This window comes from Microbacterium sp. LMC-P-041, assembly GCF_030209555.1.
GTDB lineage: Bacteria > Actinomycetota > Actinomycetes > Actinomycetales > Microbacteriaceae > Microbacterium.
Genome location: NZ_JARVRV010000002.1, coordinates 1 through 55,057, shown reverse-complemented (window position 1 = coordinate 55,057; position 55,057 = coordinate 1). Strand labels below are relative to the sequence as shown.

At 66.4% G+C, this 55,057-nt stretch carries 54 protein-coding genes, 1 tRNA gene and 3 pseudogenes; 28 read left to right on the top strand and 30 right to left on the bottom strand.

Annotation, left to right across the window (positions count from 1 at the left end):
* Positions 1–26: 26 nt before the first annotated feature.
* Positions 27–662: a phosphoserine phosphatase SerB gene (gene serB, locus QRN21_RS04115; protein WP_056278872.1), complete on the bottom strand. Its 636-nt coding sequence runs from the start codon at positions 660–662 to the stop codon at positions 27–29.
* 61 nt (positions 663–723) lie between these two features.
* A complete protein-coding gene (gene glgC, locus QRN21_RS04110; protein WP_053096406.1) occupies positions 724–1,965 on the bottom strand; it encodes a glucose-1-phosphate adenylyltransferase in 1,242 nt (413 codons plus the stop codon).
* 69 nt (positions 1,966–2,034) lie between these two features.
* Between glgC and glgA the strand changes: the two genes are divergently transcribed.
* From glgA to QRN21_RS04095, 3 genes are all read left to right on the top strand, one after another.
* Positions 2,035–3,219 carry a glycogen synthase gene (gene glgA, locus QRN21_RS04105; protein WP_285363210.1) on the top strand — a complete coding sequence of 395 codons (1,185 nt, stop codon included), beginning with the start codon at positions 2,035–2,037 and terminating at the stop codon, positions 3,217–3,219.
* A gap of 17 nt (positions 3,220–3,236) precedes the next feature.
* Positions 3,237–4,022, top strand: a complete 786-nt coding sequence (locus tag QRN21_RS04100; protein WP_053096402.1) for an ABC transporter ATP-binding protein — start codon at positions 3,237–3,239, stop codon at positions 4,020–4,022.
* A 91-nt stretch (positions 4,023–4,113) separates the two neighbouring features.
* Positions 4,114–4,371: a type B 50S ribosomal protein L31 gene (locus tag QRN21_RS04095; RefSeq protein ID WP_042537536.1), complete on the top strand. Its 258-nt coding sequence runs from the start codon at positions 4,114–4,116 to the stop codon at positions 4,369–4,371.
* Positions 4,372–4,467: 96 nt separating this feature from the next.
* On the opposite strand, the gene QRN21_RS04090 is transcribed toward QRN21_RS04095, so the two are convergent.
* From QRN21_RS04090 to QRN21_RS04080, 3 genes are read right to left on the bottom strand one after another with little or no spacing between them, the layout of a single operon-like run.
* A complete protein-coding gene (locus QRN21_RS04090) occupies positions 4,468–4,749 on the bottom strand; it encodes a hypothetical protein (protein ID WP_285363209.1) in 282 nt (93 codons plus the stop codon).
* Between the two features lie 53 nt (positions 4,750–4,802).
* Positions 4,803–6,050, bottom strand: a complete 1,248-nt coding sequence (locus QRN21_RS04085; protein ID WP_285363208.1) for an alpha/beta fold hydrolase — start codon at positions 6,048–6,050, stop codon at positions 4,803–4,805.
* Between the two features lies 1 nt (position 6,051).
* On the bottom strand, positions 6,052–8,055 hold the full coding sequence (locus tag QRN21_RS04080) for a DUF262 domain-containing protein (RefSeq protein ID WP_285363207.1): 2,004 nt from the start codon (positions 8,053–8,055) through the stop codon (positions 6,052–6,054).
* Between the two features lie 176 nt (positions 8,056–8,231).
* On the opposite strand from QRN21_RS04080, the gene QRN21_RS04075 reads away from it, so the two are divergent.
* Both QRN21_RS04075 and QRN21_RS04070 read left to right on the top strand, forming a co-directional pair.
* Complete coding sequence (locus QRN21_RS04075) at positions 8,232–9,005, top strand: hypothetical protein (RefSeq protein WP_053096395.1); 774 nt, start codon at positions 8,232–8,234, stop codon at positions 9,003–9,005.
* A gap of 188 nt (positions 9,006–9,193) precedes the next feature.
* Entirely contained in the window at positions 9,194–9,697 is a 504-nt protein-coding gene (locus tag QRN21_RS04070) for a DUF3145 domain-containing protein (protein WP_053096393.1), read from the top strand.
* Positions 9,698–9,836: 139 nt separating this feature from the next.
* On the opposite strand, the gene yczR is transcribed toward QRN21_RS04070, so the two are convergent.
* Positions 9,837–11,240, bottom strand: coding sequence for a MocR-like transcription factor YczR (gene yczR / locus QRN21_RS04065; RefSeq protein WP_285363206.1), 1,404 nt, complete (start codon positions 11,238–11,240; stop codon positions 9,837–9,839).
* A gap of 95 nt (positions 11,241–11,335) precedes the next feature.
* On the opposite strand from yczR, the gene yczE reads away from it, so the two are divergent.
* Entirely contained in the window at positions 11,336–11,992 is a 657-nt protein-coding gene (yczE, locus tag QRN21_RS04060) for a membrane protein YczE (RefSeq protein WP_285363205.1), read from the top strand.
* Between the two features lie 65 nt (positions 11,993–12,057).
* Here yczE and QRN21_RS04055 read toward each other — a convergent pair whose 3' ends face one another.
* The 6 genes from QRN21_RS04055 to aceE form a co-directional block, all read right to left on the bottom strand.
* Entirely contained in the window at positions 12,058–13,296 is a 1,239-nt protein-coding gene (locus QRN21_RS04055; RefSeq protein ID WP_053096389.1) for a beta-ketoacyl-[acyl-carrier-protein] synthase family protein, read from the bottom strand.
* A gap of 90 nt (positions 13,297–13,386) precedes the next feature.
* Complete coding sequence (locus tag QRN21_RS04050) at positions 13,387–13,635, bottom strand: acyl carrier protein (protein ID WP_017202249.1); 249 nt, start codon at positions 13,633–13,635, stop codon at positions 13,387–13,389.
* Positions 13,636–13,703: 68 nt separating this feature from the next.
* Entirely contained in the window at positions 13,704–14,705 is a 1,002-nt protein-coding gene (locus QRN21_RS04045) for a beta-ketoacyl-ACP synthase III (protein ID WP_053096388.1), read from the bottom strand.
* Entirely contained in the window at positions 14,702–15,622 is a 921-nt protein-coding gene (locus tag QRN21_RS04040; protein WP_285363204.1) for an ACP S-malonyltransferase, read from the bottom strand. Before QRN21_RS04040 ends, QRN21_RS04045 begins: the two co-directional genes overlap by 4 nt.
* A 105-nt stretch (positions 15,623–15,727) precedes the next feature.
* On the bottom strand, positions 15,728–16,933 hold the full coding sequence (locus QRN21_RS04035) for a PucR family transcriptional regulator (RefSeq protein WP_056278864.1): 1,206 nt from the start codon (positions 16,931–16,933) through the stop codon (positions 15,728–15,730).
* 31 nt (positions 16,934–16,964) lie between these two features.
* A complete protein-coding gene (aceE, locus tag QRN21_RS04030; protein ID WP_285363203.1) occupies positions 16,965–19,691 on the bottom strand; it encodes a pyruvate dehydrogenase (acetyl-transferring), homodimeric type in 2,727 nt (908 codons plus the stop codon).
* A gap of 153 nt (positions 19,692–19,844) precedes the next feature.
* Between aceE and QRN21_RS04025 the strand changes: the two genes are divergently transcribed.
* Positions 19,845–19,917: transfer RNA gene (locus QRN21_RS04025), tRNA-Val, on the top strand.
* A 19-nt stretch (positions 19,918–19,936) separates the two neighbouring features.
* Here QRN21_RS04025 and QRN21_RS04020 read toward each other — a convergent pair.
* The 4 genes from QRN21_RS04020 to QRN21_RS04005 all read right to left on the bottom strand — a co-directional run bounded on the left by QRN21_RS04020 (position 19,937) and on the right by QRN21_RS04005 (position 26,646).
* Entirely contained in the window at positions 19,937–21,046 is a 1,110-nt protein-coding gene (locus QRN21_RS04020) for a tyrosine-type recombinase/integrase (RefSeq protein ID WP_285363202.1), read from the bottom strand.
* On the bottom strand, positions 21,024–21,200 hold the full coding sequence (locus QRN21_RS04015; protein ID WP_285363201.1) for a helix-turn-helix transcriptional regulator: 177 nt from the start codon (positions 21,198–21,200) through the stop codon (positions 21,024–21,026). The genes QRN21_RS04020 and QRN21_RS04015 overlap by 23 nt, the downstream gene beginning before the upstream one ends.
* 225 nt (positions 21,201–21,425) lie before the next feature.
* On the bottom strand, positions 21,426–23,003 hold the full coding sequence (locus QRN21_RS04010) for a DNA primase family protein (protein ID WP_285363200.1): 1,578 nt from the start codon (positions 23,001–23,003) through the stop codon (positions 21,426–21,428).
* Positions 23,004–23,862: 859 nt separating this feature from the next.
* Positions 23,863–26,646, bottom strand: a complete 2,784-nt coding sequence (locus QRN21_RS04005) for a DNA methyltransferase (RefSeq protein ID WP_285363199.1) — start codon at positions 26,644–26,646, stop codon at positions 23,863–23,865.
* Between the two features lie 231 nt (positions 26,647–26,877).
* Here QRN21_RS04005 and QRN21_RS04000 point away from each other — a divergent pair, with 231 nt between their 5' ends.
* Complete coding sequence (locus QRN21_RS04000) at positions 26,878–27,327, top strand: hypothetical protein (protein ID WP_285363198.1); 450 nt, start codon at positions 26,878–26,880, stop codon at positions 27,325–27,327.
* On the opposite strand, the gene QRN21_RS03995 is transcribed toward QRN21_RS04000, so the two are convergent.
* The 3 genes from QRN21_RS03995 to QRN21_RS03985 all read right to left on the bottom strand — a co-directional run bounded on the left by QRN21_RS03995 (position 27,278) and on the right by QRN21_RS03985 (position 29,047).
* Positions 27,278–27,763: an HIT family protein gene (locus QRN21_RS03995; protein ID WP_285363197.1), complete on the bottom strand. Its 486-nt coding sequence runs from the start codon at positions 27,761–27,763 to the stop codon at positions 27,278–27,280. The genes QRN21_RS04000 and QRN21_RS03995 overlap by 50 nt on opposite strands.
* Complete coding sequence (locus tag QRN21_RS03990) at positions 27,760–28,245, bottom strand: TIR domain-containing protein (protein WP_285363196.1); 486 nt, start codon at positions 28,243–28,245, stop codon at positions 27,760–27,762. The genes QRN21_RS03995 and QRN21_RS03990 overlap by 4 nt, the downstream gene beginning before the upstream one ends.
* Before the next feature lie 94 nt (positions 28,246–28,339).
* Positions 28,340–29,047: a hypothetical protein gene (locus QRN21_RS03985; protein WP_285363195.1), complete on the bottom strand. Its 708-nt coding sequence runs from the start codon at positions 29,045–29,047 to the stop codon at positions 28,340–28,342.
* Between the two features lie 231 nt (positions 29,048–29,278).
* On the opposite strand from QRN21_RS03985, the gene QRN21_RS03980 reads away from it, so the two are divergent.
* Complete coding sequence (locus QRN21_RS03980) at positions 29,279–29,839, top strand: recombinase family protein (RefSeq protein WP_285363194.1); 561 nt, start codon at positions 29,279–29,281, stop codon at positions 29,837–29,839.
* Positions 29,840–30,030: 191 nt separating this feature from the next.
* Here the strand turns inward: QRN21_RS03980 and QRN21_RS03975 are convergent, their stop codons facing one another.
* Positions 30,031–30,165: a hypothetical protein gene (locus QRN21_RS03975; protein ID WP_258132154.1), complete on the bottom strand. Its 135-nt coding sequence runs from the start codon at positions 30,163–30,165 to the stop codon at positions 30,031–30,033.
* 72 nt (positions 30,166–30,237) lie between these two features.
* On the opposite strand from QRN21_RS03975, the gene QRN21_RS03970 reads away from it, so the two are divergent.
* Entirely contained in the window at positions 30,238–30,648 is a 411-nt protein-coding gene (locus QRN21_RS03970; RefSeq protein ID WP_285363193.1) for a TIGR02391 family protein, read from the top strand.
* Positions 30,649–31,243: 595 nt separating this feature from the next.
* Positions 31,244–31,678 (top strand): HIT family protein, encoded by a 435-nt coding sequence (locus tag QRN21_RS03965; RefSeq protein WP_285363192.1) that lies wholly within the window; start codon positions 31,244–31,246, stop codon positions 31,676–31,678.
* Between the two features lie 55 nt (positions 31,679–31,733).
* On the opposite strand, the gene QRN21_RS03960 is transcribed toward QRN21_RS03965, so the two are convergent.
* Complete coding sequence (locus QRN21_RS03960) at positions 31,734–32,570, bottom strand: alpha/beta fold hydrolase (protein WP_072591362.1); 837 nt, start codon at positions 32,568–32,570, stop codon at positions 31,734–31,736.
* A gap of 195 nt (positions 32,571–32,765) precedes the next feature.
* Between QRN21_RS03960 and QRN21_RS03955 the strand changes: the two genes are divergently transcribed.
* Positions 32,766–34,019 (top strand): MFS transporter, encoded by a 1,254-nt coding sequence (locus QRN21_RS03955; protein WP_083569344.1) that lies wholly within the window; start codon positions 32,766–32,768, stop codon positions 34,017–34,019.
* Positions 34,020–34,081: 62 nt separating this feature from the next.
* Positions 34,082–36,373 (top strand): helix-turn-helix domain-containing protein, encoded by a 2,292-nt coding sequence (locus QRN21_RS03950; RefSeq protein WP_285363191.1) that lies wholly within the window; start codon positions 34,082–34,084, stop codon positions 36,371–36,373.
* A gap of 21 nt (positions 36,374–36,394) precedes the next feature.
* Here the strand turns inward: QRN21_RS03950 and QRN21_RS03945 are convergent, their stop codons facing one another.
* Complete coding sequence (locus QRN21_RS03945) at positions 36,395–37,465, bottom strand: PucR family transcriptional regulator (RefSeq protein WP_056278860.1); 1,071 nt, start codon at positions 37,463–37,465, stop codon at positions 36,395–36,397.
* A 233-nt stretch (positions 37,466–37,698) separates the two neighbouring features.
* Here QRN21_RS03945 and QRN21_RS03940 point away from each other — a divergent pair, with 233 nt between their 5' ends.
* The 3 genes from QRN21_RS03940 to QRN21_RS03930 are packed head-to-tail and all read left to right on the top strand — an operon-like array spanning position 37,699 to position 41,288.
* Positions 37,699–38,421, top strand: coding sequence for an alpha/beta hydrolase (locus QRN21_RS03940; protein ID WP_187249719.1), 723 nt, complete (start codon positions 37,699–37,701; stop codon positions 38,419–38,421).
* Complete coding sequence (locus tag QRN21_RS03935; protein WP_056278859.1) at positions 38,414–40,087, top strand: MFS transporter; 1,674 nt, start codon at positions 38,414–38,416, stop codon at positions 40,085–40,087. The genes QRN21_RS03940 and QRN21_RS03935 overlap by 8 nt, the downstream gene beginning before the upstream one ends.
* The gene (locus QRN21_RS03930; RefSeq protein WP_285363190.1) at positions 40,077–41,288 is read left to right on the top strand and encodes a cupin domain-containing protein; all 1,212 of its coding nucleotides are present in this window, start codon (positions 40,077–40,079) and stop codon (positions 41,286–41,288) included. The genes QRN21_RS03935 and QRN21_RS03930 overlap by 11 nt, the downstream gene beginning before the upstream one ends.
* Before the next feature lie 20 nt (positions 41,289–41,308).
* Here QRN21_RS03930 and QRN21_RS03925 read toward each other — a convergent pair whose 3' ends face one another.
* On the bottom strand, positions 41,309–42,562 hold the full coding sequence (locus QRN21_RS03925; protein WP_285363189.1) for an NAD(P)/FAD-dependent oxidoreductase: 1,254 nt from the start codon (positions 42,560–42,562) through the stop codon (positions 41,309–41,311).
* Entirely contained in the window at positions 42,559–42,918 is a 360-nt protein-coding gene (locus QRN21_RS03920; RefSeq protein WP_053096379.1) for a UBP-type zinc finger domain-containing protein, read from the bottom strand. The genes QRN21_RS03925 and QRN21_RS03920 overlap by 4 nt, the downstream gene beginning before the upstream one ends.
* Positions 42,919–43,060: 142 nt before the next feature.
* On the opposite strand from QRN21_RS03920, the gene QRN21_RS03915 reads away from it, so the two are divergent.
* A complete protein-coding gene (locus QRN21_RS03915) occupies positions 43,061–44,038 on the top strand; it encodes a Dyp-type peroxidase (RefSeq protein WP_053096378.1) in 978 nt (325 codons plus the stop codon).
* A 53-nt stretch (positions 44,039–44,091) separates the two neighbouring features.
* Positions 44,092–44,859, top strand: a pseudogene (locus QRN21_RS03910) (YihY/virulence factor BrkB family protein); the annotation flags it as partial.
* Between the two features lie 4 nt (positions 44,860–44,863).
* Here the strand turns inward: QRN21_RS03910 and QRN21_RS03905 are convergent.
* Complete coding sequence (locus QRN21_RS03905) at positions 44,864–45,070, bottom strand: hypothetical protein (RefSeq protein ID WP_072591351.1); 207 nt, start codon at positions 45,068–45,070, stop codon at positions 44,864–44,866.
* Positions 45,071–45,172: 102 nt separating this feature from the next.
* Between QRN21_RS03905 and QRN21_RS03900 the strand changes: the two genes are divergently transcribed.
* The 8 genes from QRN21_RS03900 (at position 45,173) to QRN21_RS03865 (ending at position 51,447) form a co-directional block, all read left to right on the top strand.
* Positions 45,173–45,547 (top strand): thiol-disulfide oxidoreductase DCC family protein, encoded by a 375-nt coding sequence (locus QRN21_RS03900; RefSeq protein ID WP_056278854.1) that lies wholly within the window; start codon positions 45,173–45,175, stop codon positions 45,545–45,547.
* Between the two features lie 70 nt (positions 45,548–45,617).
* Entirely contained in the window at positions 45,618–45,911 is a 294-nt protein-coding gene (locus tag QRN21_RS03895; protein ID WP_056278853.1) for a DUF7882 family protein, read from the top strand.
* An 83-nt stretch (positions 45,912–45,994) separates the two neighbouring features.
* Positions 45,995–46,213: a DUF2795 domain-containing protein gene (locus QRN21_RS03890; RefSeq protein WP_187249711.1), complete on the top strand. Its 219-nt coding sequence runs from the start codon at positions 45,995–45,997 to the stop codon at positions 46,211–46,213.
* 186 nt (positions 46,214–46,399) lie between these two features.
* Entirely contained in the window at positions 46,400–46,738 is a 339-nt protein-coding gene (locus tag QRN21_RS03885) for a DUF7882 family protein (RefSeq protein ID WP_285363380.1), read from the top strand.
* 139 nt (positions 46,739–46,877) lie between these two features.
* Complete coding sequence (locus tag QRN21_RS03880) at positions 46,878–48,515, top strand: sodium-dependent transporter (RefSeq protein WP_285363188.1); 1,638 nt, start codon at positions 46,878–46,880, stop codon at positions 48,513–48,515.
* Positions 48,512–48,646, top strand: a complete 135-nt coding sequence (locus QRN21_RS03875; protein ID WP_072591348.1) for a methionine/alanine import family NSS transporter small subunit — start codon at positions 48,512–48,514, stop codon at positions 48,644–48,646. Before QRN21_RS03880 ends, QRN21_RS03875 begins: the two co-directional genes overlap by 4 nt.
* Before the next feature lie 100 nt (positions 48,647–48,746).
* A complete protein-coding gene (locus QRN21_RS03870) occupies positions 48,747–51,125 on the top strand; it encodes a glycoside hydrolase family 65 protein (RefSeq protein ID WP_285363187.1) in 2,379 nt (792 codons plus the stop codon).
* Between the two features lie 73 nt (positions 51,126–51,198).
* Positions 51,199–51,447 (top strand): hypothetical protein, encoded by a 249-nt coding sequence (locus tag QRN21_RS03865; RefSeq protein WP_285363186.1) that lies wholly within the window; start codon positions 51,199–51,201, stop codon positions 51,445–51,447.
* Between the two features lie 22 nt (positions 51,448–51,469).
* Here QRN21_RS03865 and QRN21_RS03860 read toward each other — a convergent pair whose 3' ends face one another.
* The 5 genes and pseudogenes from QRN21_RS03860 to QRN21_RS03840 all read right to left on the bottom strand — a co-directional run.
* On the bottom strand, positions 51,470–51,757 hold the full coding sequence (locus QRN21_RS03860; protein ID WP_285363185.1) for a DUF6510 family protein: 288 nt from the start codon (positions 51,755–51,757) through the stop codon (positions 51,470–51,472).
* Positions 51,757–52,482, bottom strand: a complete 726-nt coding sequence (locus QRN21_RS03855; RefSeq protein WP_350223946.1) for a ferredoxin reductase — start codon at positions 52,480–52,482, stop codon at positions 51,757–51,759. The genes QRN21_RS03860 and QRN21_RS03855 overlap by 1 nt, the downstream gene beginning before the upstream one ends.
* On the bottom strand, positions 52,479–53,069 hold the full coding sequence (locus tag QRN21_RS03850) for a sulfite oxidase-like oxidoreductase (RefSeq protein WP_053096353.1): 591 nt from the start codon (positions 53,067–53,069) through the stop codon (positions 52,479–52,481). Before QRN21_RS03850 ends, QRN21_RS03855 begins: the two co-directional genes overlap by 4 nt.
* 170 nt (positions 53,070–53,239) lie before the next feature.
* Positions 53,240–53,623 (bottom strand): hypothetical protein, encoded by a 384-nt coding sequence (locus tag QRN21_RS03845; protein WP_285363385.1) that lies wholly within the window; start codon positions 53,621–53,623, stop codon positions 53,240–53,242.
* Positions 53,599–53,760, bottom strand: a pseudogene (locus QRN21_RS03840) (manganese catalase family protein); the annotation flags it as partial. The pseudogene QRN21_RS03840 and the gene QRN21_RS03845, both read right to left, overlap by 25 nt.
* A gap of 217 nt (positions 53,761–53,977) precedes the next feature.
* Between QRN21_RS03840 and QRN21_RS03835 the strand changes: the two are divergent.
* Positions 53,978–54,835 carry a sigma-70 family RNA polymerase sigma factor gene (locus tag QRN21_RS03835; protein WP_261987778.1) on the top strand — a complete coding sequence of 286 codons (858 nt, stop codon included), beginning with the start codon at positions 53,978–53,980 and terminating at the stop codon, positions 54,833–54,835.
* Between the two features lie 117 nt (positions 54,836–54,952).
* Positions 54,953–55,057, top strand: a pseudogene (locus QRN21_RS03830) (flagellin); the annotation flags it as partial.

The following is a 55,057-nucleotide window of genomic DNA, read 5'->3' as shown; positions in this document are numbered from 1 at the left end:
ACGCTAGACGGGGCCTCGGACATCCGCTAGGGCAGCAGCGCGATGACCTCGGAGAGGTCCTGCGGGCCGATCACGAGACTCGCCGCCGCGCGTACGGCAGGCTTCGCATTGAACGCCAGTCCGAGACCGGCGACGGCCATCATCTGCAGGTCGTTGGCTCCGTCTCCGATCGCGATGGTGGCGTGACGGGCCACCCCGAGCTCGTCGGCCCATTGCTGCAGTGAGGCGGCCTTCACCGCGGCATCCACGATCTCGCCATCGACGCGGCCGGCCAGGGCGCCGTCCACGATCTCGAGGCGGTTGGCGCGCCACCGGTCGACGCCGAGCCCGGGCGCGACGTCGTCGAGGATCTCGTGGAACCCCCCGGACACGACTCCCACGACACCACCGCGCTCATGGACGGCCGCAGTGAGCTCGCGCACCCCAGGGGTCGGCTCTATGCGCGCCAGCACGCGCGCGAAACCCGACACCGGCACGCCTTCGAGCGCAGCGACGCGGGAGCGCAGGCTCGTGGCGAAGTCGATCTCGCCGCGCATCGCGGCTTCGGTGGCCGCCTGCACCTCAGGGCCACGCCCGACCTCATCGGCGATCAGTTCGATCACCTCGTTGCGGATGAGGGTGGAATCGGCATCGAGGACGACGAGGAAACGCGCGGCAGTCACGCCTTCGAGCCTATCGACAGCAGAACGGCCCGCTGTGCAGCCGCGTATCGCGGCGACACCGTCACCTCTCGATGAACAGGCCCTTGCCCACCACGGTGATGCCCGACTCGGTCACGGTGAACCCGCGAGCCAGATCTCGCTCGCGGTCGACGCCGACGGTCGCACCGTCCGCCAGGACTACGTTCTTGTCGAGGATGGCTCGATGGACTCTGGATCCCGCTCCCACCCGCACCCCGTCGAAGACGACGGAGTCGGTGATGGTGGATCCTCCTCCGGCGAGTGTCCACGGACCCACGACGCTGCGCTCCAGATGAGTGCCCGAGAGCACGGATCCGAGCGACACGATCGAGTCGATCGCATTGCCGATGCGCCCGACGGAGTCGCGCACGAACTTCGCGGGCGGCGAGTTCACGGCCTGCGAGTGGATCGGCCACTCCATGTTGTAGAGGTTGAAGATCGGAAGCGTGGAGATCAGGTCCATGTGCGCGTCGAAGAAGGAGTCAATCGTACCCACGTCGCGCCAGTACGAGCGGTCGCGCGGCGATGAGCCCGGGACGTCGTTCCGCTTCATGTCGTAGTAGCCGGCCTCGCCTCGATCGACGAAATACGGCACGATGTCGCCGCCCATGTCGTGCCCGGAGGTCGGGGATTCGCCGTCTGCCTCGACCGCGGCGATCAGCGCATCCGCGTCGAAGATGTAGTTGCCCATCGAAGCGAGCACTTCGTGGGGCGAGTCCTCGAGGCCGGCGATGTCGGTCGGCTTCTCGAGGAACTGCTTGATGCGGCCGGACTCGGTGTCGGCGTCGATGACCCCGAACTGGGACGCCATGGCGAGCGGTTGGCGGATGCCCGCGACGGTGGCCTTCGCGCCGGACTCGATGTGGGCGTCGAGCATCTGTCGGAAGTCCATGCGGTAGACGTGGTCGGCGCCGATCACGACGACGATGTCGGGCTTCTCGTCGTTGATGAGGTTCAGGCTCTGCAGGATCGCATCGGCCGAGCCCGAGAACCAGCGCTTTCCGAGACGCTGCTGCGCGGGCACCGAGGTCACGTACGAGTCGAGGAGAGCCGACATGCGCCACGTCTGCGAGATGTGGCGATCGAGGCTGTGCGACTTGTACTGCGTGAGCACGACGATCTGGCGCAGACCCGAGTTGATGAGGTTCGAGATCGCGAAATCGATCAATCGGTACTGTCCGCCGAAAGGCACTGCAGGTTTGGCCCGATCGGCCGTGAGGGGCATGAGACGCTTTCCCTCGCCGCCGGCGAGGATGATGCCGAAGATCTTCTTTGGTGCGGACATGCACCAACCATAGATGCGATTCGGCTCGGCTAACTAGCATCTGGACAACTGAGTCACTACCGTCTAGACATGCGCGTCGAGATGATCACGAAGGAATACCCGCCGGAGATCTACGGAGGTGCCGGTGTGCACGTCGCCGAGCTCGTCACGGCCCTGCGGCAGAATATCGATGTACAGGTCAGGGCCTTCGGAGCTCCTCGTGACGAGGCGAGCACTTTCGCCTATCGGACACCCTCGGGACTGGCCTCCGCGAACCCCGCGCTGCAGACGCTCGGGACGGACCTCGAGATCGTCGCGGCGATCTCGGACGTCGATCTCGTGCACAGTCACACCTGGTACGCGAACTTCGCCGGGCACATCGCCTCGCAGCTTCACGGCATCCCGCACGTCCTCACCGCGCACAGCCTGGAACCGCTGCGCCCGTGGAAGGCCGAGCAGCTGGGCGGGGGATACGCGGTGTCGAGCGGAATCGAGAAGCTCGCGTACGAGAACGCGGCGGCGGTGATCGCGGTCAGCGCCGGCATGCGCGAGGACATCCTGCGGAGCTACCCGTCGGTCGACCCGACCCGGGTGCGCGTGATCCACAACGGCATCGACGTGGATCGCTGGCGGCCGGTGCAGAACCCGGCGTTCCTCGAGTCGGTCGGTATGGATCCGACCAGGCCGTCCGTCGTGTTCGTCGGCCGGATCACCCGGCAGAAGGGCCTGCCGTACCTCCTTCAGGCCGCTCGTCTGCTGCCCCCGGAGGTCCAGCTCATCCTCTGCGCCGGCGCGCCGGACACCCCCGAGATCATGGCGGAGGTGCAGGAGGGCGTGCGGCTTCTCCAGCAGACCCGCGAGGGCGTCGTCTGGATCGATCGGATGCTGCCGCGTGACGAGCTGTCGGCCATCCTCACCGCGGCGACGACATTCGTGTGCCCGTCCGTCTACGAGCCGCTGGGAATCGTGAACCTCGAGGCCATGGCCTGCGGCGCTGCCGTCGTCGGCACGGCGACCGGCGGCATCCCCGAAGTCGTCGACGACGGGGTCACCGGCCGCCTGGTGCCGATCGAGCAGCTCCAGGACGGCACGGGGACGCCGGTCGATCCGGAGCGCTACGTCGCCGACCTCGCTGACGTGCTCACCGAGGTGACGTCCGATCCCGAGCGAGCCCGTGCCTACGGCGCGGCTGGCCGGGAGCGGGCTCGCGACGAGTTCAGCTGGGGCGCGATCGCCGACACCACGCGTGCGCTGTACGCGGAGCTGACCGCCTGAGCCGATAGGCTGGAGGCATGTCGAGCGCTCTGGAATTCACCGACGTCGTCGTGCGCCGCGAGGGGCGCAACATCATCGATCACGTGACCTGGCAGGTCGACGATGATCAGCGGTGGGTGATCCTCGGACCCAACGGCGCAGGCAAGACGACGCTGCTCCAGCTGGCTGACACGCTGATGCACCCGACGTCCGGAACCGTCACGGTGCTGGGAGAGACCCTCGGACGCACGGATGTGTTCGAGCTGCGCCCGCGCATCGGCTTCGCGTCCTCCGCGATGGCGAAGCGCGTGCCGCGCGAAGAGACGGTTCTGAACACGGTGCTCACTGCGGCATACTCCGTGCTCGGGCGATGGAACGAGAGCTATGAGGACATCGACGAACGTCGTGCGCTGCGCGTCCTCGGCGACTGGCGACTCGACCACCTCGCCGACCGGACCTTCGGCACTCTGAGCGACGGCGAGCAGAAGCGCGTGCAGATCGCCCGCGCCGTGATGACCGATCCCGAGCTGCTGCTGCTCGACGAGCCGACTGCGTCTCTCGACCTCGGCTCTCGTGAGGAGCTCCTTGCACTCCTGAGCGGCTATGCGTCGTCGCCGACGACGCCGGCGATGCTGATGGTCACGCACCACGTCGAGGAGATCCCGGTCGGATTCACTCATGTGCTGCTGATGCGCGAGGGGCGCATCGTCGCCGCCGGGCCCGTCGCCGAGACTCTGACGGCCGAGGCTCTGACCGAGACGTTCGGCATGCCGATCGTCCTCAGCAGCGAAGAGGGTCGCTATGCGGCCCGCGCGGCATCCTGATGCGCATCTGATAGAATCGATCCTTGGTGCTCTCTGCACCGCAGACTTCCCTCGTCCCTGGCACAATCCAGGGCAGCAACTAAGGAATCCCATGAAGACTGACATTCACCCCGTGTACAAGGCTGTCGTGTTCCGCGACCTCGGCTCGGGCGAGACGTTCCTCACCCGTTCGACTGTCTCGAGCGACAAGACCATCGAGCTCGACGGCGTCGAGTACCCGGTGATCGACGTCGAGATCTCCTCGGCATCGCACCCGTTCTACACGGGCAAGCAGCGCATCATGGACTCGGCCGGTCGCGTCGAGAAGTTCAACCAGCGCTTCAAGGGCTTCGGCGGATCGTCCAAGTAACGACCCCCGCGATCGAAGGCCCCGTGTTCCTCGGAACACGGGGCCTTCGTCGTCTGCAGTGGGGTCGTCCTCTGCGGTCGGAGAGCGCGCGAGTCGTCAGACGTCGATGACGATGCGCTCTCCGTCTATGCGGCCCAGCGGGTCGCCAGGGGCCGGTGCGGGGGCGGTGCGCTGAGTCTGACGGTCTCGCTCGGCACCGGCTTCGTGCGCCGACGGCATCCACACCGCGTCGAACGATCCGCCCAGGCCGCCGCCCGCGCTCTCGTACTTCTTCTCGAGCGGAGTACGGGAGTAGACCGCCACGATCACCACCACGGCCGCGGTCGCGGCGACGAGGAGGATCGCGATCGTCAGCAGGGTCCCGAGAATTTCGGCCATGACTCCAGGCTAGGCGGGACGACTCCGATCGGCATCCGTCTGCAGGAGGATCCTCAGCGGATGCGTCGGCCCTGGGCGAGATCGATGAGATGCGTCAGCACGGGACCCGACCGCAGGCCGTTGTGCTCGTGTTCGCTCGTCACCCAGAGCTTCACGCCCGGCAGCAGGCGCGCGGTCTCGAGGGAGTACTCCAGCGGCACGTAGACGTCGTTCACGTACACGGCGGCCGCGCCCGTCGCACCCGAGGTGGCGATGGCGACCTCGTCGTAGATGCGCGGCCACTCGAACTCGGCGAGCGCGAGCGTCACATCGCGCCACGGCCGGAAGGCCGGCACGGTCTCGGTCCAGTCGCGGCGGATGTGCTCTCCGGTGAACAGCGTGACGTCGTCCCGGAAGTCCTGGGGCTCCGTCCGCTCGGCGGACCAGCGGGTCGCGTGTCCGCTGGCGTAGCTCGACTCGTGGAAGACGAAGTAGAGCGGGTTGCGCCCGCTGTAGGGCAGCGCGTGCATGAGGTCGTGGCGGAACGCGTTCGATGCGGCATCTCGCTCCAGGAGCGACCACAGGGTCTGCCAGCCCTCGTTCGTGCCGAGCGCCGAACCCACAGAGCGCAGTCGAGACGGCGAGACCACCTCGCCGTCGGGGAGCACGATGTCGCCGGCCGCTGCCCGGTCGACCAGACCCCGCATGACGTCGCGATGCTGCGGGAATCGCCGGTAGTACTGCTCGGAGGCCGCGCGCATCTTGTCATAGCAGAGCGCGTACACCTCGTCAGGATGACGATCGACGGCGCTCAGGCCGCCCGTGATGAAGACGTCCGCCAGCGAGTCCGCATCGGTGGAGAGATAGGCCAAGGTCGTGAACCCGCCGAACGACTGGCCGAGCACGCTCCACGTCTCAGCGCTGAGGTGCTCGCGCATCGCCTCGCAGTCCCGGACGATCGAGTCCGCGCGGAGATGGGTCAGGTACTCGGCCACTGCCTCGGAGCCTCGTGCGAGGTCGCCGTCGCCCACGGGCGTGGACAGGCCGGTGCCGCGCTGGTCGAGCATCACGACGCGGTAGTGCGCGAGGGCCTCGTCGAGCCAGGCGGGGGAGGATGAGGCGTGGAAGGGTCGCGGCGCTTCGTGACCGGGGCCGCCCTGCAGGTAGACGAGGAAGGGGAGTCGCTCGCCTCCCTCGCGGGTGACGACGCGGGCGAAGATGTCGATCGTGCGGGTGTCTGCGGCGTCGCCCCAGACGAGCGGCACGGTCAGCGTGTGCTCCTCGATCGTGAGGTCGAAGAGGCGGTGGATGGTGGTGGTCATGTCACATCACATTCCCGATGTAGGAGTACTTGACGAAGACCTCCGAGGCGATGTCGGCCTCGTGGAGCACGCCCTGCACTGCGTTCATCATGTAGTTCGAATCCCACCCCATGTAGAGGTGGTGCGTCTCGTCCAGCTGGTCCCACTGACCCTTCCAGGCCATGGTGTCGTAGATCGGACCGCCGTGAGCGGCGCAGTACGACACGGCGGCCGCGCGGGTGTCGGTCCAGGAGCGGCGGAAGACGCGGTTGAAGAGGTGCTTGACGTCGAAGACCTCCCAGCGCTCTCCGCGGTATTCGACGTACTCGAACTCGCGTTCCCACCCGGCGGGCCATCCACGGCGGCGGACGGCATCGAGGATGGGAGTGAGGCCGTCGTCATCGATCTCCGGCAGTGCGGGGCGGGCCCAGATCCGCAGCAGGTCTGCGGTCAGGCGGATCGTGCGCTGCGAGATGGCCGCGGTGCCCCAGGTGTCGGTGGCCGCGAGCGCCTTCGTCTCGGCGATCGTGCTGCGGGCGTACGCGGAGTCGCGCTTGACGGAATAGGACTCTCCGAAGACCCGCTCCGAAAGACGCTGCTCGAGAAGCGTGAGGTTGCCGAGCGTGGGTGCGAGAGCACGATGCGCGTTGCGTTCGTCGTCCGAGTACTCGATCCACTGGCGCACGCCGTCGCCGGACCAGCTGTCGCTGGGCACCGTGGGCACGATGTGCTCGACATCGAAGTCGATCGGGTCGTCGACCCCCTCGATGCGGCCCAGCACGTATGCCGGGTGCGCGAGCTCGCTGTACTTCACCACCGCACTCACCCGTTCGTCAGACGGGGTGATGCGGGCGAAGGCGCGAGCCAGGGCGTCGCGCCCATGCGCACGTGCGCGGCAGAGACGGGCGACCAGGCGCTCGTTCGGAAGATTGACGAGCGTCCGCCGCAGGTACATCGCCTGGATCCACTCGAGAGTCTCGACGAGCTCATCCCGCTCGATCAGACCTCGGGCGTGCTCGCTGTAGACGCTGAGGACGAGAGGGTAGGACGCCCGGCCGAAGGTGTTGACGTAGCGCAATTGCCGGGCGATCTCCGGGTCCTGCTCGCGCGAAGGATCGAGCAGGATGCCGTAGATCTCGGCGTAGTGGCGCCAGACCTCGGCATCCGCCTGCAGATGGTCCAGGTCGACGCGAGGAAACGACTGCCGGAACGCGCTGTAGACGCCGTGCTCGCCGTTGGCGGCGACTTCCCGTCCCGTCGTCATCACCAGATAGTGCCGCCAGAAGGCTCCGATCGCCTCTCCGGTGTGCCGTTCGATCGGAAGCCAGAACCGCTCCTCGACGTCGAGCTGCTCCGTGTGGGTCAGGCCCATGAGCATGTAGTTGTGGATGAGCTCGTGGTCGCGCAGCGGCTCGCCCGTCGAGTTCAGGCTTGCGAAGATCTGCTGGGCGTTCGCGTCGGCACCGAGCGTGATCGACACGTGCTCGAGCTTCTGCAGGCCCGCCCAGATGAGCGGGGCTTCATCGGCGTGCACCTGGCTGCGGAAGAACGCGTAGTTGTCATCGAACCGCGACTCGCGGTCGGCGTGGCCGTCGCGTTCGAGCACCACGGATTCGTAGAGCTCGGCCCACGCGTCGTGCGGACGCAGCTTCGTGCGGGTGGGGTCGTCGGGGCGCACGAGCACGCGGTCGAGATCGGCGGCGAGCCGGGGGTCGGAGTCCTGGACCGCATGCCGAAGGGCCGCGACCAGCAGCATCAGCGTGGTGATGCGCTGCTGCCCGTCGATCAGGACGAGGTCGGTGTCGGCATCGCTGTCGTCGGAAGCCGACAGGATCGACCCGATGAAGTGGCGGTGGGATGAGTCCTCGCGGGCGACCGCACGGACGTCCGAGAGAAGCTGCTCGCACCCGCCGATGTCCCACCGGTACTGGCGCTGGTACACCGGCACGACGATGGTCGTGGAGTCCTCTGCGAGCCACTCGATCGTGTTGACAGCTGTCGCCTCGACGTTGGTCGCAGTGCTCATGCTGGTGTCTCGTCCTCCCGTAACGCCCGGCGCCGAGGAGTCGCCAGGCGCCCGATTCAGTCTATTCGCTTATTCACGGCGGCCCTCGGCGGCGCTCCAGAGGTGCCCTGTTAGGCTTGCCTTATCAGGGCCTGTTAAAACGTGCTGGCCCCCGATGAAGGGACATGACCTAGATCATGGGATACATCAAATCGAAGGCGCTCGAAGACAAGGGCTTCGTCGTGCTCGACAGCTACGACCAGGAGCTCGACCCCAAGGAGTGGCTCGACATCGAGTACAACGACTGGAAGTCGTCGGGCGACACCCGCTTCGCGCCGCTCGCCAGCGCCAAGGGCGAGATCGAGTGCAACGGCTTCTGGAACCACAAGCCGCCGCGCACCGACAAGGACGGCGTCTGGATCGACTCGCAGACGGCGAAGGCTCCGAACCTCACTCGTCGCGCACAGGAGCCCGGCGCCAACGTCGGTCGCTGCCGCGTCATCGAGCTGCAGCCGACCCCGTACGGCGAGTGCCTGTACAACCTCCACCAGGACGACAACAACCGCCTGAACCCCGACGGCACCGGATGGGTCGTGCGCGGATTCTTCAACCTCAGCGACGATAAGGACAGCTTCTTCGTCCTGCGCGAGAACCGCACGGACCCGAGCATCGAGTACCGCATCGCCCTGCCCGCCGGTGCACAGCTCATCGTGGACACGCAGCGTCTGTGGCACGCCGCGACGCACGTGGGCACCGAGCCCCGCTACTGTCTCATCACGTCGTGGACGTCCGGCCCTGAGCTCGACGCCTACATCGAGAAGTACCACGGCACCCAGGACGTGCCGAACGTCGAGGTCCCGCAGGAGGTCCTCGAGGCCGGCTACGCCGAGCAGGCTCGCCGTGACGCCGCCCGTGCCGCGTACTACGCCGCCAAGGGGCAGCAGGTCAAGCAGGCCATGAGCGAGGCCTGAGCCTCATCCGAATCAGGACCGGCGACGGTCCGAAGGCCCCGGTCCTCGTGACCGGGGCCTTCTTCGTGGAATCACATGCTTGTGATTTCGCCTGGTCTGGGCGAGAATAGCCCCATAACCGCATATTCACGCCAGTTCTCGGTGTTTCAGGTCGTTGGGGAAGACGCACCTGATGAAACGGAGAGATCATGGCGACGGCTTACGCACGCGGAGTGGTGTTCATCCACTCTGCACCTCGCGCGCTCTGCCCGCACCTGGAATGGGCGGTAGGACGCGCCATCGGTCGTGCGGTGAACTTCGACTGGAGCGACCAGCCCGTGCTCGACGGCGCACGCCGCGCCGAGTTCTACTGGGATGGTCCGGTCGGCACCGGCGCTGCTCTCGCGACCGCGATCCGCGGCTGGGAGCATCTCCGCTTCGAGGTGACCGAGGATCCGACTCCTCGCAGTGACGGAGGGCGCTGGCTGCACACTCCCGACCTCGGGATCCACTACGCCCAGACGGACGCGGCCGGCAACATCGTCATCGGCGAGGACCGCATCCGCTACGCGATGGAGATCGCGGCCGGGAGCGCGACCGAGCTGCAGCGTGAACTCGACATCGCACTCGGCTCGGCCTGGGACGAGGAGCTGGAGCCGTTCCGCCACGCGAGCGATGACGCGCGTGTCGTGTGGCTGCACAAGGTCGGCTAGGCAGCCGCCCACAGACCTGGAAGGGGAAGGCGCGAGTATCGGATGCCGGTGAGCGATCCCGGACGCTGAGAAGGCGAATTCCCTTTCCATACATGACGAGGACCCCGCCCCTGGACAACAGGGACGGGGTCTTCGTCCGTCAGATGACGGCTGACCGGGCCATGTCGGTGCGGGCGGTGGTTCCGCCGGACATCACGTCGTCCCACGCGAGCCGCAGTCGCTGCATCGCCTCGGCGGTGCGCTCCGGGGGCAGCGTGATCGGGATGCGCAGGCGCCGCTCGAGTACGCCACCCGTGGAGAAGCGAGGTCCGGGCGGGAGGATCAGCCCGTGATCACGTGCGGCCAGCGACAACTCCGTCGAGACGGGAGCGCCGAGATCGAGCCAGGCGGACAGTCCGCCGTTCGTCTGAGGCATCGAGAGGCTCTCGATCGATTCGAGTCCCGCCGCCACGGCATCCCGACCCGCGTGCAGGCGTGACGCGACGTGCGCGGTGAGAGCGGGCATCTCGCGCAGCAGCTCGACGGCGATGCACTGCTCGAGCAGCGCCGTGCCGAGCTCGAACGAGGGGCGGACGGCGAGCAGGCGGGTGATCATCGCGCGGTCGGCACGGATCCAGCCGATGCGCATGCCGCCCCAGGCGATCTTCGACATCGAGCCGACGGTGATGACGCGCGGGCCGAACGCCGCGAGAGGACGTGGAGTCCAGCCTCGATCGATGTCGAGCTCCGCGGTCGTCTCGTCGACGACGAGATGCGTCCCGACGCTCTGCGCCGTCGCCGCTATGCGTGACCGGGCCGCGTCGGGCAGCGTCGCGCCGGTGGGATTGTGGAAGTCGGGGATCAGATACGCCAGGTGGGGGCGACTGCGAAGAAGCGTGTCGGCGATGTGGCGCTCATCCCACCCGGTGACATCCACCGGAGTCGGCACCAGTCGGTAGCCATGGCGGTGGAGCGCCTCGAGAGCGTGCGGGAAGGTCGGCTGCTCGACGAGTGCACGCTCTCCGCGTCGGCCGATCGTCGCGAGCAGCAGGTTGAACGCGTGGAGGGCGCCGGACGTGATCATGATCTCGTCGGCATCCGTCGGGAGCCCCCGCTGCGTGAAGCGCTCGGCGACTGCGTCACGCAGTTCAGGGAGGCCCTGCAGCGAGTATCCGCTCGTGCCGCGCAGCGCGGCCAGACGGGGGAGCGATCGTACCGTCGCGTCGTACAGCCCCGGCGTCGAATCCATCGAGGCGATCGACAGATCGATCGCCGAGGCGTCAGCCACAGGACCGACACGTGCTGCGGTGTGCGGAAGTGTGACACGGGTGCTGCCTCCGTGCCGACGCGAGACGTAGCCGTCGAGCTCGAGGAGCCCGTACACGCGGGTCGTGGTGGAGCGGGACCGTCGCAGCTCGAGGGCGAGCGCTCGCTCGGAGGGCAGACGCTCGCCCACCGTCAGTCGACCGTCGAGGATCAGCGCACGGATCTGTTCGGCCAGGGCCTTCGCTGTACCGCCGGCGACGTTCTGTGCGCCGAGCTGCTGGACGAGTCGTGAGGTCATCTCTCCAGCATGCCGCAAAGTGGCCTGAGGAAAGCAGGCCACTTCTCGTCGAGTGGACGTCTGGCGCGCATCCTCGGCGGGTGCACGATGGAGGGATGCAGCTCCGTTCCGTCTTCCTCCCCATCGCAGCCACCAGTCGTCGTGACGTCGTCGAGCGCATCGTCCAGTTGCTCGTCGGGCTGTTCCTCTACGGTGTGGCACTCGGTCTGATGGTGCGCGGAGGCATCGGTGTCGCGCCCTGGGATGTCCTCGCTCTCGGCATCGCCGGCAACGCAGGCATCGGCTACGGGGTGGTGACGGTGCTCGTCTCCGTGCTGGTGCTGCTCCTGTGGATCCCCCTGCGGCAGCGCGTCGGTCTCGGCACGCTGCTCAATGCACTGCTCGTCGGACCGAGTGCAGATCTCGCACTGTTCGTCCTCCCCGTGCCCCCGTCGGTGTGGGTGGGTGCCCCGATGTTCGTGGCGGGGCTGCTGCTCCTCGCGTTCGCCACCGGGCTCTACATCGCCGCGGACTTCGGTCCCGGCCCGCGCGACGGCCTCATGACGGGTCTCGTCGGGCGAACGGGCTGGCCGGTCTGGCTCGTCCGCACTCTGATCGAGGGCAGCGTGCTGCTGATCGGGTTCCTGCTCGGCGGACCTGTGGGCGTGGGAACCGTGCTCTTCGCGTTCGGAGTGGGGCCGCTGATCGGGTGGTTCCTGCCCTGGACGACGAGGGTGCGGGCGGCTCGCTCACGACAGCTCGCCCGCGCGTAGTCCCACCGCTGTCGACGACAACGGTTCCCGAGATCACCCGGGGGCCGTTCTCTCTTCCACCTCAGTCAGTCGGCGCTTGCGAACACGGCGACGGCGTTGTGCCCGCCGAAGCCGAACGAGTTGCTGATCGCGTAGAGCTGACCGTCGCCGAGGGGCTGCGGTTCACCCGAGAGCTTGAACGGCACAGCCGGGTCGGGCTCGGTCATGTTGATGGTCGGCGGAGCGACGCGGTCCCGCAGGGCGAGCAGCGAGAAGATCGCCTCGAGGGCTCCGGTGCCGCCGAGCAGGTGCCCCGTCGACGCCTTCGTGGCCGACACGGGGATCTCATCGATCCGGTCGCCGAAGACCTTCTTGAGTGCGACGTACTCGTTGGGGTCGCCGACCGGGGTCGACGTCGCGTGGGCGTTGATGTGGGCCACCTGGTCGGCGCTGATGCCGGCCTCGTCGAGAGCCTGGGTGACGGCGCGGGCCGCACCGTTGCCCTCGGGGTCATTGCCCGTGATGTGATAGGCGTCTGCCGTGACGCCACCGCCGAGCACGTAGCCGTAGATCTTGGCGCCGCGCGCCCGGGCGTGCTCCTCGGTCTCGAGGATCAGCGCCGCAGCGCCCTCTCCCATCACGAAGCCGTCACGGTCGATCGCGCCGGGGCGCGAGGCGGTCGCCGGGTCGTCATTGCGCCGCGACAGGGCCTGAGCCGAGGCGAAGGAAGCCATCGTGATCGGGTGGATGGCGGATTCGGTGCCACCCGCGATCACGACGTCGGCGAGACCGTCCTGCAGGTGGTGGAAGGCGTGGATGATCGACTCGGTGCTCGATGCGCAGGCACTCACGACGGTCTGCGCGTAGGCGCGAGCCTGGAACTGCAGCGACAGGTTGCCGGCAGCGGCGTTCGGCATCAGCATCGGAACGGTCAGTGGCATCACCCGGCGCGGTCCCTTCTCGCGCAGGGTGTCCCAGGCGTCGAGGAGGGTCCAGAGGCCGCCGATGCCGGTGGCGAAGTCGACACCGAGGCGCTCGGGTGCGACCTCGGGCGAGCCGGCATCCGCCCAAGCCTCGCGCGCTGCGATGAGCGCGAACTGCGACGACGGGTCGAGACGCTTCGCCTCGTGGCGGGGAAGGACCTCTTCGGGGCGGACGATCGCCTCAGCGGCGAAGGTCACGGGGAGTTCGTACTGCTGCACCCAGTCGTGCTCGAGAGTGCGGGTGCCGGACTGGCCTGCGAGCAGGTTCGTCCAGTTCTCGGGAGCTGTCCCGCCGATGGCGGACGTGGCGCCGATGCCGGTGACGACGATGCGCTTGGTCATGTGTGGTTCCTTGTCAGGCGGGTCGAGCAGAGGGCGGGCAAGGCGGAGGATGCCACGCCCCGCAGACGCGGGGGTGGCATCCTGCGTGGATTACTCCTGGCCTGCGACGATGAAGTTGACGGCGTCGCCGACGGTCTTGAGGTTCTTGACCTCGTCGTCGGGGATGGTGACGCCGAACTTCTCCTCGGCGTTGACGACGATCGTCATCATCGAGATCGAGTCGATGTCGAGGTCGTCGGTGAACGACTTCTCGAGGGCGACCTCGGAGGCGTTGATGCCGGTCTCGTCGGTGATCAGCTCTGCGAGGCCAGCGAGGACCTCATCGTTGGTGAAAGCCATGTGGTCTTCCTCTTTCTTACGGGTTGTATTCGGAACCGTGGAACAGTCTATGGAAAGTCGGCGCGTTGTCAGGGAAGGACGACGACCTGAGCGGCGAACACGAGACCCGCGCCGAAGCCGATCTGCAGTGCGAGGCCGCCCGAGAGCTCGGGGTGCTCGGCCATCAGACGGTGACTCGCGAGCGGGATGGAGGCCGCCGACGTGTTGCCGGTGGTCTCGATGTCGCGGGCGATCACGGTGCTCTCCGGAAGCTTGAGCTGCTTCGCGAACTCGTCGATGATGCGCATGTTCGCCTGGTGCGGGATGAACGCGGCGATGTCCGTCGGCTCGACGCCGGCCCGGTCGAGCGCCTCGCGCGCGACCTTCGCCATCTCCCAGACCGCCCAGCGGAAGACCGTCTGGCCCTCCTGACGAAGGGTGGGCCACGGCACCTCGCCGTCGCGGAACTCGGTGAGCGTCGCATTCATGCCGACAGCGTCGGCCTTCGACCCGTCCGATCCCCACACTGCGGGCGCGATGCCCGGCGTGTCGCTCGGGCCGATGAGCGCGGCTCCGGCACCGTCGCCCAGCAGGAACGAGATGCTGCGGTCGGTCGGATCGACGACGTCGGACAGCTTCTCGGTTCCGATCACGAGCGCGTAGCGGGCGGCGCCGGACCTGATCAGCGCGTCCGCCTGGGTGATCGCATAGGCATAGCCGGCACAGGCGGCGTTCACGTCGTAGGCCGCGGCGGGGTTGGCACCGACCCGGTCGGCGACGATCGCGGACACCGACGGCGACTGCTTGGGGTTGCTGATGGTGGCGACGATCACGAGGTCGACCTGGTCAGCGGGGATGCCCGACTTCTCGATGGCCTCAGCGCCGGCGATCGCGGCGAGATCGATCGCGTCCGTGTCCTTGTCCGCGCGGACACGTGTGACGATGCCGGTGCGCTGGCGGATCCACTCGTCGCTCGAGTCGATCGGTCCGATGAGGTCCTCGTTCGGCACGGCGTTCTCGCCCCGGGCAGCACCGAAGGAGTAGATGCGGGTGTAGGCGGGACCGGTGATCTGGTTCAGGGTGGGGCTCATGCGGCTTCTCCGTTCAGCAGCGCGACGGCCGCATCGAGATCATCGGGGGTCTTCACGGCGACGGTCGGCACGCCGCGCAGGCCGCGCTTGGCGAGACCGGTCAGCGCGCCCGCCGGGGCGAGCTCGATCAGGCCGGTGATCCCCTGGTCGGCGAACGAGGCCATGCACAGGTCCCAGCGCACCGGCGAGGAGACCTGGTCGACGAGATAGGTCAACGCCTGCGAACCGTCACGGACGACCGAGCCGTCGCGGTTGGTCCACAGTGTGATGTCGGGATCTGCGGGAGTCACGGTCGACACGGCGTCACGCAGCGCGGCGACGGCCGACCCCATGAACGAGGTGTGGAACGCGCCCGCCACCTGCAGAGGGATGACGCGGGTGCCCTTGACGGGCTCGGTGGCGAGAGCATCGAGCCCGGCGAGCTCACCGGCCACGACGAGCTGGCCGCCGCCGTTGTAGTTGGCGGGGGAGAGACCGAGCTCGCTCAGACGGGTGAGGATGGCCTCCTCGTCTCCGCCGATCACGGCGCTCATGCCGGTCGGAGTCTGGGCGGCGGCATCGGCCATCGCGCGGCCGCGGATGCCGACGAGGCGCATGCCGGTCTCGGCATCGATCACTCCGCTGCCGACGAGTGCGGCGATCTCGCCGACGGAGTGTCCGGCGACGCCGTCTGCTCGGCGTCCCGCGCGAGCGGTGAGTGCGGCGGCGGCGATGAGGGACGCGGCGACGATCAACGGCTGGGCGATGCGCGTGTCGCGGATCGTGTCAGCATCCGACACCGTTCCGTGCTGCGAGAGGTCGACCTCGGAGGCCTCGGAGTACGAGGCGAGAGTCTCCGTCACGCCGTCCAGCTCGAGCCAGGGGGAGAGGAAACCGGGGGTCTGCGAGCCCTGTCCAGGGCATACGACGACAATCACCACCCCAGTCTGCCAACGATCTGACAGAAGTGGTGGATGATCCATCACAAGATTCCGAAGAACCCTTGTGTGTGGCGTACAGCTGAAGGGCGTCTCGTGCGGCGATCAGCGTGAGGGACGCCGCAGCGGAGGGCGACGTCGCACCTGCTCGGCGGCGCCGATCGAACCGAGGATGAGCGCCGTCTGCAGGATCAGAGCCTCGCGTGGGCCCGTGGCGTCCCAGCCGATGACCTCGCTGACGCGCTTCAGGCGATAGCGCACGGTGTTCGGGTGCACGAACAGCTCGCGGGCGGTCGCCTCGAGCGAGCGACCGTTGTCGAGGTAGCTCCACAGCGTCGTCACCAGGTCGGTCGAATGGGCCTGCAGAGGTCGGTAGATGCGCTCGATCAGCGTCTGCTTGGCGAGCGGATCACCGGCGAGGGCACGCTCGGGAAGCAGGTCGTCGGCGTCGACGGGCCGCGGAGCGCTCCGCCACGCCCGCGCCACGGCGAACCCGGCGAGGGCGGCTCGGGCGCTCTGGCTCGCGTCGACGAGCGCGGCGACCGCGGGGCCGAGCACGACGTAGCCCGGACCGAAGGAGGGCTCGAGGCGCGTCGCGATCTCTTCGAAGCCGAGTTCCTCCTCTTCGCCCTCCGCGAGCTCCTGGCCGGCGACGCGTGCCCGCCCGATGACGAGAACGAGGCGCGAGCCCTGCACGCCGATCAGCACATCGACCGCGAGCTTGCGCGCCGTGCGACGCACCAGATCGACATCGAACTGCGGGGGAGTCGTGCCCACCAGCACCGCGACCTCGCCGTGTCCGTGCCAGCCCAGAGCGGCGATGCGACTCGGCAGCTCTTCGTCGGCTTCGCCGGTCAGGATCGAGTCGACGACGAGCGCCTCGAGCCTGGCATCCCAGAGGCCGCGGGCCTCAGCCGCGCGTGCGTAGACGTCGGCCGCGGCGAAGGCCACGTCGCGAGAGTAGAGGAGGATCGCCTCGCGGAGATCTGCACCCCGACCGGCGACCCTCTCTTCCGTCACCTCGACGGTGACGCGGATCAACTGGAGGGTCTGCTGCAGGCTGACGCTGCGGAGCAGCTCGCGCGGTGCCGCCGCGAAGATGTCGGCGGCGATCCACGGCGTCGACGTCGGGTCCTCGTACCACTGGATGAACGAGGTGATGCCCGCCTGGGCCACCAGCCCGACCGCAGAGCGGCGGGCTGGTGGCATGTCGGCGTACCACGGGAGGGTGTCCTCGAGGCGCTTGATCGTCACCGAGGCGATGTCACCGGAGATCCGGCGCAGCCAGGTGAGCGTGGCGGACTTGTCCATGCCGCGCGAAGAGGAACCCGTCACCGATGACTCAGCTTTCGCCGCCCGCGTTGCCGCTGGTGCCGGCGTTCACGTCGAGCAGGCTGTACTTCTGGATGGCCTGCGCGGCGAGAGAGCGGTCGACGACCCCGTCTTCGGCGAGCGACTGCAGCGTGCGGACGACGATCGACGGACCGTCGATCTTGAAGAAGCGACGAGCGGCCGCACGCGTGTCGGAGAAGCCGAAGCCGTCGGCACCGAGCGTCGCGAAACGCTGCGGGACCCAGGGACGGATCTGGTCCTGCACGGCGTGCATGTAGTCGCTCACGGCGACGACGGGACCCTCGGCACCCTGCAGCTTCTGCGTGAGGTACGCGGTGCGGGGCTCTTCTTCGGGGTGCAGGAAGTTGTGCTCGTCGGCGGCGAGGCCGTCGCGGCGCAGCTCGGTCCACGAGGTGACCGACCAGACATCGGCGATCACGCCCCAGTCGTTCTTCAGCAGCTCCTGTGCTTCGAGAGCCCAGGGGAGTCCGACGCCCGAGGCGAAGAGCTGGGCACGCGGGCCCTCGCCCTCGCCGACGGAGATGAGGTGGATGCCGCGCACGATGCCGTCGACGTCCACGTTCTCCGGCTCGGCCGGCATCACCATCGGCTCGTTGTAGAGCGTGATGTAGTACATGACGTTCGGGTCTTCGTGGTTGCCGCCGTACATCCGCTCGAGACCGGAGCGCATGATGTGCGCGATCTCATAGCCGTAGGCCGGGTCGTACGAGACCGTCGCCGGGTTGGTGGCGGCGAGCAGGTGCGAGTGGCCGTCGGCGTGCTGCAGGCCTTCACCCGTGAGGGTGGTGCGGCCGGCCGTCGCCCCCATGATGAAGCCGCGCGCCATCTGATCACCGGCGGCCCACTGGGCGTCACCGGTGCGCTGGAAGCCAAACATCGAGTAGAAGAGGTAGATCGGGATCAGCGGCTCGCCGTGCGTGGCGTACGACGTGCCGGCCGCGGTGAACGCCGCGAGGGCGCCCGCCTCGTTGATGCCGACGTGCACGATCTGTCCCTGAGGGCTCTCCTTGTAGGCGAGGAGGAGCTCGCGGTCGACCGAGGTGTAGTGCTGGCCGTTCGGGTTGTAGATCTTCGCCGAGGGGAAGTACGCGTCCATGCCGAACGTGCGGGCCTCGTCCGGGATGATCGGGACGATGCGGTGCCCGAAGTCCTTCGAGCGCAGCAGGTCCTTCAGCAGACGGACGAACGCCATGGTCGTGGCGATCTCCTGCGTGCCGGAGCCCTTCTTCGGAAGCGCATAGGCCGTGTCGTCGGGAAGCGAGAGTCCCACGTGAGTGGAACGGCGCTCGGGCAGGTACCCGCCGAGAGCCTGGCGACGCTCGAGCATGTACTGGATCGTCTCGTCCTGCGGGCCCGGGTTGTAGTACGGGGGCAGGTAGGGGTTCTCCTCGAGCTGCGCATCCGTGATCGGGATGTGCATCGCGTCGCGGAACGTCTTGAGGTTGTCCAGCGTCATCTTCTTCATCTGGTGGGTCGCGTTGCGGCCCTCGAAGTGCGGACCGAGGCCGTAGCCCTTGACGGTCTTCGCGAGGATGACGGTGGGCTTGCCCTTGTGCTCGGTCGCGGCCTTGAACGCGGCGTAGACCTTGCGGTAGTCGTGGCCACCGCGCTTCAGGTTCCAGATGTCGTCGTCGGAGTAGTCCTTGACGAGGGCCGCGGCACGCTCGTCGCGGCCGAAGAAGTGCTCGCGGACGTACGCGCCGGACTCGGCCTTGTAGGTCTGGTAGTCGCCGTCGGGGGTGACGTTCATCAGGTTGAGCAGCGCACCCTCGGTGTCGCGGGCGAGCAGGTCGTCCCATTCGCGACCCCAGACGACCTTGATGACGTTCCAGCCCGCGCCGCGGAAGAATGACTCGAGCTCCTGGACGATCTTCCCGTTGCCGCGCACCGGACCGTCGAGACGCTGGAGGTTGCAGTTGACGATGAACGTCAGGTTGTCGAGCCCCTCGTTGGCTGCGACCTGCAGCTGTCCGCGGCTCTCGACCTCGTCCATCTCACCGTCGCCGAGGAAGGCCCAGACGTGCGACTGCGAGGTGTCCTTGATGCCGCGGTTCTCGAGGTACTTGTTCGACATCGCCTGGTAGATGGCGTTGATCGGACCGAGTCCCATGGAGACGGTGGGGAACTGCCAGTACTCCGGCATCAGACGCGGGTGCGGGTACGACGGGATGCCGTGCGGTGCGTGCGACTTCTCCTGGCGGAAGCCGTCGAGCTGGTCTTCGCTCAGGCGGCCCTCGAGGTACGAGCGCGCGTAGGTGCCGGGGGAGGCGTGGCCCTGGATGAAGATCTGGTCGGCGCCACCGGGGTGGTCTGCGCCCTTGAAGAAGTGGTTGAAGCCGACCTCGTACAGAGCGGCCGACGATGCGTACGTCGAGATGTGGCCGCCGACGCCGATACCGGGGCGCTGCGCGCGGTGCACGGTGATCGCGGCGTTCCAGCGGATCCACGCACGGTAGCGGCGCTCGATCTCTTCGTCACCCGGGAACTCGGGCTCGTTCTCCGGCGCGATCGTGTTGATGTAGTCGGTGGTCGGGACCATCGGCACGCCCAGGTGCAGCTCCTTCGAGCGCTTGAGCAGGCTGAGCATGATCTCGCGGCCACGACCGTGGCCCTTCGCGTCGACGAGCTCGTCGAGAGACTGCTGCCACTCGCCCGTCTCTTCCGGATCGCTGTCGAGGGGGCCCTGGGAATACGGATCCTGGTCGTGCACAGTCACGGGGAGCCTTTCGTCAAGCTGGCAGGTCATGCCAATGAAACGGGAAGCGACGCGGGCAGCCTTGTCGGCTGTGCACAACGCGTGCCGCCCTCAGCCTATCCCTCTTCCACGACATCAGCGCGCATCGGGTCATCTGTAGACTGGGACGCACCAGGGCCTTTAGCTCAGCTGGTAGAGCGCCACGTTTACACCGTGGATGTCGTCGGTTCGATCCCGGCAGGGCCCACCTTGAGAACACTGGGAACTCAGTGTGACGCCCCTGTGGACAACTTGTCTCGCGTACCCCCGGCGTACCCCGCCAGCACCGCGTTCATACGCTGAACGGCCGCGGAATCCGCATCGCTACCCATGAAGTGGGCGTACGTGTCGGCGGTGAGTTTCGCCGTCGAGTGTCCGAGCCACGTCTGCGCGGTCTTCAGGTCCACGCCGTTTTGCAGCCATAAGGTGGCCGCTGTGTGACGAAGGTCGTGGACACGCCGACCCGCGCTCACTTTGCCGTAGTGGCTGTCTCGCGTCCAGTTTCGTCCGGAGCGGTTCGTTCCCGATGTGGAGGCGAATAGGGGCTCGTCCGGCTTGCGACCGTCGAGCAGCGGCTGAACGATCTCCCAGACCTCATCTGCGAGTGGAACGGTGCGAGCCCCGCCGCCCTTCGTCGTGGTCCGGACCGGTTGACCGTCCGGCTTCGACCGGCTTACTCGGAACGCCGGGTAGGGGAGCTGCTGCACATCCCGTACACGAAGGGCGGAGAGTTCTCCCCAGCGGATGCCGGTGAGTCCGAGCACCAGGAGGATGTCCGCGTTCGTCTTCGAGGTGAGCGCCGACATATCCGCGTGCGCCTTCCGAAGCTCCTGGAGCGTGAAAGGCCATATCTCCCGCTTAGTGTCCTGACCGGTGCCCTTCGGTACCCGCGAGACGAGAGCCGGGTTTTTCGCGATCAGGGCCTCATCGACTGCCCAACTAAAAAACGCAGAGACGATGTTCCGGAAGCGCATCACAGTGGACCGCGCTTGAGTGCGCAGCAGTACCCCATATAGCGATTCGAGGTCTGCGCTGCGGACCGCGCCGAGCGGGCGACCGCGGAGAGGCTTCATGTGCGCGAGAGCGTACTTCTCGGTGTTGAAGGTCTTGCTCGCCACTGTGCCTTCGCGTTGAGTGTGCCACCGATCGAGCGCGGTACCAAGGAGCTGCCTACCCGCCCGCGGGTCAACGAACTCCCCAAGATCGAGCGCACGCTTTTGCGCGGCTTCCCAAAGTTCAGCATCCCGCTTCAGATCGAACGTCTTGGTCGCGACGACCGTGCGACCAGACTTGACGAACGCTCGCCATCGCGAGTTAGCGGTTTTGGATACGGTCATTGACGAACCCCTCCACGTCTTCGCTCCGATACCGCGGGATGCCGTTCAGATTAACATGCGGGGGTCCTTCATGAGCGGTTCTCCAACGGCTCAGCGTGGGTTCGGAGACGCCAAGTAGGGCAGCGACCTCGCGGCTTTTGAGTAGGGGCTTCATGCTTTGCTTTCTTGTCGGTTCTCCTCTCTGTCTTCATCAAGGCTGACACAAACCCCAGTCCTCGCGCTACGGGGGTCTGACCTGGGGTTTTCTTCATTTCTCGCACCTACAATGCCAAACGGCCCCGACTCCGGAGAGCCAGGGCCGTTCCTCGGCTGTGGTCGTCTACGGGCCACGACTCCGCGCGCTGCACGGTTACCCCGAAGTACCCGACGGAGACGGAGACTACGACTCGTCCTGTTCACGCTTGAATCGGATGCCGTTCCAGACGTGCGCCTGGATCGGGACCGTTGCGGAGAAGCTCGGGCCGAAGCGGTGGGCAAGGTTCAGAGATGCCGTGCGTTGCTTCGACTTTCTGAGCCCGTTCTTCTCAGCGAGCTCGTGGCCTGCGAGGCGTGCGGTGAACGTCGCGTCGTTCCAGGTCTGCCGACCGGTGTCAGTGAGCCAGGTCGAGAAGTCTTCGTAAACTTCCTTGGAGAGCGCAGCAGACGACGGGTCGAAAATCAGGCGCGCGTTCGCATAAGCGAGGATCAGGTCGGCGTCTTCACGCCAAGCCTGCGTATCGGCCACGACCGAGGCTGGGGTCTCCGAGAACGTTCGGCCGCGCTCGTACCACCGCACCGCGCCCCAGACGAGCCACGCGAGGACCGCTTTCAGGTTCTCGGGGCGTGTCAGTCGCTCACGAATTCCTGGGTCGCCCGGACGGTCATGAATGCTCAGCAGCCGCTCTCCGGGGCCGACGAACCGATAGGGGAATCGTACGAGGGCGAGACGCCGCCACGTCCCGTGGTCGGTCTCTGCCACCTGAGGCACATAGTTGGAGTTCACGAACAGTGAGTGAGTGGCGTTGAACGTCGTGAAATCTTGCCGCATGGCACGGGCGGTGATTCGCTTCGTGCCCACAAGATCTTTCAGTCTCTTCGTGGGCAGATGCTTCCCTTCTGGCAGTTCCTCGATCACTGCGAGACGTGCGCCACGAAGGGTCATGAGATCGGTTGGATGGTCACCTGAGTTGCCGGTGAGCGCCTTCTCGGGGATCAGGGCGGCGAAGTCTCCGAGAGCCGCTGAGATCGCATCCTCGATGGTGCTCTTCCCATTCGATCCGTTGCCTTGCTGAATTACGAGCGTGTCGTCGGACACCATGTGCCCGGTGGCAGCCTGGCCGTATCGCTCCTGGAGCCAATCACGCACGTCCTCGGGCACAGCCTGAAGCGCAGCTGACCAATCCTCCGAGAGGGCTCCGGGGCTGTACTCGACACCCGTGACCTTCGTGAATCGAAGGACCGCGTCGTGAGGAGTGATATCCCCTGTTCTGAGGTCGACGACTCCGTTCGTGCAGTTGAGAAGGTCCGGATGCGCGTCGAAAATGCTCAGATCCGCGGTCAGAAGGCCGCGGAGGAAGAATAGAACGTTCGCAGCCTTCTGCTTCTGAAGTAGAACGCTCTGCCGCTTGACCTGTTCCGCCTTCAGGTTTGGATCACGTGTGGCGGTGGTGAAGAGGTCGCGAAGCTCGCGGCGTATGACTTCGATTGCGACTGGCTCGCGCTCGCGGCTCCAGATCACACCGTTCCAGACGTACCAGTCGCCGTTCGCGTATGCCATTCGATCATGGAGCGGTGGGCGGTCTTCGCCGTCGAGTACTCCACCGTACGCGAGGAACTGGGCGAGCACCGAGTCATCGAGGAGGTGCGCGAGTAGTCGCGCGTCGGGTTCGGCCTGCTTCGCGAGAATGCTGGCTTCGTGGGCATCGATAGCGACTGTGGCGGGCGTTACCCGCGCGGCTAGGTCGTGATCAGTTGACATGTGTTTCTTACTCTTTCAGTAAGCAGAGGCCCCGCATCCGGACCAAGGAATCTGCGGGGCCTCATTGAAGAGTAAGTGTCTCATAAGAATTATATCAGATTTGACGTTTGTCCTTGGTCCGGGACGAGTCGACTGCAGGGATTGCTGTTGGTCGATAGGTCCATTTTATCAGAAAATCTCCACTACTACATGTAGTGGAGATAACGCAAATTGCACACTATATGATCTGTTCTTGATAATTTCTATAATGCTGTGACGGGTGTGATGGGGTTCTACTTTGATTGCCTATGTATTACGCCCCGGGAGCTTATCGAGGAAAGGTGTCACACCCGTCCCACTTTGGTCTGCATTCACGAGAGCGGCTGTGAAGATCTTGGCTTTCGAGGTATCCGCGGACCGCGCCGCTGGGTCCATTCTCGCATCAGTCGATGAGAGCGAGCAAGTGATCCGGACCAATTCACAGCGTTCTCGACTTTAGTGGAGAAACTCTTGCGTGATCCGTCCGGAACGCCGCGATCCTTCGTCTATCCGTATGCGGCGCTGGCATATGCGACCACTGCTGCCTTGAAAGCTTCGCTGCTTGTGTCGTACCGAGCAACCGCGGGCGTCGAGCTGCCCTGAGACTGAAAGAGGCCGGCATTGGCATACACGCGACCGCAGACAGGGCACACCGCGAACTCCTCCGGATCGCTGGAACCGTTCGTCATCCACCGAAGCCGTCCATCACTCGTTGCATGACGCCAATCGGAGGCCCAAACGTCATTCCCGCACTCACAGGTCTGGTTCTCGCCGTCGTCGTCGATGGTGACTTGACCGTCGGCGGGGAGCGTGGGGTAGGGCCAAGTTCGCCGTTCGTCGATCACACCGACGCCTTTGTCGCCCGCCGACGAGGCTTCTTCGTCGGCAGCGCGAGTTCGTCAGCGGTTACGAGGTCCCTGTAGCAGGTGAACAGCGTGCGCAATCGTCCTTCAGCGGTTGCTGCTCCGCGCAGCCCGAGCGCCTTGTCCACTGCCGCGTCGAGCTGGCGATGCGCTCGCAGCAAGTCTGGGGTCATTGCGAGTCCGTTGTAGTGGTCGGCGAGTGAACGCTCGGGATGCAGTGCTCGCGCATCAAGAACAGCCTGTCCGCCCGCGATGACGGCCGATCGTTGCGCATCATCGAGTGGCGGAAGCGGGAAAGTGTTCCAAGTTAGCGTGCTCGAGAACCGCAGGTCAGACTTGATTCGACCTCCAACGGCCTTCTGCCAAGCAAGGAACGCCGAGGAGGATAGAAGCGCGAACGCCAAACCATCCGGATCAGCGATCGTGAAGTTCGCATTGCCGCTGATCGTCTCCGGACCGACGTATGCCGACGGGAAGAACATCCGTGATTCGGAGACGTGCGCCGGGACGCATACATAGTCACTCGTCGGACGCTTGGAGTTCGGGCGGAAGAGGTGAGGCGTCAGGCGTAGCTTGTATGCGTCTCCACTTGGCGTCTGGGCTGAGCGCCAGTCTCTGCACCCTTCGACCCGTTCACGGAGAAACGGCGATTGACGAAGATCTGCTGGATTGAGGTCTTCCAGCCAGAGACACCAACGAGACTTCCCCTGAATCAGTTCTTTGGCCCCGAGGAACGGACGGACATATGCCGCCGCCCGCTCGTCAGCCATCGCTTCGGCGTGGGCTGCTTCGTCCAGCAGCAAGAAACCACCGTCAACCGGCATCGTTCCATACGATGCGATTGGCAAGTCCGCCAGTGGTTTCTCTCTAGCGTTCACATACACGCTGGGCGCGTCGTGCAAGTACCCATTGATCTGGTCCGTGACTGGTACCCGATGAGGTTCACCCCTCGGTGCGTCGTAGTCGAAGAGTACAGCGGGTTTCGCTTTGGTCGCCCGATCGAATCCTGTAACCACGCAGTGCACCGCAGCAGCGCTAGGTGCCTCCGATGTCCATGCGAAGGTGCGATGAGCAAACGCGATTCTCCAGCCAGAGTCGAACAACGGGCGAAACAAGGCGGGTACGGGTTGGCCCTGCACGATGGAGTTCGTTGACACGAAGGCAAAATGGCCGCCTCGATCTCCAAGGAAGTCAGCCGCCTTTTTGAACCATCCCGTTACATAGTCGAGGTAGCCGTCGAAATACGTGCCCCACACGGCTCGCAGATCGTCACGCTGCGCGGCGGCTTTCGTCTTGTGCCCGACGAAAGGCGGATTCCCCATGATGTATAGGTCAGCGCTGGGCTCGACAACCTCGGACCATTCGATCTGAAGCGCGTTACCCACCACGATGCTCTTGATCTTGTCGAGCGGGAGTGGATCGGGAGCCGCACCCAGGGCCAGTTCCATCGCCTGGTTCGCCTGGTGCTCAACAAGATGCAGCGCAGTCGCTGCAATTTGAGCGGGCCATTCCTCGATCTCTATGCCGTGAAAACTGGACAGCCTCACCGCGAGGTGTTCTTCCGTGAAGAACATCGTGCGGGCTGTTTCTCCGGATAGCTCCTGGATTCGCAGCAGTACCTCAAGGTCGAGAGCACGCATCTGGCGATATCCGACCACCAGAAAGTTTCCGCAACCGCAGGCAGGGTCCAAGAATTTCATCCGACCCATGTCGGCGCGAAGCTTCTTCAGCGTCTTGCTGTCGTGGTAGCCGTCGGTGAAGCGCTGCCGTAACTCATCGAGGAACATCGGCCCGATGACCTTCATGATGTTGGTTTCGGTCGTGTAGTGCTCGCCGAGTTCACGTCGAGCGGTTTTGTCCTTCACCGCCTGGAAGAGACTTCCGAAGATCGCGGGTGAGATCGCTGACCAGTTGAACATCGCCGCGTCCGTGAGGCGTTTGCGCATAGCAGTGTCGAACGAGGGGATCGAAAGCGGCTCCTCGAAAACGCCGCCGTTCACATACGGGAAGCGGGCGATGAGTTCGTCGAGATTCCGTTGTCGTCGAGAGGGCGCACTGCCCATCACCTGGTAAAGGAGAGATAGCTGGGGGCCCAAATCTGAGCCGTCCTCGGCAGTACGAGTCTCAAGAAACTCCAAGAACAGGTCACGGTCCCAGAGTCCCCCGTCGTCGGCGTAGAGCGCGAACAGGGTCCGTACGAGGAACACCGACGCTTCGTGATCGTCGTAGCCAGACCCCTCCAGGGCTTCGTAGAGTGACGCCATGAGCTTCGCCGCTCGAATGGATGCCGCCTCCTGCGTCTTGGACCCGAACGCTCTCTCGCCATACCCTGCGAGGAAGGCCAGATCGTCTGCTCTGTCGCGTAGCTCATCGAGTGCGAACTCCATCGGCGCTTGTCCGATCTCTGACCGCAAGTCCAGCAGGCGTAACCTTCGGAAGTCGCTCGTAATGACCCAGCGCGGAACCTCCGGATCGGGGAGGCCATCGATGTAGTCGAGTGCCTGCTGCTCTGCTGTAGCGAGATCCTTTCCGGCAGACTTCATCTCGATCAGCGCGAGTCCGGGAATGAGCGCGTCAATGTACCCACGAGACCCAGTCGATGAGCGCTTCACGCGCTTCTCATAGAACGCCGCCCGCGTCTCGGTGATGCCGTACACGCCGAGCAGATCTCGGACGAAGGACTGAGCTTGCTGGCGCTCATCGCCTGGCTCGTCCTTCCAGTCGCGCGCGAATCGCGCAGCGCGCGAGCGAATCTCGTTCATCGACAGAGTCTTGGGCACATCCCACACGTTATCGTCAGGGCTGAGGCTTTCGTGACCTCGAAACGGTCGCTTCGGGCTGTCCGTGACACCCCATCGCGACCTGAGCGCAATTCGGAGTCCACCGTCAGATGCCTTCGCCCCGCCGCGCTTGCCCTTGACCGCGAGTGCTGTAGGCGGATCGATCTTGGACTGGCGCGACGCTAAGCTGATGGCACGAGGACGTTGGGGGAGATGGTGGCGGATCAGGCATCAGTACAGTTCTCTGACGCTCACCGTCAACACCTGGACTTCATTCAAAATGCGATTGCGCGGATGTCCTCCGCCTCCGCTGTCGCCAAGGGATGGGCCTTGACGATCGCAACGGCCGCGTACGGGTACGCGGGCACAAAGCCGTCGATGGTGGTGGCGCTGCTGGGCATGTTCGCGGTGCTGTTGTTTGCTGTTGTTGACACGCGATATCTCCGGGAAGAACGCAAGTACCGACTGCTCTTTGATGCTGCCCGAGCCGGTGCTGTGGACGTCTACGAGATGAACGCCACTCGGTTTTGCGGGACCCTTAGTCGCGCCCAGTGCGAATCGATCCGTTGGAGCAAGATCATATGGTCGTGGTCAGTGCGCGACTACTACGGCATCATGCTTCTTGTGGGGGCAGCTTTACTGGTCTGGCTGCACTGCCAATAGCTCGACAGGCAGCCCGTAGCGTCTCCCAGGCATCGTCCTTTTGAGCTTCGCTGTAGTTGCTTTCCGGCGGCCATATTCGCCCGATGCGATCGCCCTGTCTGCGCGGCACGAGATGTATGTGCACGTGCATCACGCTTTGACTGGCGGCTTCGCCGTTGGACTGGATGACGTTGAGTCCGTCCGGATTCAAGCTGTCGCGAATCGCTGCCGCAACCCTCACGGTGGTCAGGCTGAGCTGCCGCGCCTGATCGTCAGTGAGGTGCCAGATGTCGGTGACGTGGGCGCGGGGGATGACCATGGTGTGCCCGAGCACAGCGGGCTCGGTGGGGAAGAAGGCGACTGTGTGCTCATCTCGAAATACCTCGCGTGCGTCCGGATCGTCACGATCGACAATTTCGCAGAACGGGCAACCTGCTACCCCACCTGCCACGCTCATGAGCGAGCGTAAGCCTGGTCGACCCAGCTTGCGATGTTCGCCTTGATGTCAGCGTGGATCTCCTTGCTGCTTGAACCGCGAGGAGCGATCAGTCTCACGTAGTTCGAAATCTTGGTTCCATCTCGCAGCGATACGTTCGCAAAGGGGTCAGCTCCGGGGGAGTCGGTGTGGCCAGACGAGTCAGCGAGGCCGTGGATGCGAATACCGATGAGCGGCTTCTTCGAGTCCCACGCTTTTCGGATCTCGTAGTCCACCCAAGGGCGGTCGGCCGTATCAGAGCCGACGAGGACCACCACAGCCTTCTTGTAGCTCATCTGCTCGTCGATCCACTTCTCGATCGCCGCCCGACCATTCCTCTTCACCTCCTCCCACTGCTGGGAATTGAGAATCGTCTGCCCCTCCACGGCGCCCATGTTGATAATCTGCTGGACCCGCCACGCATCGTTGTCGTAGTGGAAGCTGTAGAACACTGACTTGGCCATCTCGTCCTCTCTCGCGGCGACCTCGATGTCGCAGTGCCAGGTTACCGGCGTCGACTGGGCTGATCTCGGTTCTCGCCGATTGGCTCTGGTCTACTCAGCCCATGCAACTGGTCTCCGCGATGCGAAAGGCATCACCAATCCCTTGATGGTCCTCGATCTGGATTGCAACGGACTCCCGCGGAGCAACCGATGCTGAGATGACGTTCGTCCACCCCACTGCAGCCCCATTCGACATGATGTCAGCCTTGACATAGACACCGCCACTGCAGCCATGAACGGAGGTCACGGTGTACCAGAGGCAGTCATATGTGCCGCAAGTGAAAGAACCAGCCTCGGCGGCTTTCAGGTAGATGTCACCGCTGACGCCGACCTGCCAGCCCTCCGCAACCGCCTTCTCGTCCTGCTTTTGCTCGGCACTCTTCTGAGGTACCACATCGGTATCCGCCGAACCGTCGTCGCCAGATTGCGCCGCGATGTTCGTGATGATGACGATAGCGATCACGATGCTGATGATGATCACGAAGACACCAAAGCAACCGATCCCCTTCTTCGTGGGAACCTCGGCCCGCGCCAGCGCGGGTTGCCCCGACTGAGGGACTACAGCCGGGTAGACGGCCCTGGGCAAGTGGGCCGTGGTGCCGTCGTAAGCATTCGCCCGCTGCCAGTTGCTGAAGTACGCACGACCGAGCGCTTCATCCCCCGCGATGCGCTGTGCCTCGGCATCGCTTAGGTCGAGGCCCAGAGCCGCTCGTTGGTTCGGCGCTGAGAGCGCAGCACGAAACTGCTCGTAGGACCAATTCATAGCCGAATCATATCCAGGGGGACGCGTCGCTTCGACCATCTCGACCGAGCATGCCCGATTCACGCCCATGGCACGCGCCGTAAGAACGCGATCCGGTTGTTCGCTCTGAGCTGTCAATAACGATGGCTGGGTGAGAGTGCTCTCAGAGCGTCGATCAGGAGCAGATCACCCTCTCAAAAGTATCTCGCAAAACCTCTTGATTTGAGAGTCGAGTATTGAGAGAATAGCCGCATGGCAATCATCGGGTACACGCGAGTCAGTACAAAGGATCAGGACACAGCCTTGCAGGATGCGGCGATGGCTGAGGCGAAGGTAGATCGGCTCTACACCGACCACGGCGTGAGCGGCACGCTGGCATCGCGTCCAGAACTCGACAGGGCCCTCGACCGCCTCGACCGCGGCGACACGTTCGTCGTGTGGAAGCTCGACCGACTGGGGCGAAACACAAAGAACGTGCTTGAGGTCATCGAAGATCTCATCGACCGCGGCGTGACCTTCAAGAGCCTCACCGAGCAGATCGACCTCGGCGCCGGTCCGATGGGCAAGGCCATGCTGACGATCCTCGCGGCCTTCGCGGAGCTGGAGCGCGCCACCATGATCGAACGCACCCGCGCCGGACTCGATGCGGCCAAGTCGCAGGGCCGCGTAGGGGGTCGCCCCTCCAAGGTGGATGCCAAGAAGCTGACGACGATCAAGAAGCTCCTGGCCTCCGGCGAGCACAGCCGCGCCGAGATCGCGAGCATGACCGGCATCTCTCAGGCAACGCTCTATCGGGTGATTTCCTCGCTCTGACCAGCGTCGATTCGAAATGTGTACTCACGCGGAGGGCGTGCGTTCGGTCCTCTCGCTATGGTGAGAATGTGGATGAGGCATGGGCGATTGAGCGTCTTGAGTGGTGGGCCGAACATGCGTCAGCTGTTCGATGGGTGACGCATGGTTACGGAAGTTCTTCCACGACGGAGGCGTACACGCGGATCAACCACTCAGGTCTGGATGCGCTCAGGGCGCGTGAGGACCAGACCGCGAGGATCCTGCAGAGAGTCCTCCGCCTCCCCTCCCAGCCCGATCTGCTTCCAAGCGATCACGAAGTTGTCGTAGTTCAGCCCGGTATAGATCAATGTAAGAAGGCTCTCGGCGTCATCCGAACCGGAGCGGAGACGCGCGAGAAGCTGGGGAGCGATGCTCCGACCATGACAGCAGATGCTCTACATCCGAGCGTGTGGGGCGCGGCTTCGAAGCATTGGCAGGTGGGGCACTTTTCCGCGGCCGTGCAGCGCGCAGCGACCATGCTCAACGCTGAAGTCCAAGATCGAGTGGGGCGTCACGACGTGTCTGACGCCGGGCTGATGCAACAGACGTTTTCGTTGGACTCGCCTCAGGCCGGGCGCCCTCGCCTGCGCTGGGGAGGGGACGACTCCGACCTGACAGTCAAGGCGATGTGTCAGGGCATCCTGAACATGAGTCAGGGCGTCTTCTCCGCAATTCGTAACCCCGCCACTCACTCGACTGACGACATGGCGCGTCAAGAAGCGCTGGAGCAGCTGGCAACGCTGAGCATCCTTGCCCGATGGATCGATCGCTGCGAATTGGTCACCGCATAGCTGGGCCCCGCAGGCCACCGTCCGCATCTTTTTGGGGCAGAAACTCTGGCGTGGTGTCACCCCGGATAAGGAATATCCTCTCTGCGCCCGAACGACTGCCAATGGACAACGTTCCTAGTCTCGCCTCAGGGCAGCTCGCGCGGCACTCGACGGCGGTGAGCGGCTTCCCTGGCGGACTCGGCTCCGCGGTGGCGAATGTATAGTTTCGCGTTGAGCCATAGCGGATCCGGGCCCTTCCCGGGCATGCGATCGGAGCGTCGCGTACCCCCGGCGTACCCCCAACATGAGAAACAGTCAGAATCCGGGGCCCCATGAAACTTCAGAAACGCCGGAAATGAACTGTCCAACGGGGTCGTGCCCGTTTACACCGTGGATGTCGTCGGTTCGATCCCGGCAGGGCCCACCGCATCGATCATCTGCTGAAGGCGGACGCTCCTCCACCCCGTGTCTCCGACGGGGCGCAGAACTCTACTCCGCAGGGTCGAGAATGGCCAGGGTCGGCTGATTTCTTCCTGCGGCGTCGCGCCGCTCGTAGAGTTCTCCGTGGACTCTGAGCGGCTTGCGGACGTCGAGGCGATGCCGGGAAGGAGGCCACGTGGACATCTGTCGAGAGTGTCGGTTCGTCGTGGTCAATCCGGTGGGCCGACTCACCGTCTCGCGTGTGGGCCTGCTCTCCGACGCCCGGTTCCCCGGCCGAAGCATCCTGAGCCTCCGCGATCACTACGACGACATCGCCGACGCGCCGGCGGAGATCGCCGAGCTCTTCCTGGTCGACATCCAGTTCGCCTCTCGCATCATCCGCCGAGCGACCGGAGCCGATCGGGTCGATGTCGTGCTCTCCGGAGCTGCAGGGCCGCATGTGCATGCGCACCTGGTCCCGCGACGCCGAGACCGCGACCCTCGTCCTGACCTCGGCCCCGACGAGGACCCGAGGGCGTGCCGGCCGCTCGAGCCGCTTCCTGAAGCGATGGCCGTCGGACTGCTCGCCGCGGCCTTCGACGTGGCCGGGGCCGGTCTCGCCGGGACATAGCGATGGCGCACCCGGACTCTCGGTCCGGATGCGCCATCGTGTGCCGCGTGGGCGGCTACTGCTGGATGAAGGCGAGGATGTCGGGGTTGATCACATCGGCGTGCGTCGTCAGCATGCCGTGGGGGAACCCGGGGTAGATCTTCAGGGTCGAGTCGCTCAGGAGCTCCGCCTGCTTCAGAGCGGCATCCTTGTACGGCACGACCTGGTCGTCGTCGCCCTGGATCACGAGGACCGGAACGGTGATCGCCGTGAGGTCTTCGGTCTGGTCCGTCTCGGAGAAGGCCTTGATCCCCTCGTAGTGAGCGAGGGCGCTGCCCGTCATGCCCTGTCGCCACCAGTTGTCGACCACGGGCTGCGACAGCGTGACACCATCACGGTTGAAGCCGTAGAAGGGCCCGGAGGCGACAGCCTGGAAGAACTCGGCGCGATTCGCGGCGAGTGCCTCGCGGAAGCCGTCGAAGACCGAGATCGGGGTGCCCTCGGGGTTGCTGTCGGTCTGCACCATCAGCGGCGGCACCGACGAGACGAGCACCGCCTTGGCGACGCGGCCCTGCGGCTGTCCGTACTGCGCGACGTAGCGCGCGACCTGGCCGCCGCCCGTCGAGTGCCCGATGTGGATGGCGTTGCGGAGGTCGAGGTGCTCGACGACGGCCGAGGCGTCGCTGGCGTAGTGGTCCATGTCATGGCCGGTGCCGATCTGCGACGACCTTCCGTGGCCCCGGCGGTCGCTCGCGATGACGCGGTAGCCCTTGTCGAGGAAGAACAGCATCTGCGCATCCCAGTCGTCGGACGAGAGCGGCCAGCCGTGGTGGAACATGATGGGCTGCGCGTCGGGGCTGCCCCAGTCCTTGTAGTAGATCTCTGCGCCATCATCCGTGGTCACGAACGCCATGATCAGCCTCCAGGTTTCCGCCGTCCCGAGAGAGATCAGGACGACTGTCGAACGCCCCACGTCAGCTTCGTGGGAGCGCGACCACGCTAACCCGTCCGTCCTCACGGCGCGCTCGACATCTGTCCAGAATCCGTCCCCGCCGTTTTCGACATCTGTCCGGTGCGGCGTCGAGGCCGCATCGATAGCGTCTCGACCATGTCGAACTCCCGGATCTCGCACGGGGCGGGATTCTGGGTGGTCGCCTCCGCCTTCCTGCTCGTGATGGCGTACGCGACCGTGCCGACCCCTCTGTACCCGCTGTACCAGGAGGTCGACGGGTTCCCGGTCTCGGTGATCACCCTGATCTTCGCGGCCTTCGCCGTCGGCGTCGTGCTCAGCCTCTTCCTGCTCGGGCATGTCAGCGACTGGATGGGGCGACGGCGGATGCTGGTGATCGCGATCCTCATCGCGGCTCTCAGCGCCGTCCTGTTCCTCGCATGGCACGAGGTGCCGGGACTGCTCGCCGCGAGGCTGGTGAACGGCGCGAGCGTCGGCATCCTCACCGCCACCGCCACCGCGCATCTGGGTGAGCTGCGGGCCCAGGCGCGCCCCAGCGAGAACGCGATCGTGGCCGCATCCGTGGCGGGTGCCGCCAATCTCGGCGGACTGGCGCTCGGACCGCTGATCGGCGGTCTGTTCGCCGAGTTCCTGCCCGCGCCGCTGGTGCTGCCGCACGCGGTCTTCCTCGTGGTGCTCATCGCGGCCGCCATCGCGGTCTCCGGTGTCCCGGAGACGGTGACACCACCCGGCGAGCCGAGACGGTACAGGCCGCAACGCATAGCCGCACCGCCGCGATCGAGGGCGGCATTCATCGCCGCGGGCTTCGGAGCATTCGCCGGATTCGCCCTGTTCGGCCTGTTCACCTCTCTCGCGCCCACCATCCTCATCAGCACGTTCGGCGAGCATGACCACCTTCTCGCCGGGATCACCGCGTGCTCGGTGTTCGCTGCCGCGGCAACCGGCCAGGTGGCTCTCGCTCGGGTGCCGCTGCGCATCCAGCTGACGGTCGCGGCCGTCTGCTGCGCATGCGGGCTCGTCGCCGTCGCCGCAGGAACGCTGGTGCCGTCGCTCGCGGTGTTCCTCTTCGGAGGCGTCGTCGCAGGCGTCGGTGTCGGGCTGCTGTTCAAGTCGTCGGTCGCGACGGCCGCGGGTCTCGCCGAGCCGGGACGACGGGGGGAGACGCTCGCGCTGGTCTTCCTCATCGCCTACTGCGGCCTCGCGCTTCCGGTGCTCGCGATCGGAGTGATCCTCACGTTCGCATCGCAGACCACGGTGCTCCTCGTCTTCATCTCGATCGTGTCGGTCGCGACCGTCTCGGCGGCGGTCGTCATGCGTCGCGCGCTCGTCGGTCAGGAGCCCGGCGCGAGGGCCGGACGTGCAGTGTCCGGTCCCGACGAAACCGCCCCGTAACCGGCGCGCCATCAACCCGCCGACGAGACCTGCCAAGCTGAGATCAGCGAAAGGCGGACGTCGTGACACAACCCTCACCCTTCGGGCTGATGCTGCGCTCGTTGCGGGTGGGCCAGAACCTGACTCTCGAAGCGCTCGCGTCTCGATCCGGGGTGAGCGTGCGCACGATCGGCGACCTCGAACGCGGAGCGAGCGTCTCGCCGCAACGGCGCACCGTCGATGCGCTCGCGGACGGACTCGGACTCGATGTGGCCGATCAGCATGCGTTCCTCCGCGCTGCGCGTGCCCGGCCCCGTGCCGCCGTCGCGACAGAGCCCGCGGGGGCCATAGCCCCGCACCGGGTGTTCGACTTCTCGGGCCGGCAGGCCGAGATCGATGAAGCACTTCGCATCCTGCACGGCCCTCAGCCCGCAGATCGGCAGCGACCGGCGCTGGTCATCAGCGGCGCGCCGGGAATCGGCAAGACGACCGGCGCCGTCGAGATCCTTTCGCGTGGAGGAGAGGCCGACCGCCGTCCGCTGGTCTTCGTGGGGCTGGACGGCTTCAGCTCGTCTCCGCTGACACCGCTCCAGGTGGTCACCGCCATGCTGCGGCAGCTCCCCGGAGCGGAGCAGAAGCCGCCTGCTGATCTGGCGACGGCGCGAACGGAATGGCGGGCAGCGGTCGCAGAGGCTCCCGTCCAGGTGCTGCTCGACAACGTCGCGAACGAGGCGCAGATCCGTCCGATCCTGTCGATCTGCGCGGGGGATGTCGTGGTCGTGACATCGCGCCGCAGTCTCGCAGGCCTCGAAGGGGTGCGGCGCCTGCGGCTCGGGCCCCTGCAGCGGGACGAGAGCATCGCGTTCCTCGGTCGTCTCATCCCGCATGACGATGCCTCCGATCTGGACGCGCTGAGTGAGATCGCGGCCCTGTGCGACGACGTGCCCCTCGCGCTTCGAGTGGTCGGCAACCGCATCGCCAGTCGCCCCTCATGGACGGCCGCCGATCTCCTGAGCCGCCTGCGCACGTCGGAGGACAGGCTGCGCATGCTCGTCGCCGGTGACCTGGCCGTGGAAGCGGCCATCTCTCTCTCCTACGAGGAGCTGGACCCGCGCACTGCCGCGCTGTTCCGGTGGATCTCGCTCATCGACGGTCGCACCTTCGGGGCCCATCTCGCCGCGGCTGCCGTGCGATCGTCAGATGTGGCCGAGGTGGAGCGACGGCTGGACGACCTCACGGACCTGGGAATGCTCGAGGCGCGTGGTGGCGACCGCTACCGTCTGCACGACCTGATGCGTCTCTTCGGGCTGGGCAAGCTGCGCGATGCTGTCGGATCCGATGAGATCGCACGGCGGCACGCCCATGTCCGCGCGTGGCTGCTGGGGAGTCTGGAGCGCGCAGGCGCCTGGTACGAACCGGGAAGGGATGCGAGCGCAGTCTCACGCAACGGCCGCAGCTTCATCGATGCCGAGGCCGCCGCGGTGTGGATCCGCGAGGAGGTCGAGCACTGGTGGCCGGCGTATGCGGAGGCAGCGGAGCTCGGCGAGGACGCGATGGTCTGCGACGTCGCGGATGCGCTGCACTGGTACTCCGACATCTGGATCACGTGGGGACACTGGCATCGATTCTTCTCTCTCGCGGCTGCGGCGGCGAAGAGGCTGGGCGACCCGAGAGCAGAAGCCGCGCAGCTGGGGTACGTCGCGTGGGCGGAGATCGTCGAGGTCGGTGACCGGGCGCACGCGGTGCTCACCGGGCATGCCGCGCTGGAGGCGGCCACCCGCGCGGGTGATGCCGCGCAGCAGGGCTGGGCGCACTACTACATCGGGTGGGCGAGCTGGACGCTGGATCGTCTCGTCGAGGCCGACGAGGCGGCCGCGGCCGCCATGGTCGCCTTTCGCGCGGCTCAGGAGACGACAGGGGCGGAGAACGCGCAGGTGCTCTCGTCGATGGTCAAGGCCCGACGCGGCAAGTACCTCGAGTCGATCCCCGAGACGGAGGCGACGCTCGCGCGCGTCCGATCCGCCGAGACCACGGACAGTCTGACCAGCATCGTCACGCAGTTCGCGGCGTGCCTCGACCTCGTCGACGCCTATGTCGCCGTCGGACGACACGAGGACGCGGTCCGAGTCGGCGCGCTGGGCATCGAGATCGCACGATCGCTCAAGGACGACACCCGTGTGCTGCTGATGATGCGCCGACACATCCGTGCGCTGATCCACGCGGGCGACGGCGAGGCTGCGATCGCCGAGGCGGATGAGGCTCTGGCCATGCTGGGGCCGGGGAGCAGCGAGGCGTTCATCTTCGACAGAGTGCGCCGGGAGGTGTCGCTCATCGGCACGTCTCGCGCACCCGGTTCAGAGGGCGATGCAGCGTGATCGTCCGGCGGGGTCCCGCGGTCACAGGCGGCCGGTCGACTCCCAGAGCCTGATGAGCTTCAACGCAAGATGGAGAGTGCTGCGCGCGACGCCGTCGTCGAGCGCCTCTCTGACCACCTCGGGCAGACGCTCGAGCCGGTAGTAGAGCGTAGTCCGATGGACGAACAGGATGCGGCATGCCGCGACGACGTTCGCACCCACGTCGAGATACGTCTCGACGGTCACCCGCTGGCTATCGTCTCGTTGGGAGTAGAGCGCATGCGCGGCGGGCGAGATGATCCGGAGTGCTGCCGGATCGGCTGACGCCGAGGCGAGCAGCCGCCATCCGCCGAGAGCGCTCGAGTCGACCGAGGGGTGGAACTGCGGGAGGGCGGCCGCGAGAGAGGCGGCGATGACGGCCTCATCGGCGGCGCTGCGCAGGTCCGACGCGCCCTGCGCAGGGGACGCGGTGCCGATTCCGAGAATGCGGATGCCGCGTCTCGCCGCCTCGTCGAGGAGGAGGTCGGTGAGGCCGTTGTCGGACGGCTGTCCCACGAGCAGGACGACACCGCGCTCCAGCCCGATGAAATGAGCCGGCACGGGCCGGAGGTGCGTCAGGTGGCGTCCGAAGGCGATGCGGTCGACATCGCTCACCGTCGCATCGATGAGGACGGCTCGAGCGACCGTGCCGGGGCCCGGCCGGAGCCACCGCTGCTGGACGGCGTGCGCGAAGGCGCCGCGACGCACGGACTCGTCGGCGTGCAGCAGATCGACCAGGATCGACTCTCGATCGACACGCGACGAGCCAGGGGCCCTGCGCAGGGCGATACGGGTGAGGGCGACGGCCGCATCGATCGCCTCGAACTCGCTCGCCGTGAGCTGCGGCCCATCTCCGAGGTCGATCTCGATGACGGCGACCGGGACACCGTCGTCATGCACCGGAACGGAGAGGAGCGAGGCGGATGCCTGAGGTGATGCGGACAGCCCGCCGTCGGACGCCGCCGGACCGAACTCGTGCACGACCACTCGGCGGTGCAGGGATGCTGCGAGTTGGAGGGCGATCTCCGACAGCGCCGTCGAGGCTGCGGGGGTCGTCGTATCGCTGATCGTCATGGGTCGCTCCTGTGCGGGGGATGGGCTCACCGTGTCGCTCTGCGTCGATGGATGCGGACGTCACATCCACCGAACTCGAGTACGCCCCATAGAAGCGTCTTCCGAGCAGCCGCACCAGGCGGAAAGCAGGCAGAAGTGAGGAACGACCGTCTTCGACTCCTGTCGCATGGTCGTGAGTCTGACGGTTCATAGATTCGTATTCAGCGGACGAAGGGACACGAGGTGACGCGATGATGAGCAGCAGCACGGTCGTCCTCGTGCACGGAGCCTTCCTCGACGCATCCGGTTGGTGGCCGGTCGTGCTCCGCCTGCTAGACGGCGGACACCGGGTGCTCGCTCCTCCGGTGACCGGCCGCAGCTTCCGCGGCGACTGCGACTACATCCGCACGATCGTCGAGCACGTCGACGGAGAGGTGCTGCTCGTCGGACACGGGTATGGCGCGGCCGTCATCACGGTCGTCGGCGAGGCGGCGAACGTCTCAGGGCTGCTCTTCATCGCGGGCTATGCGCTGGAACGGGGCGAGAGCATCGCCGAGATGCGAGACCTCTTCGCGCCGGCAGAGGCATCCGCGCATCTCGTGGCCACCGTGTTCCCGGGTGAAGACGGCGCACGGCGAACGGAGCTGACCGTCGCACCCGACCAATTCGCGCGCCTTCTCGCGCAGGGCCTTCCCGCCGACGAATCGGGAGTCCTCGCGGTCTCACAGCGCCCGATCTCCGACTCCGTGTTCGCCGAGCGGGCGTCCGGCGCGGGCTGGAGCGTGACGCCGAGCTGGGGCGTCGTGGCGACTCACGACCGTCTCATCAGCCCGCACCTCCAGCGCTTCGGATATCGGCGAGCGGGATGTCGAGCGGTGAGGGAGCTGGACGCACCGCACCTGGTCACGCAGACGCACGCCGCGGAGATCGTGCGGTTCATCGACAGCATCCTCGACGAGATCGAGACCCGTGGCTGAGCAGCAGGGGAATGCTGTCGACCCCCGCCCCGGTTGGACGGCGGGGTTCGCGCCGCTCGCCGTCCCGATCTTCCGCCTGGTGTGGCTGGCATCGATCGTCAGCAACATCGGCAGCTGGATGCAGACCGTCGGCGCTCAATGGCTCCTGGTGCAGGACGACAGCTCGCCGCTGCTCGTCGCGCTCGTGCAGACGGCATCGGCAGCGCCCGTGCTCCTGTTCGCGATCCCGGCCGGCGTCATCGGCGAGTTCCTCAACCGTCGGCGCGTCCTTCTCTGGTCGCAGACGGTCCAACTCGCCGTCGTGCTGGGTCTCACGTATCTGACCGCGGTCGGCCAGACGACCACGACCATCCTGCTGGCGTCGACGTTCGTGCTGGGGACGGTCTCGGCCATCCAGCTGCCGGCATTCCAGGCACTCGTGCCGGACATCGTGCCACCGAAGCTCCTGATCGATGCGGCGAGCCTCTCCTCGATCGGCGTGAACATCGCCCGCGCGGTGGGACCGGCGATCGCCGGCCTCGTGGTCGCCCAGTTCGGCGTCGCGGCGGTCTTCCTGCTCAATGCGCTCTCCTTCCTGGTGTTCCTGGGCGTGCTGCTCTTCTGGAAGACCTACAGTCCGCCGGTGGCTCGGCCCGAGCCCTTCGTCGATGCGACGCGGGCCGGCATCCGCTACATCCGCCACTCGCGGATCGTCCGCCGCATCCTGCTGCGGCTCGCCGTCTTCCTGATACCGGCGAACGCGCTCTGGGCGCTGCTGCCGACCATCGCCAAGAACTCGCTCGGGTTCTCTGCGAGTGGCTACGGCCTTCTGCTGGCAGCGCTGGGAGCAGGATCGATCGTCGGTGCGTTCGTGCTTCCGTGGGCGCGGCGCGTCGCAGCGGTCAACGGTGTGGTGCTGACCTCGTCCGTGGTCTTCGGGGCGGGACTCGTGGTCCTCGTGACCTCGCCGACCCTGTGGATCACCTTTCCGGCGCTCGTGGCGACCGGTCTCGCCTGGATCGGGGTGATCGCGACCATCAACGGCACGGTGCAGGCGTTCCTGCCCGTCTGGGTGCGTACGCGCGGCCTGTCGTTCTACCAGCTCGTCCTCTTCGGCTGCACGGCCGCCGGGTCTGCGGGCGCGGGCGTGCTCGCGTCCGTGTGGGATCCCGGGCTCGTGGTCATCGGGGCCGGGATCCTCTGCGGCCTGGGCGGACTCTCCCTGCTCGTGTGGCCCATGCCGGCGACGAGCGGCATCGGCCGCGGCATCGTGGAGGTGCCGGGGGTCGAGGACCGGCCCCGCCCGGACGGTGCTGACGACGCGCCCGTTCTGGTGGTCATCCGGTATCGCATTCCGGTCGAGCGGAGACAGGAGTTCCTCGACACGATGACCGGCGTGCAGCAGACCCGTCTGCGGACGGGGGCGCGGGGGTGGCAGGTGTACGTCGACGCCGACGACCCGGGGTCGGTCATCGAGGCGTACTCCGTCGGCTCGTGGCGCGAGCACGTGAGTCAACACGAAGGTCGCACCACCGAGTTCGACGCCCAGCAGATCGCCCGTGCGCGCGCGATGAGCACCCAGGAGCTCGAGGTGACGCACCTGCTCGCCATCCCCCTGCCTCACCACCGCGGCGTCGAGAAGCGCCGCACCCGCGACAAGAGACGGAGCATCCCGCATGGAACGTGACGACAACCCCACCACTCACCCCGAGATCCCGTCGCTGGGCGACCCCGATCTGCCGCAGGAGGGCGAGGTGAACATCGCCGACCGCCCGCAGAGCAACACGATGACCGGTCCGCAGAACGAGGTCATCGAGTCGCAGTTCCCGAACCAGATGCACGCGCCGGCCACCGACATCAGCACGCAGCCGTTCTTCTGGTCCTCGTTCAACATCTCACCCCGCCGCGTGCAGCGCGGCGGCTGGGCGCGGGAGCTCACCAAGCAGGACTTCCACATCTCCGACGAGATCGCCGGAGTGAACATGTACCTCGAGCCGGGCGGCATCCGCGAACTGCACTGGCACCAGACCGCCGAATGGGCCGTGATGACCCGGGGCAAGGCACGGGTCACGACGCTCAGCCGCTCGGGTCTCCCCGCCGTAGAGGACGTGGAGGAGGGCGACCTGTGGTTCTTCCCCGCCGGCACCCCGCACTCCCTGCAGGGCCTCGGCCCTGACGGCGCGGAGTTCGTGCTCGCGTTCGACGACGGCGACCAGTCCGAGTCGAACACACTGCTGCTGACCGACTGGTTCGCACACACCCCGCCCGAGGTCCTCGCGAAGAACTTCGGCGTCGCGCAGTCGGTCTTCTCCGACATCCCGCTGCACAACCTCTGGATCTTCCCCGGCGAAGAACCACCCGCGCTCGACATCGACCAGGCCGCCGCGGGCGTGGAATGGGGCATGGAACCGGTCATCTTCCGACTGTCGCGCTCGAAGCCGCTGTATGAGAACACCGGTGGATCCATCCAGATCGCCGACTCCACCAACTACGCCTACTCCAGCACCGTCGCTGCAGCCCTCGTGACGGTCGAGCCGGGGTCGATGCGCGAGCTGCACTGGCACCCGAACGCCGACGAATGGCAGTACTACCTGCGCGGCTCCGCCCGCATGACCGTGTTCAACACCGGCCCGCATGCGAACACGACCGACTTCCGCGCGGGCGATGTGGGGGTGGTGCGGAAGAACTTCGGGCACTACATCGAGAACACCGGTGACGACGTGCTGCAGTTCCTCGAGGTGTTCCGCACCGACAAGTACGAGGAGATCTCGCTCGCGAACTGGCTCTCCCACGTGCCCCCGCAGCTCGTCTCCGCCCATCTGAACATCGACCCCGCGGTGCTGGCGACGTTCCCCCGAGGAGCACAGGGCATCACTCCTCTGCGCTGATCAGCGCCCTCCGAGCGCGATCAGCGTTGAGCGCCTTCGGCGAGGTATCGGTGGATGAGGGTGACGGCCATCGCGCCCTCGCCGACGGCGGATGCGACGCGCTTGACGGAGTTCGCACGGACATCGCCGGCAGCGAAGATCCCGGGCACGGATGTCTCGAGGTAGTAGGGCGAGCGATCCAGCGGCCACTTCTGCAGGTCGTCGGAGGAGAGGTCCACGCCGGTGAGCAGGAACCCGCGACTGTCGAGCTGCACATCCGTCGTCGCCGCCCACTCGGTGTTGGGAGCCCCGCCGATGCAGACGAACAGGTGGGTCGCGGGCACGCGTGTGGTCCTGCCCGCCTGGTCGAGGGTGATCTCCCGCAGATGCTCGTCTCCGTCGACCGCGACGACGCGGGAGTGGACGAGGATGGTGACGTTGCTCTGCGCGGCGAGCCGGTCGAGCAGATAGGCCGACATGGTCGACGAGAGCGAGGGGCCGCGGACGACGACAGTGACGTGCGCCGCGTGGGCCGCGAGGTTCATGGCCGCCTGTCCTGCGGAGTTGGCGCCGCCGACGACGTACACGTGCTGACCGACGCAGGCGGAGGCTTCGCTGGTGCCCGCGCCGTAGTAGATGCCGGCACCGCGGAAGCCCTGCTCGCCGTCGAGGCCGAGTCTGCGCCACTGCACGCCGGTGGCGCAGAGCGCCGCGCGTGCATGGATCTCCGACCCGTCGGCGAGCCGAGCCCGCACGTCGTGGTCCCTGAACGTGCGGGCGATGCCGTACCTCATGACGATGAGTTCGGCGCCGAAGGAGAGCGCCTGCCGGCGGGCGCGCTCGGCGAGCTCCGCCCCGGAGATCCCCCCGGGGAAACCGAGGTAGTTCTCGATGAGGCTGCTGAAACCGGCCTGCCCGCCGACGGCGTCGCGCTCTACGACGGCGACGCTGAGACCCTCGGATGCCGCGTAGACGGCGGCCGAGAGTCCGGCGGGTCCTGCTCCGTAGATGATGAGGTCGTACGTCGACTGCGCCGGAGGCTTCACCCAGCCGAGAGCCGCAGCGACCTGCTCGGGATTCGGGTCCTCCAACACGGCGCCTTCGGGAAGGACGACCAGCGGTAGCCGCCTGCCGGTCAGGTCGATTCCTGCCGCCGCGGCGGCACCTCGGGGAACCATGATCGGCAGGAACGGAACCTCGCTGCGGGTCAGATAGTCGCGCAACGCGAAAGCCTGCGGCCCGTCGGCGTCGGCGATGAGACGCAGGGGCGACCGCTGGTCGGGTGCCTCGGTCACGCGTCGCCTGCGAGCTGCTCCTGCCAGTCCGCAGGCACGCGCTCAGCCGGGCCGGGGGTGGTCTGCGACCGCGGATGGCTGTGCGGGGGAGCGAGGACGGGACCGTCGAAGGCTGTCTCGGTGCCGAAGTCCCAGAACCAGTCCTCACCGGGCTCGAAGCTCTGGATCACTCGATGGCCGCTCGTGTGCGCGTGCTTCGTCGCATGCTTGTGCAAGGAGTCGTCGCAGCATCCGATGTGCCCGCAGTAGGCGCACCGGCGCAGATGTAGCCACCACGAGCCGATCGCCTCGCAGTCCAGACACCCCGGGCCGGAGGGGGGAACGTCCGCCCGGATGAAGTCGCTGACGTCGCTCATGGGTGCATCTCCTGTCGTCGGTATGCCGTCGGGGTCATGATGTCGGGATTCCGTGTCGTACTCAAGGGTGCCCGCGGGAGTCCTCATGTTCCTTCGACACCCGTCGAAGCCGTGCTCGTCGACATCCTCTAGGTTCGGGGAGGTGAGCACCTCTTCCTCCCGCCGGGTCCCGATCGAATCGCAGAAGGTCGATGCGCCGCTGACGTCCAGCGCGACGTTCCTCGTGTTGCAGATCGCTGACGGAGCGGATGCCGCGTCGACCGCGCGCGACGCGATCGCCGGTATCGATGACCTCGTGAAGAACGTCGGATTCCGTGATCTCGACGCGATGCTGTCGTGCACTGTCGGCATCGGAGCCGCGGCGTGGCCGCGCCTCACCGCGCGCCGGGTTCCGGCCGAGCTGCACCCCTTCGCACCGGTCGTCGGCCCGGTGCACACCGCGCCGGGCACGCCCGGGGATCTCCTCTTCCATATCCGTGCGAACCGCCAGGATCTCGTGTTCGAGTTCGAGCGCCAGCTGCTCGACGTGCTGGGCGACGCCGTGACCGTGGTCGACGAGACCTCGGGATTCCGGTATTTCGACGTGCGCGACCTGCTCGGCTTCGTCGACGGGACGGCGAACCCGGTGGGGAACGCCGTCGCCGAGTCGACGCTGGTGGGCGCAGAGGACGGTGATCACGTCGGAGGCAGCTACGTCGTCGTCCAGCGATATCTGCACGACCTCGGTCAGTGGCAGGCGCTGACGACCGAGCAGCAGGAGGCCGTGATCGGCCGCAAGAAGGCCGACAACGTCGAGCTCGACGATGCGGCCGTCGGGCAGAAGTCCCACAAGACCCTCGCCACGATCGTGGTCGACGGTGTCGAGCACGACATCCTTCGTGACAACATGCCTTTCGGCAGCCCGGGCTCGTCGTCCTTCGGCACCTACTTCATCGGATACTCGCGCTACCTGTGGGTCATCGAGAAGATGCTCGAGAACATGTTCATCGGTGACCCGCCCGGCGCGTACGACCGACTCCTGGACTTCTCCCGCGCCACGACCGGCAGCACCTTCTTCGCGCCGTCCGCGGACTTCCTCAGCGGGCTCGCCGACGAGCCGATGCCCGTGCAGCGCATCTGACGGCAGACGAGCGGACAAGAGTCACCTCCCATCTCGCGCCGCACGCGCGTAGCGTTGAACAGGTCGCGGACTCGCCGGCCGCCGGGTTCGCGCTGATCAGCGGCATCCTGCTCGCCGTCTGGTCGGCGTCCGGGTACGTCGGTGCCTTCAGTCGAGCGATGAACCGCATCTACGAGATCGACGAGGGGCGACCGTTCTGGAAGCTCAAGCCTGCACAGCTGCTCGTGACGGTGATCACCATCGTGCTGTTCGTCATCGCGGCGATCATCCTGGTGGTGTCGGGGCCGGTCACACGAGCCATCGGCGACTCACTCGGACTCGGCACCGTGCCTCAGGCCATCTGGTCGATCGCGAAGTGGCCTCTGTTGGGGTTCATCGTCGTCCTCGCCGTCGCGATCCTCTACTACGCCACTCCCAACGCGAAGCAGCCGCGCTTCCGGTGGATCAGCCTCGGGGCGCTTCTCGCGATCATCGTGCTGGCTGTCGCCACGGCGGGCTTCGCCTTCTATGTGGCGAACTTCTCGAACTACGACCGCACTTACGGCTCCCTCGCGGGCATCGTGGTGTTCCTGCTGTGGCTGTGGATCGCCAACCTGGCGCTTCTCGTCGGAGCGGAGTTCGACGCCGAACTCGAGCGAGGTCGCCAACTGCAGGCGGGCATCGCCGCAGAGCGGGAGATCCGCCTTCCTCCGAGGGACACACGCAAGAGCGACAAGGCCGCAGAGAAGGAGCGGCAGGACATCGACGAGGCCCGCCGCATCCGCGAGCATGCCGATGCAGAATCGGGGCACCGCGAATCCGACGGGGCCGACCGTCGATGACCGATCAGCGTGCGGTCGGCGGAAGCTTGTCCACGCCGTGCCGGTTCGGCTTGTCGGGCTCCGCGGCGGTATCGGGAGACACGTGCGCGGGTCCGGTCGGCCCCGCTTCGGACGTCGGATAGTGCGGCTCGTCGATCTCGACGGCCTTGTCTCGCTCGTCGAGAGGAGGCAGATGGTCGAGCGGTTGCTTGATGTCGTCTGGGTGGCTCATGCCTACAGGCTCCGCCACCGGTGACGTGGGCGACCAGGGGCTTGTCATCGAAAGGATGATGTGGTGGGCGACTGCTCTCCGGTGAGGCGTAGGGTCGATTCCATGCACGCCCGGCCACTTCTCGTCTATGACGGCGATTGCGCGTTCTGCACCACGTGGGTGCAACGACTCGAACGCTGGCTCGGCAGGTTTCCCGAGGCTCAGCCGTGGCAATGGCTCGACCTCGATGAAATCGGACTGAGTTCCGCGGATGTCACCCGCTACGCGTGGCTGCTGGTCGGCGCGCGTCGGATGCGCGGACATGCTGCCTTCGCAGGATTGCTCCGCATGCAGCGATCCCGGCTGCTGCGCTTCGCCGGCGTGCTCCTCGTCACGCCCCCGTTCTCCTGGGTCGCTGCGCTGGGCTATTCGCTGATCGCGCGCTTCCGACACCGTCTTCCCGGCGGCACGGCCGCCTGTGCGCTTCCGCGGGCCTGAGACAGCACCCGACGATCCTCCGGTTGTCAACGCCCCTTCACCCGGGCGGGCGCTCACCTAGCATCGCCGGATGGGACGCCTCAGGTATGACAGCACACTCGACCCGATCGTCATCGACGATGTGACGCTCGCGCACATGAAGATCGTCGTCGGCACGAAGCTCAGGCGGCAGGAGAGCTTCATGATGTCCTGGATCCCGGGAGACGATTCCCGCGACGGCCGACTGACCGCATGGATTCATCCGAGCATTCCGCTCGTCCTGGCGTTCGACAGCGTCGAGCCGATTCACGTGGATGCCGAGCGCGTGTCACGGATGATGAACAGCCTCAACGCTCACGGAGAACTGCTGATCGAGGATATGTAGGCCGCTCACACCACTTACATCGGGATCCCGTCGGCTGTCAAGAGAGGCGAAGTTCGGGCCGCGCGGTCCGAAGAATGAACCGCATGAACCCATCGCCCCATGCGCTTGCCGCCCACCCCTCCTCCGACATGAGACTCGCACGGACCCTCCGGAGCATCGACTACCCCGCGACCAAGGACGATCTGCTGAGGATCGCCGTCGTCGATCATCTCGAGGTCGCGACCATCGACGCCATCCACGAGCTGCCCGCCCGCGACTATCACGGAGTCGCCGAGGTGCTGAAGACGCTCGATGGCGCCTGACTGACCCGCGGGCACCGCGCAGGGTGAGGGCGAACTTGTCAATACCCTGCGATAGCGCCCGCTGTCTTCCTAACCTGGCACCATGTCCGACCTCACCGGCGCGCCACTGACGCTCACGTGGCCGCACGAATCCGATACATCGTCGCCGTCGCGACTCACCATGCACGCGCCGCAGGGAGGTGCATGATGGGCAGATTCATCTATGAGGGCTCGATCAGGATCGAGATCGAGGATCGCGCGCTCAGTCACCTGCAGCTCGTTATCACCGCGAAGCTCCGACGAGCCGAGCCCTTCAACTTCAGCTGGCGCGAGGATCAGAGCATCGGGGGAGGCCGCACCACCGTCTGGCTGCACCCGGAGAGTGCGCTGGTCTATCGGTTCCTCGGCAGCAGGCAAACATCGATCAACCGGCGGTGGGTCGATGCGCTCGCATTCACCGCGAATGCCCCGACCGGGCTGTACCTGGTCGCAGAGCCGGATGAGCTGTCATCGGGAGAGAAGCTCGGAGTGCCCGCCGACCTGTAGCCGCCAGCTGCCGCGATCCTCGGTGCGAAGACGGGGCGTGCTTACGGGCATCGCCGCATCCTGATGACGATCCGAGAGCGGAGAGATCGGCACGAGAATCGCCACGTCTCGTCACGCTGACTCCGGTAACCTCATGCGCATGGCCACCGCAACGACGCAGACCCCGAAACGCGAGGCCTTCGGCTCGCGCAACGTCTTCATCCTCTCTGCGATCGGCTCTGCCGTCGGGCTGGGGAACATCTGGAGATTCCCCTACGTGGCGTACGAAGGCGGAGGCGGGGCGTTCCTCATCCCGTATCTGTGTGCGCTTCTCACTGCCGGAATCCCGCTCCTTTTCTTCGACTACGCGATCGGCCACCGGTTCCGCGGCTCCGCGCCGTTGGCCTTCCGACGGATGCACCGCAGGGCCGAGCCGCTCGGCTGGTGGCAGGTGCTCATCTGCGTGGTGATCGCGGTCTACTACGCGGTGATCATCGCGTGGGCTGCGATGTACACCTGGTTCTCGGCGCAGCTGACCTGGGGGCCGGGCAACGAGAACGACTTCTTCTTCATCGACTTCCTCCGCTCGGCCGATGTCGCCGAGGTGGGCATCTCGACGGACTTCGTGCCGCAGGTCGGCCTCCCGCTCGTGGCGGTCTGGCTGATCGTCATCGTCATCATGGCGCTGGGTGTGAAGCGCGGGATCGGCCGGGCGAACATGATCCTGATGCCTCTGCTCACGGTGATGTTCGCGATCCTCGTGGTGCAGTCGCTGTTCCTGCCGGGCGCCATGGACGGGCTGAACGCCTTCTTCACCCCCAACTGGGAAGCGCTCGGCGACCCGGCCGTCTGGGCATCGGCCTACGGCCACATCTTCTTCTCCCTGTCGGTGGCCTTCGGCATCATGGTGACCTACTCGTCGTACCTGAAGCGCAAGACCGACCTCACCGGTTCCGGTCTGGTCGTGGCGTTCGCGAACTCCGGCTTCGAGATCCTCGCGGGAATCGGCGTGTTCGCGGCCCTCGGCTTCATGGCGCAGGCACAGGGGACCGAGGTGGCCGGTGTCGCGTCGTCGGGAATCGGCCTGGCCTTCATCGCCTTCCCCACGATCGTCTCTCAGGCGGCAGGCGGCTCGATCATCGGCGTCCTCTTCTTCGGAGCGCTGGTCTTCGCGGGGGTGATCTCGCTCATCTCGATCCTCGAGGTGATCGTCGCGGCGCTGCAGGACAAGCTGGGCTGGGCGCGCATCCGCACGACGCTCACGGTGTCCATCCCGCTCGCGATCGTCTCGTTGGCACTGTTCTCGACGACCACCGCGCTGTCCGTGCTCGATACCGCTGACGCCTTCGTCAATGCCTTCGGCATCATGGCCGTCGCACTGGTCGCGGTGATCGTGGTCGCATGGCTGCTGCACAAGCTGCCGGCACTCGTCGACCACCTCGATCGTCGGTCGAGCTTCCGGGTCGGGCGAGTGTGGATGCTGCTCGTCGGCGCGCTCGCGCCCCTCGTGCTCGGGTACCTGCTCGTCACCGAGCTGATCTCGAAGATCTCCGAGCCGTACGGCGGCTATCCGGGATGGTTCCTCGCCGTCTTCGGATGGGGCATGGTCATCGCGCTCGTCGTGATCGCACTGCTGCTCTCGGCGCTGCCATGGAGCGGCCGCTCCCACGCCAAGGATGATCCCGAGTACGACGAGTTCCTCACCGAGGAAGACTACGAACCGGATGCCGAGACCTCGTCGATCCCGCTGATCGCGACCTCGGAACCGCACGCGACGGAGAAGGGAGCGGGCGCATGACCACGACAGCGGTCGTCATGATGATTATCGCGATGGTCACGATCTGGGGCGGCCTCATCGCCGCCGTCGTGAACCTCGCTCGTCACCCCGAGGCAGCGGATTCGGAGCCGGCGCCGCCCGTCGAGCTCTGACCGTCTTACCTGCACGGGGAGCGGGAATCAACCCGCTCCCCACGTTCCTCGATCCTGACTACTTTCTCTTCCAGAAGCACTGTCGACGGAAGAGGAGCCCATGAGCAGGACGCGGCCGAGATTCGATATCGACGAGTGGAGCATCGGTGCCGACGGCATCGACGTCGAGAACCTCGCCCATGAGGAGTCCGTCTTCGGCCTCTCGAACGGTCATGTGGGCTGGCGGGGGAACCTCGACGAAGGCGACCCGCGCGGCGTCGCGGGAAGCTATCTGAACGGCCTCTTCGAAGAGCACCCGATGCCGTATGCCGAAGAGGGATACGGCTACCCCGAGTGCGGGCAGAGCGTGATCAACGCGGCCAACGGCCAGCTCATCCGGCTGATCGTCGGGGACGAGCCGTTCGATGTCCGTCGTGGATCGCTCACGTCGCACACCCGTCGACTCGACTTCCGCGCGGGAACTCTCGAACGCGAGGTCGAGTGGACCAGTCCGACCGGCCAGCGGGTGCGGATCCGGTCGACGAGGATCGTCTCCTTCGCGCACCGCTCCGTCGCAGCGGTGCACTACCGTGTGCAGGCGCTCGGCGGTCCGGCGGACGTCACCGTCATCTCCGAACTGCTGGCGAACGAGCCGCTGCCGATCACGCACGACGACCCCCGGGTGCAGGAGCTGCTGAGCGAGCCGCTCGAAGGGGTGGCCTCGGCCGCCGGCGCGGGTGCCGCCACCCTCGTGCACCGCACGAGGAAGAGCGGGCTCACGACCGCTGTCGCGATGGACCATCGCGCGAGCGGTTCTCCCCGGAACGAGCCGAGCGTCGAGACGGATGTCGATGCGACGGGCGACCGTGCGCGTACCACGGTGCGCGCATCCCTGGCTGCCGGAGAGACGCTCGAGATCGTCAAGCTCGTCGGTCATGAGTTCTCGTCCGACCTCTCGACCGCCGCCCTGCGGGACCGGGCCGAGACGGCGGTCGGCGACGCGCTGCGGGCCGGATGGGACGCACTGGTCGCCGATCAACGGGCACGGCTGGACGACTTCTGGGAGTGCGCCGACGTGCGGGTCGACGGACCGGCACGGCTGCAGCAGGCCGTGCGCTTCGCGATCTTCCAGGTGTTCCAGGCCTCCACCCGCATGGAATTGCGATCCGTTCCGGGCAAGGGGCTGACCGGCTCCGGATACGAGGGGCACACCTTCTGGGACTTCGAGGCGTTCGTGCTCCCCGTCCTCACCTCGACCCTCCCGCTCGCCGCCGAGCAGGCGCTGCGATGGCGACATTCCGTACTCGACCGCGCTCGTGACAGGGCGGCGCAACTGCATCTGCAGGGTGCCGCGTTGCCGTGGCGAACCATCGACGGCAGAGAGTCGTCGGGGTACTGGCCTGCCAGCACGGCCGCGTTCCACATCAACGCCGATGTGGCCGGAGCGGTTCTGCACTACGTGCGGGCGACGGGCGATGCCGACTTCGAACGGGAGGCCGGCCTCGAGATCCTGGTCGAGACCGCTCGCCTCTGGGCCTCGCTCGGTCGGTGGGACCCGCACGGCGGCTTCCACATCGACGGCGTCACGGGGCCGGACGAGTACTCGGCCATCGCGAACGACAACGTCTTCACGAACCTGGCGGCTCAGAAGAACCTTCGAGGGGCGGCGGCCGCTGCCCGACGGCATCCGGAGGTCGCGTCGGAGCTCGAGGTCGTAGACGACGAGATCGCGAGGTGGGAACTCGCTGCCGCGGCGATGACGGTGCCCTTCGATGACGAACGGGGCGTGCACCCGCAGTCCGCCGGCTACACCGACCTCGAACGGTGGAACTTCGAGTCGACGGCGCCGGACGAATACCTGCTGCACGACCACTTTCCGTACTTCGACCTCTACCGCAAGCAGGTCGTGAAGCAGGCCGATCTGGTGCTCGCCCTGTTCTTCTCGCATGAGTCGTTCACCGCGGAGCAGAAGGAGCGTGCGTTCGAGTATTACGAGGCGATCACCGTGCGGGACTCATCGCTGTCGGCGGCGGCGCAGGCCGTGGTCGCCGCAGAGGTCGGTCACCTGGATCTCGCGCTCGACTACCTCGCCGAGGTCGCGACTCTCGATCTCGACGACCTTCATGGCAACACCGGTCAGGGGCTTCATGTCGCCGCTCTCGCGGGGGTCTGGACGGCCATCACCGCGGGCTTCGGCGGGATGCGCGACAGCGACAGCGGCCTGCGGTTCTGCCCGCGTCTTCCGTCCGAGATCGACGGGCTCGAGTTCGGGGTGCGCATCCACGGCTGCATCCTGCGTGTCGATGTCGGCCAGGCGGAGGCCACCTATCGGCTCGCCTCAGGCGACCCGGTCACCATCACCCACTACGACGAGCAGGTGACGCTCGACGCCGGACATCCCGTCACCAGAGGGATTCCACCACTGCAGTCGCGGGGGCCGCAGCCCCGGCAGCCTCGAGGACGAGCGCCCCGACCGGCGCTCGAGGCGTTCAGCGCCTGAGGTGGCAGAGAGAGGAGACAGTCCTGTCGGATCGAACCATCGGTCGCGCATCGATGCGAATCGCGTTCTGGTCATGGACGCTCCTCATCGTGGTCGGGTCGGCCCCGCGGGCGGTCGGTCGAGTGTGCGGGTGACGCTCGGTGCCATGCTGCCGATCGCGGTGGCGCACGCGGAGTTGTCGCCGCAGATCGAGGACGATGATGGCGCAGCTGAGGGGATCCGGGCCCGTGCTCTGGCGCTTGTGCCGACGGCGACCACGGCATTCGAGCCTGACGACGTCCGTGAGGTGTTCGACGCCGAATGCGACTCGGGCCCCGTCTGAGCGCCGGTCGCCGACGAGCGAGCTAGTCGCCGTCGGAGGCCCACTCCAGGCGGGACAGAGCCCCGACATCGAGCGAGTACCGCCCGTCGATCTGAATACAGGTCATCAGGGTGTGTCCGCATCCGCGACACAAGAGGATCACGCCGGCCGGATCCAGTTCTGCGACGGCGTCGCCGAGCACGGCCTTGCGATCGCAGCGCGTGCAGGTGGCCCGAGCACCGGTCATGTCCCTGCCGAACACTTCGATCAGGATCCCGCCAGCGGCGTTGCCGTCGACTCTCGTGCGATGGCCGGGGTGGGCAGCGTTCATCAGGCACCTCCGAAACGCTCGGTACGGATGCGGTCGGGCGGATGCCCCGCCGCGACGAGCAGATCGGCGACCGCCTCGACGAAGCCGGTCGGCCCGCAGACGTATACCGAGGGGCGCTGGGCGGCGGGGATGGTCGAGGCCTCGAGCGTCGCGGCATCCACCCTGCCCGCGGGGCGAGCGAAGCCGACCGGTGCCGAGCGGCTGTACGCCCAGTCGACGCTGAAGGCGTCGTCGGCGAGATCGCCCAGTTCGGCCGCGTAGAAAGCGTCGTCCGCGGAACGCACCGCGTACAGGAGCCGCATCGGTGCGGAGCTGGCCGAGCGCGCATGCTCCCGGGCCATCGCGAGGAGCGGCACTATCCCTGACCCGCCCGCGATGAGCTGAACGGGCTCGGGCTGGGCAGGGGTCCACACGAAGTAGGCGCCGATCGGACCGCGGACCTCCAGCTCGTCGCCGGGCCGGACATCCTCGACGAGATACGGAGAGACCTCGCCCTCCGGCACCTCGTCGACGGCCAGCTCGAGCACGTCACCGTCTCCGGACGATGCGAGCGAGTACGACCGCACGGCCTGATAGCCGTCCTCAGCGGTCAAACGCACATCGACGTGCTGTCCGGCGAGATTCCCCGGCCACCCGTCGACCCGGAGGGAGAGCACGCGGCCATGGGGTGTGGCTCGTCGGACCTCGATGACACTGGCGACAAGCCACAGCGACGACGAGGTCACCAGTAACGCTCCTCTTTCCACGGATCGCCGTACATGTTGTATCCGTTCTGCTCCCAGAACCCCGGTTCGTCGTTCTCGAGAAGATCCAGGCCGTGGACCCACTTCGCGGATTTCCAGAAGTAGAGGTGGGGGACGAGAAGCCGGGCGGGGCCGCCGTGCTCTGCCGCGAGCGGCTCGCCCTCGAACTCGAATGCGATCCACGCCTTGCCGCCGGTCAGGTCGGCGCGGGGAACATTCGTCGTGTACCCGCCGTAGGAGAAGACCCGCGTGAAGTCGCCGTCTCCGGCATCCTGCAGCAGATGATCGAGCGAGACTCCGCGCCACTGCGTGCCCAGCTTCGACCACCGCGTCACGCAGTGGATGTCGGTGGTGATCGTATCGATCGGCAGTGCCTGCAGCTCATCCCACGACCAGGTGCGGCGAATGCCGTCGAGCCCGACGACCGCGAACTCCCAGGTGTCGGTCGCGACTCGGGGTGTCGGTCCGGCCGAGAGCACCGGGAAGTCCTCGGTGAGGTACTGACCCGGGGGGAGCCGGTCATCCGACTCGCGTCGCCGGGCGCCGAAGCCGCGGGAGATCACAGCCATGATCGCCTTCTTTCGTTGGTCCCACTCATTCCACCCGATTGAACGGGCGGACGCCTCCTGCAGGTGTCGAACGCGGCACGCGCGGGTCGCCCCGATTCTAGGACCGTGGGGCGCGGTGTCGCACCATTCGAGGGCGGAGAGCGCCGGACGGCGTCTCCGCCCTCGAGAGGTCAGACGACCTCGGCAGCCGCCTCGACGATGAACTGGATGACGTCCTGGGGGAGGGCGCGCATCACGAGGTGCGGTGCGTCGAGTTCGATGACGCGACGGAAGTTGCCGCGAGTGTAGCCGAAGCGCTCGACGTCCGGGTTGATGGTGTGGTCGGCAGCGGACACGATGCCGAAGGCAGGCTTGGTCTTCCATGCAGCGACCGGTGCGGCCTCGCTGAACGCAAGGGCTGCGAGGGGGCGCTGTGCCACGGCGAGGACCTCGGAGATGGCGGGGTCGATGCCGGCAGCGAAGACCTGCGGGAAAGCCTCGACCTTGACCGAGACGTCCGTGCCGTCCTCAGCGCCGGGGTTCGGGAACGCTTGCCGGGGATGTGCATGTTCCACGCCTGGAACTGGTACTGCATGGCGACCGTGATCTCGCCGTACTGGCCGCCCAGGACCTCCTGGAGCTTTCGGGCGTAGACGGCATCCGGGGCTTCGGGGATGGCGGTGAACTGAAGTTCCTGACGATGGAAGAACATGGCTGCCTTTCTGGTCGGATCGTGATGGGTGCCCATGAGACCGGTTCTCGCTGCGACGGGATAAGGGCTTCACAGACCGCCGGGCGACGAGGATAATCCGCGAACCGGGTCCGGAGAACTGAGCGACTCGAGGATCGAGTTCCGCGTTTTCTGCTCATAAACGTGTTGTTCGTGCTAGCTTCACTCGTAAAACAGTTGTTCTAGCCACGGAGTCACATTGCTGAGTAGTTCTGCTGTTTCCGCTGATTCCACTCAGCCCCCGGAAGCCCCCGCTTCGCCCGAGAAACTCGCACGCGACAACATGCCGCTCGCCACCTTCCTGGCTGTGGAGAAGGCGCGGTCGGCGACGCACGTCGATCTGGACGACCTGCTCTCCGCCGCCCGCCTGGGCCTCGCCCGCGCGGCCATGTCGTATGACGCCGCGCGGGGCATTCCTTTCGGTGCGTTCGCGAGCAGCCAGATCAACTGGGCGATGCTGTCGGAGATGCGTCGCGCCGACCCCGCCGGCGAGCGAGGACGCGACAAGATCGAGCGCGTGAGAGTCGCCGCCGAGACGGTGCTCGCCCGCACCGGCCGAGCCGCGAGCACGGCGGAGCTCGCGCGGGAGTCGGGGCTCACCGCCGAGGTCGTCTCGGAGATGATGAAGCTCGACGAGATGGTGCGCACCGCGATCAGCTTCGAGGAGCACTTCGACGCCGAGACCGGCCGGCAGGCGGTCGATCTCACCGACAGCGTCATCCTCCCCGAGCACGCCGTCGAGCAGTCCGAGACGCGAGCGATGATGAACCGAGTGGTCGACGCGCTGCCCACGGCGATGCAGCAGGTCGTGCGCGGCATCTATCTCGAAGACCGCATGGTGAAGGACATCGCCGAAGAGCTCGCCGTCAGTCATGCCTATGTGTCGAAGCTGCGCTCGCGTGGTCTCGAACTGATGCGCGAGGCCATGGAGGCCTGGGAGAACGGCACGACGGGTGACCGATCGACCAAGGCCAGGGCCGAGTTCTTCGAGGCGCTCTTCGGGCCCGTCCGCGCCGAGATCCGCGACCGGTCGAGCGAGCTCCTCGCCGCCGTGTGACGCGACCCGTGGAATCTTCCGGATCCGTGGTTACGCCGGCGGCCGATGTCGCGAATGTCGGTTGTGCAGGCCCACGGATGGGCCCGCGTCCAGCCCCATAACCACGGAGGAATACTCATGGGTCTTCAGATCGCAACCAACGTCGGTGCACTCAACGCGTACCGCAGCCTCTCTGTCAACCAGAACGACGTCTCGAAGTCGCTCGAGAAGCTCTCGAGCGGT

Bases quoted from the DNA above. Each gene is read 5' to 3' on its own strand.
- QRN21_RS04085 (WP_285363208.1), bottom strand. From the start codon at position 6,050: ATGACCACCACCATCCACCGCCTCTTCGACCTCACGATCGAGGAGCAC.
- QRN21_RS04090 (WP_285363209.1), bottom strand. From the start codon at position 4,749: ATGGCCGAAATTCTCGGGACCCTGCTGACGATCGCGATCCTCCTCGTC.
- QRN21_RS03945 (WP_056278860.1), bottom strand. From the start codon at position 37,465: ATGACGATCAGCGATACGACGACCCCCGCAGCCTCGACGGCGCTGTCG.
- QRN21_RS03860 (WP_285363185.1), bottom strand. From the start codon at position 51,757: ATGAACGCTGCCCACCCCGGCCATCGCACGAGAGTCGACGGCAACGCC.
- QRN21_RS04100 (WP_053096402.1), top strand. From the start codon at position 3,237: ATGTCGAGCGCTCTGGAATTCACCGACGTCGTCGTGCGCCGCGAGGGG.
- QRN21_RS03875 (WP_072591348.1), top strand. From the start codon at position 48,512: ATGACCACGACAGCGGTCGTCATGATGATTATCGCGATGGTCACGATC.
- QRN21_RS03930 (WP_285363190.1), top strand. From the start codon at position 40,077: ATGGAACGTGACGACAACCCCACCACTCACCCCGAGATCCCGTCGCTG.
- QRN21_RS04000 (WP_285363198.1), top strand. From the start codon at position 26,878: ATGGTGGCGGATCAGGCATCAGTACAGTTCTCTGACGCTCACCGTCAA.
- QRN21_RS03920 (WP_053096379.1), bottom strand. From the start codon at position 42,918: ATGAGCGACGTCAGCGACTTCATCCGGGCGGACGTTCCCCCCTCCGGC.
- QRN21_RS04020 (WP_285363202.1), bottom strand. From the start codon at position 21,046: ATGACCGTATCCAAAACCGCTAACTCGCGATGGCGAGCGTTCGTCAAG.
- QRN21_RS03960 (WP_072591362.1), bottom strand. From the start codon at position 32,570: ATGGCGTTCGTGACCACGGATGATGGCGCAGAGATCTACTACAAGGAC.
- QRN21_RS03995 (WP_285363197.1), bottom strand. From the start codon at position 27,763: ATGAGCGTGGCAGGTGGGGTAGCAGGTTGCCCGTTCTGCGAAATTGTC.
- glgC (WP_053096406.1), bottom strand. From the start codon at position 1,965: ATGTCCGCACCAAAGAAGATCTTCGGCATCATCCTCGCCGGCGGCGAG.
- QRN21_RS03870 (WP_285363187.1), top strand. From the start codon at position 48,747: ATGAGCAGGACGCGGCCGAGATTCGATATCGACGAGTGGAGCATCGGT.
- QRN21_RS03990 (WP_285363196.1), bottom strand. From the start codon at position 28,245: ATGGCCAAGTCAGTGTTCTACAGCTTCCACTACGACAACGATGCGTGG.
- QRN21_RS04070 (WP_053096393.1), top strand. From the start codon at position 9,194: ATGGCGACGGCTTACGCACGCGGAGTGGTGTTCATCCACTCTGCACCT.
- QRN21_RS03885 (WP_285363380.1), top strand. From the start codon at position 46,400: ATGGGCAGATTCATCTATGAGGGCTCGATCAGGATCGAGATCGAGGAT.
- yczE (WP_285363205.1), top strand. From the start codon at position 11,336: ATGCAGCTCCGTTCCGTCTTCCTCCCCATCGCAGCCACCAGTCGTCGT.
- QRN21_RS04035 (WP_056278864.1), bottom strand. From the start codon at position 16,933: ATGGACAAGTCCGCCACGCTCACCTGGCTGCGCCGGATCTCCGGTGAC.
- QRN21_RS04005 (WP_285363199.1), bottom strand. From the start codon at position 26,646: ATGAACGAGATTCGCTCGCGCGCTGCGCGATTCGCGCGCGACTGGAAG.
- QRN21_RS04050 (WP_017202249.1), bottom strand. From the start codon at position 13,635: ATGGCTTTCACCAACGATGAGGTCCTCGCTGGCCTCGCAGAGCTGATC.
- QRN21_RS04045 (WP_053096388.1), bottom strand. From the start codon at position 14,705: ATGAGCCCCACCCTGAACCAGATCACCGGTCCCGCCTACACCCGCATC.
- QRN21_RS04055 (WP_053096389.1), bottom strand. From the start codon at position 13,296: ATGACCAAGCGCATCGTCGTCACCGGCATCGGCGCCACGTCCGCCATC.
- QRN21_RS03890 (WP_187249711.1), top strand. From the start codon at position 45,995: ATGAACCCATCGCCCCATGCGCTTGCCGCCCACCCCTCCTCCGACATG.
- QRN21_RS04075 (WP_053096395.1), top strand. From the start codon at position 8,232: ATGGGATACATCAAATCGAAGGCGCTCGAAGACAAGGGCTTCGTCGTG.
- QRN21_RS04095 (WP_042537536.1), top strand. From the start codon at position 4,114: ATGAAGACTGACATTCACCCCGTGTACAAGGCTGTCGTGTTCCGCGAC.
- glgA (WP_285363210.1), top strand. From the start codon at position 2,035: ATGCGCGTCGAGATGATCACGAAGGAATACCCGCCGGAGATCTACGGA.
- QRN21_RS03850 (WP_053096353.1), bottom strand. From the start codon at position 53,069: ATGGCTGTGATCTCCCGCGGCTTCGGCGCCCGGCGACGCGAGTCGGAT.
- QRN21_RS03895 (WP_056278853.1), top strand. From the start codon at position 45,618: ATGGGACGCCTCAGGTATGACAGCACACTCGACCCGATCGTCATCGAC.
- QRN21_RS03865 (WP_285363186.1), top strand. From the start codon at position 51,199: ATGGACGCTCCTCATCGTGGTCGGGTCGGCCCCGCGGGCGGTCGGTCG.
- QRN21_RS04010 (WP_285363200.1), bottom strand. From the start codon at position 23,003: ATGTCAACTGATCACGACCTAGCCGCGCGGGTAACGCCCGCCACAGTC.
- QRN21_RS03980 (WP_285363194.1), top strand. From the start codon at position 29,279: ATGGCAATCATCGGGTACACGCGAGTCAGTACAAAGGATCAGGACACA.
- QRN21_RS03900 (WP_056278854.1), top strand. From the start codon at position 45,173: ATGCACGCCCGGCCACTTCTCGTCTATGACGGCGATTGCGCGTTCTGC.
- QRN21_RS03985 (WP_285363195.1), bottom strand. From the start codon at position 29,047: ATGAATTGGTCCTACGAGCAGTTTCGTGCTGCGCTCTCAGCGCCGAAC.
- QRN21_RS03970 (WP_285363193.1), top strand. From the start codon at position 30,238: ATGACAGCAGATGCTCTACATCCGAGCGTGTGGGGCGCGGCTTCGAAG.
- QRN21_RS03940 (WP_187249719.1), top strand. From the start codon at position 37,699: ATGAGCAGCAGCACGGTCGTCCTCGTGCACGGAGCCTTCCTCGACGCA.
- QRN21_RS03880 (WP_285363188.1), top strand. From the start codon at position 46,878: ATGGCCACCGCAACGACGCAGACCCCGAAACGCGAGGCCTTCGGCTCG.
- QRN21_RS03955 (WP_083569344.1), top strand. From the start codon at position 32,766: ATGTCGAACTCCCGGATCTCGCACGGGGCGGGATTCTGGGTGGTCGCC.
- QRN21_RS04080 (WP_285363207.1), bottom strand. From the start codon at position 8,055: ATGAGCACTGCGACCAACGTCGAGGCGACAGCTGTCAACACGATCGAG.
- yczR (WP_285363206.1), bottom strand. From the start codon at position 11,240: ATGACCTCACGACTCGTCCAGCAGCTCGGCGCACAGAACGTCGCCGGC.
- QRN21_RS03905 (WP_072591351.1), bottom strand. From the start codon at position 45,070: ATGAGCCACCCAGACGACATCAAGCAACCGCTCGACCATCTGCCTCCT.
- QRN21_RS04015 (WP_285363201.1), bottom strand. From the start codon at position 21,200: ATGAAGCCCCTACTCAAAAGCCGCGAGGTCGCTGCCCTACTTGGCGTC.